Genomic DNA, 57671 nt, shown 5'->3' with positions numbered 1-57671 from the left:
ATACCTCACTTGATTCAGGGCGTAGCCAATACGGAGGCAGATCGAGAAGACCTGCGGCGTAAAACCACACTACAAACTTGGAAAGATAATTTCAAATTATGTTTTTAAATTTATATTTAATGCTTTGACGAAAAAATAGCGGCTGAACGGGTCAGCCTTGTTGTTCAACAGGAAAGGAGAATGGAACGAGTGCCTGGTTAACCCCGCGGAGCGAGCATCAAGATGCGCTTGATACCCTCTCCCCGGTTGCCTTGGACGACTTCAGAACTTGTAGGTGGCCGACAGGCTGACCACGTCACCCGAGGACTCGGCAGTGCCGTCCAGTTGGGCTGCGCCCAGTCGATCGACGTTCTTGGTCTTGAGGTTGACCTTTTGCACGAACTGATGCGAGTACGCGCCATCAATGGTCAGGCCTGGCACAGCCTTGATGTCATAACCGGCGCCAAATGCCAGGAAGTAGCGATCACCGTCCGGAATCCGTGGGTCACGGGTGGAGTTGCGGGTCGGTGTCTGGTCGTACGCGACACCGGCACGCAAGGTGAGTTGGTCAGTGGCTTTGTAATCGCCACCAATCGACGTCATCCACGAGTTTTTGTAGTTATACGGAATCGCCACAATGGTCATGCCCTGGGACTTGAGCGTCAGGTCCTGGAACGATGACCATTCGGTCCAGGTAGCGCTCATACCCAACGTCCAGCGGTCGTTGAACTGGTGTACCCAGTCAATGGAAGCCGTGGCCGGGATGTCCAGTTGGGTGCTGGCATGAGCGCCGTCCGGAAACAGCTTGAGCCCTGGGTAAGCCATTTCCACCAAAGTCTCGCCGTTGGGCCCTATCGGGTTGGTCATGGCGTTACGGCCGATGGCATCGGTCTTGAAGTTGTATTTACCGGTCATCTTGTTTTTGATCTTGGCGTGATAGTTCAAGCCAAGGGTGTCTTGCAGGGTCGGTTTCCACACTACGCCCGCAAACCAGCCAACCGAGATGTTATCGACTTTTACCCGGATCAATGACTCACCGACCCCTGATGGAAACGCGGAACCTCCCAGGCCAGGAGAGACCGCCGCTGCCGCCAGCAGATCAACGTTCTGGCTGACGAAACCTTGGCTACGCTGAACAATTGCACCGCCGCCCACAGAGAACTCGTCATTGACCTTGAACGACAAAGAACCGGTAAGGCCGATAGTTTCAATTTTGGTGTCAACCGCGAAGTCGCGAAATTTCGAGTCTTCACTCCAAGTGGTACGCATCCCTTGTGGCACAACCTGGCTTAAGCCGAAGGCAAAGCGGTCGCCCATGGGAATGACCAGAAATCCAGTAGGCAGCCACGCGGTGAACCCACCCTGCCCACCGTTATTATTGTTGAGCGTGGGATCTCCCATCGTGCCCTGGTCATCAAGAACAGGTGTATTGGTCACGGGGTTACCCGCGTAGTCATAAGCCTGGCCGCTGTATTTAATCTTGACCCGGGCGTAATCGACCGTTTGTTGTGCAATGGTCGAATCTATGAACGCCATGGCCGCCGGGTTGTTATAAGCGGCACTTGGGTCGTTCTTGAACAGTGAACCACCACCAAAGGCACGGCCCCAGCCTGGTGCGCCATAAGTGGGGGTGGAAAAACCACCCGCCTGTGTCGGTGTGGAAGTCATCAGCCCTCCCAGCAATGCCAGCCCTAGCAGGGTGCGAGCGTGTTGTTTTTTATTATACATTTTTTACCCCTTGTTATTATTCGCGACCAACGCTATCCAGAGTCCCATGCACCGCTAAAATCAATATTCAGATACGCTAACTTTTAAGACCTACCAACTTCTTGCTCCCAACACTTCTCAGTTAGCGATCGAAAGCGAGGGCAATACAATTTCCAGGGAGACCACTGTGCAGTTCCCGGACAGCGCTTGATTAGATACGGTCAAGCGCTTGCTCACATTATTCCAGTTAATATTCATTGTGCCGAACCCGCAATTCGTAGCCGGCAAGATGCCCTTGATAGTGAATCCCACCTCAGATAAATAACCGGAAGTCAGGGAATCGGCCCTCAGCGGCCATGACAAATAGTTGGCCTTCAACAACCCGCAAACACCAGCACCGGTAATGCTGACCCCGGTAATCCTCGGCTCCGTAAACTCGCCGATACTTCCATTCACACTGATGCCACATGTCACTGGCGAACCAAAAGTAGTCGGCGTTTTTATGGTGATTGTACCGCCCGCACCGGAGAACATTCCTGGGGGTACAAAACTCGCTGCACTGGCCATATAAGTTGCACTACTAAACCCGACCAATAGTGCTCCATTTATAATTATTTTCGACAGGCCGTTCATGTTCAGTCCCTCGAACGATCAACATCATGTTTATCGTTGACCGGCGCCTCTTGCGAGGCACCGGTCTTTTAACGGGTGATCAACCCTTTACGGAGTCTTGCAGGTATTAATTAACCGACAGCGTTGGTGCCACAACGCTCAGCGACACCACGGTGCAGTTGCCGCTCAGCGCTTGACTGGCAGCCGAGAGGGTTTTAGTGCCGGCTGTCCAAGCGACGGCAATAGTGGTTGGACCGCAGTTGGTGGCAGGGATCGAGGTGATCTGATAGCCGACGTTGGTCACAGTCCCGGTGGTAGGAGACGCCGCAGTCAGCACCCAAGGAATGTTGGTCAGCTTAGGCAGACCGCACAGACCGCCACCGGTCAGTGTTGCACCGTTGATCGAAGCCACGCCACCGCTAACGTTGCCGGTAAAGGTAATGCCGCAGGTCACGGCGGCACCGAAGGACGAAGGCGACTTCACTACAATGGTGCCCGCATTCGTCGAGAACGGACCTTCCGGCGAGACCGAAGCAGCAGTCGCCATGGAAGCGGCGCCAAAACACATTGCGAAAGAAGTTGCACAAACGAGGGTTTTCAAGCTTTTCATTGTTTTTCCTCACATGTATGGCGAATCATTTCGCCGGGGGGTAATGGCCATGATCGAGAGGTCACGGTGAAACTGCAGAACTTCCCTTTCCAGCCAAATTTCAATTCAGTTACCGCTACAACATTCGAATACGCTTACTCGACGACCTTGAAGGTCGGCGGCATTTTGATCGACACCGTTTTAATCGTGCAGTCTTCGCCGATGGGCACGTTTGCAGCTTCCAACTTGCCAGTGGCGTTATCCCAAGTTCCATCGGCGGTGGATGGGCCGCACTTGCCACCCAGGCCGAACGCATGCACGTCGACGCTGATTTTTGACATCGAGCCACTCTTGGTATCTTTGGCCACCAATATCCAGGGCAAGTTTGTCGCTTCGACCCGACTGCACTTGAGGCCGCCGTCGAACACGACTTTGTCGACACTGACCGACGCCCCATCCGCCGCCACCTTGCCGGCCACTTTGATGGTGCAGTCGGCGCTGATGAGGGCGCCTTTGGAAAAACTGATAGGACCCTGGGCGGTAAACGCGCTGCCGGCGGGTTCGATACGTGCAGCAGCCTGGGCCTGGTGATAGACAATAAGACCCAGTGCAGCCAGCACAATATGGGTGGTGAACTTGGCAGTGGTTTGCATGGTTGACGCCCTTCCCTTGGTTTTATTTTTGTTCGGGTCAAACAACTTTCGTGCAACTAAGCAGTACTCGAAACCGGCAAACCTGGGGCGATAAAAACCTGCGCGATACACAGATCCCGAGTACTTCAACAACGTTCTACTTCACATCAGAAACTACTGGTGTTGCCGTACTTCTCCAGCATCTTCAAGCGTTTTGGCGGGTGGATGTTGGCCAATGTCACGTCACCCGAATAATGTTTGAGTACCCGGTGATCCATCCGGCGGCGCCACAAGTACGGCACATACGCCCAGACAATCATGCTCGCGTAGCCATAAGGCAGTTGGGGTGACTCATCAAAGTGGCGCAAGGATTGATAACTGCGCGTCGGGTTGGCGTGGTGATCGGAATGACGCTGCAACTGGAACAGAAAAATGTTGGTGACAATTCGATTGCTGTTCCAGGAGTGCCGAGGCGAGCAACGTTCATAACGACCGTTAGGCAATTTCTGGCGCATCAAACCGTAGTGCTCGACGTAGTTCACTACTTCCAGCAGCGAGAAGCCGTAGACCCCCTGAATCACCAGGAACGGAATCACCCCCATCCCCAGCCACGCGATCATCGCGCCCCACAACACCACGCTGTACATCCAGGCACTGAGCACACCGTTCTTCCAATGCCAGACCGGCAACCCCAGTTTGCGCAGACGCTCGCGTTCCAGGTTCCAGGCCGAGCGCGCGCTGAACCATACCGAGCGTGGCAGGAAGGCCCAGAAGCTCTCCCCCAGCCGCGAGCTGGCCGGATCTTCCGGTGTCGCAACACGGACGTGGTGGCCACGGTTATGTTCGGTGTAGAAGTGGCCATAGAAGGTCGGTGCCAGGGTGATCTTCGCCAGGATGATCTCCAACAGGCGTGGCTTGTGACCCAGCTCATGGGCTGTATTGATGGCAATCCCGGTGGCGGCGCCGGTGGACATGGCCATGCCCAGGTAAGTGAGCCAACTGACTTCGCCATGCAACTGTGTGCGGGCGGTGATGAAGCGGGCGGTTTGCGCCATCCAGCTGGACGGATCCATCGAAGCGGTAGCGTGCAACAGGCCACCACTGATGATCCAGTCGATGCCGCTGACCGCCAGCCAACCGGTAATGATCACCGAAGAGATGACAAACAGGACGCCGGTGTAGACGATCCAGCGATAGTAGCTTTGGGATTCAAGACCGCTGACGGCGGATTCCGGCGGGTTGCTGACATCTTCGCCCAACAGGCCGTCGATCAGCGGGATCAGGCCGAAGATCACCAGTACGCCGACCCACCATAATTGTTGTACCCCGGTGGTAATGGCGAGGGCGCCGGAGAGCAACGGAGTAGCCAGGGGCATGATGCCGAGCCACCACAGGTGGCGCTTGCCGTCAGTCCAGACGTGCGGGGCTGCCAGAGTCTGATTCATGGCAACCTCCGGGCGCTTGGCGCTACGCGGCATGGCTGGGAAGCAAAATGAACAGTGAACAGGTTCAAGGAGCGATGACTGCTCCAGGAAATCAACCATGCGATAAAAGACGTTTTTTTCATTATTTTATTCGCTCTTAGGCACTTCAAAAATCATTTCAAAACAAACATTGAAATATTTTTTTAAATAAATAGCGCGTAATCGTTAGGTCGTCAACTACTTTCTCGAGCCCTTTCAAGCGTGACCGTACAGTCTCTTTTTCATCTATCTGGTCAGGTGTCTAGAGCAAGCGTTGAGGACTATTGAGCACGCCGTGATTGTCACAATTATTTGCTCGCCTGGGCAAAGGGCGGGTGCAGGATCGTGGCGTTTTGCGCTGGCCTGGCACGCTTGGCCACCTGCTCGACCAGCGCCGCAACGCGCTCCGGCACGGTGATCGGCAACATATGCCCGGCCCCATCGACCAATTGCAGTTTTAGCCCCGGTACCTTGTCCGCCAGGGCCTGGCCATGCTTGCGAAAGTCCAGCGCCTTGTCCTGTGAGCCATAGATCAGGCCCATCGGCAGACTGAGTTGCGGGTAACGCTTGACCATCTCCGGCAGGTAATCGTTGACCAGAGCAATCTCGCTGGAGGCGGCATAGAAGTTATCCGGGCGCATGCCCAGCAAGCCGCCGCCACGGGTGGCGAAGTCATCCGGGGCGACCTCGGGCGCAAACACCCCCTTGACCACCGAGCCTTTGGTCAACATCCCCAGGGGCGCGGCAAGGGTGTGCGACACCCAGCGCCGCAGCCATGCCGGGCGCACTGCGAGTGACCAGAACACCAGCGGCAACATGGGTTGGGGATGAGTCAGCGGCGCCACCAGGATCACACCTGAAACCGCGTGGGGATGATCGAGGGCCAGCGCCAGAGAGATTGCACCGCCGAGGGAATGCCCCAGCACCAGCGGTTGGCCCAGGTCCAGGGTCTTAATAAACGTCGCGACTTGCCGTGCCTGGGCCGGAAGGTCCGCCGGCGTGCCTTTATGGCGCGTGGAATAACCTGAACCCGGTCGATCGAGGGTGATTACCCGGAAATGCTCACGCAACTGCGCCGACAAGGCATAGGTCAGGTTACGGCTGCTGCCCATCAAGCCGTGGATCATCACCAGCGGCGGGCCCTTGCCCTCTTCTACATAGTGAAAGCGCTCGCCATCGACCTCCAGAAAGCGCCCGTTGATCGGAACAGCCGCTTCGATACGCCGCGTCATCCAGGCACTGATGCCCCATAACACCGCACTGGCTCCCACAAACACACCCGCAGCAACAACCCATTCAACAGCCATAGCTCGGTCCTCTGCTTCCCTGTGCTTGGAGGTCGACCGGAATTGATCGAGCCCCCAGCCAATCGTCCACACCCTGGACCCTGCTGCATGCGTAACACGCTCGTCCGTCGGACAGCTCGCACCTGAGGAACTGGTTCGTAGCGTAGGCGATATTTTTCAGGCACATTATTTAAAATGTTTTTTAAAATAATTAATTCAATTTTTCTTTGCAATGGTGTTCTATCTGTTTGTGGCGAATCAGCTCGCCCAAGCCATAACAAAAACAGGAGCCAATCCGATGCCTCAACCCGTCAGGCGCACAGCACCAACGAGGGACACCTTATGAATGCCTACCAGCAGGACAGCAGGAGGGACAGTGTCGACATCGCCATCATTGGCTCAGGCTTTGCCGGGCTGTGTATGGCGATCAAACTCAAGGAAGCGGGCCTGCACGATTTCTTTATTGCCGAGCAGGCGGACACCCTCGGCGGCACTTGGCGCGACAACCACTACCCCGGTTGCGCCTGCGACGTGCAATCCCATGTCTATTCGTTTTCCTTCGCACCCAACCCGGACTGGACACGCCAGTTCGCCCCCCAAGCCGAGATCCGCGCCTACCTGGAACAGTGCGCCCAGCGTTACGAGCTGGCGCCTTACTTGCGCTTCGGTATGGGCCTGGATCAGGCCGTATTCGATGATGCACAACAACGCTGGCACCTGAGTTTCAGCAATGGCCGCCAGGTCAGTGCCCGGGTACTGATATCAGGCATGGGAGGCCTGTCACGCCCCGCGCTGCCGGACATTCCTGGCCTGGACAGCTTCAAGGGCAAACGCTTCCACTCTCAGCAGTGGGACCACGACTATTCATTGAAAGGTAAACGCGTGGCGGTGATCGGCACCGGTGCCAGTGCCATTCAGTTCGTGCCAAAGATCGCGCCGCACGTGGCGCATCTGGACCTGTTCCAACGTACCCCGCCGTGGATCATGCCCAAACGGGACCGGCCGGTTTCAGGTTTTGAACGCTGGGCCTTCAAGCACCTGCCCTTCACCCAACGCCTGGTGCGTGGTGCGTTCTATTGGGCTCTGGAAGGCCGCGTGGTCGGTTTTGCCCTGCACCCGGCGCTCATGAAGATGGTGCAAAAGATCGCCCTGCGTCACCTGCATAAACAAGTGGCCCGCCCTTCCCTGCGCAAGACCCTGACCCCCGACTACACCATCGGCTGCAAGCGCGTGCTGATTTCCAACGACTACTACCCGGCACTCGCACGCAGCAATGTCCAAGTGGTCACCAACAGCGTGTTGCGTATCGAAGCCGATGGCGTGATTACCGCCGACGGCATCAAGCACCCGGCGGATTGCCTGATTTTCGGCACCGGCTTCCAGGCCACTGATCCCCTGCCCCGCGGCTGTATCATTGGCCGCCACGGCGTCGACATCATGGACACCTGGCGCGATGGCGCCCATGCCTACCTGGGCACCACGGTGCCGGGCTATCCCAACCTGTTCCTGATTGTCGGCCCCAACACCGGGCTGGGGCATAACTCGATGATTCTGATGATCGAAGCCCAGGTCACCTACATCCTTGATGCCCTGCGGCAGATGCAGCGACAGCGAATCGACACGGTTGACGTCAAGCCCGCCGTGGAAAGCGCCTACAACCTCAACCTGCAAGAAAAACTCAAGCGCACCATCTGGTCCACCGGCGGTTGCCAAAGCTGGTACCTGGACCCGCGCACCGGCAAAAACACCACCTTGTGGCCCGGCTCGACCTGGCGCTTCAAACAGGTCACCCGACAGTTTGCCCTCAAGGATTACGTAGTTGGCACTGCACCTGTTACGGCTGGCTCACGTCCCATCGCACAACCCCGCACTACGGCGGAGGGCAGCCTGTCATGAAATCATTTACCGGCCGCGTAGCGGCAATCACCGGCGCCGCATCAGGCATGGGGCGCGCGCTGGCATTGGCATTGGCCCGGGAGGGCTGCCACCTGGCCCTGGCTGACAAGAACAGCCAAGGCCTGGCACAGACCGTGGAACAGGTGAAGACCTCAACCCTGTCACCGGTGCTCGTCACCTCTGAAGTGGTGGATGTTTCCGACCGCCAGGCGATGCTCGACTGGGCCGCCCGCTGCTTTGCCGAGCATGGCCAGGTCAACCTGATTTTCAACAATGCCGGGGTCGCCCTGTCGAGCACTGTGGAAGGCGTGGACTACGCCGATCTGGAATGGATTGTCGGCATCAACTTCTGGGGGGTGGTCCACGGCACCAAGGCGTTCCTGCCGTACCTCAAGGCCTCGGGCGACGGGCATGTGATCAATACGTCCAGCGTGTTCGGCCTGTTCGCTCAACCCGGCATGAGCGGCTACAACGCCACCAAGTTCGCCGTACGCGGTTTTACCGAATCCCTGCGTCAAGAGCTGGACCTGCAGCGCTGCGGCGTTTCGGCCACCTGCGTGCACCCCGGAGGGATTCGCACCGACATCTGTCGCAGCAGTCGAATCGATCCCAACATGACCGGCTTTTTGATCCACAGCGAACAACAGGCCCGGGCCGACTGCGAAAAACTGTTCATCACCGACGCCGACCAAGCCGCCAAAGTGATCCTGCACGGCGTGCGCAAAAACAAACGCCGCGTGCTGATCGGCCGCGACGCCTACGCCCTGGATCTGCTGGCCCGTTGCCTACCGGCGGCTTACCAAGCGCTGGTGGTATTCACCAGCAAACGCATGGCGCCAAAAAAGTCCAAGGCACCGCTCTTTGAAGCCCAGGACGAACACCGTCTCTGATCCCTCATTACGCCATGGAGCACCCACTATGCTGCCCATTCGTCGCGATCTCCATTTTGCCCTGCCTGCCGAACGCATCAAGAACTGGCATGAACAAGGCCCCTTCATCACCCACTTCTTCAACGCCTTGTCGTTGCTATTCCCCCAGGGCGAGTTGTTCTTCATGGACAGCGTGCGCCACTACCGCAAGCACATCGAAAACCCGCAGTTGAAGAAAGAAGTCCAGGGGTTCATCGGCCAGGAAGCCATGCACAGCCGTGAACATGTGGCCTACAACGACCTGATGCAAGCCGCTGGCCTGCCGGCACACACCCTGGACCGCCGACTGAAAGTGATGCTGGACTTGCAAAAGAAACACCTGCCCGCCTCGTTCAACCTGGCGGTGACCATTGCCCTGGAACACTACACCGCGATGCTGGCCGAAATTCTCCTCAGCGACCCTTCGCGCTTCGGGGTATCGGTCCAGAGCTATCAACAGATGTGGCACTGGCATGCGCTGGAAGAAACCGAGCACAAGGCGGTGGCCTTTGACGTCTGGAATACGGTGATCAAACCAGGGCCCAAACGCTACCTGTTGCGCACCGGTACGATGCTGTTCACCACGGTGTTCTTCTGGTTGGTGGTGTTTGATTTCCACCTGCGCCTGCTGATTGCCGATCGCCGCGCCGGCGGACATCTGAAGGGGTTCTGGCGGATGCTCAAGTTTCTGTACGGGCCCAAAGGCGTGTTTCCGCGGATGGCGCTGCCTTGGCTGCACTATTTCAAGCCGGGGTTTCATCCTTGGGATCATGACAACCGGGCACGCCTGGACGGTATTGATCGGCTGGTTGAAGCAGTACAAGGGCCCCATGAGGAGCAAGCTAACCTGCAGCCTTGACCGCCCTATCGCGGACAAAGCCCTGCAATTGATCACCGGGCAGTGCCTTGCTGAAATACCAGCCCTGGATAATCAGCTCCGATCCAGACTGCAGGAAGGCCAACTGCTCGGCGGTTTCCACGCCCTCCACCACCACCCCCAGGTTTAACGCCTCACAAAAGCGCAACAAACCCGTCAACACCTGGGCACCTTTGGGGTCATGCTGGGCCACCACGAAGCTGCGGTCGATCTTGATGAAGTCCACCGGGAATTGATGCAAATAACTCAGGGCGGAAAAGCCGGTGCCAAAATCGTCGATGTAGACCTTGGCACCGATCCCCTGCAGCTTCTCGATCATCTGGCGCGTCACCTGAATGTCCCCCACCAGCGCATCTTCGGTAATCTCCACCGACACTTGGCCCCGGGCCTGGGCAAGAATCGCCACCAAACGGTCGCCGTACACCCTGGACGTCAAGGTTGCACTGGAAATATTGATGGTCATGGGCAGCGTGAAACCAACCTTCTGCCACTTCTGGTATTGCCGCACCGCCTGGGTCGCCACCCAGACATCGACATCCGGCATCAGCCTGGCCTGCGCCAACCATTGCAGGAACTCCCAGGGTGAATGCACCACCCCCTTGGTATCGCGCGCGCGCATCAACGCCTCACAGCCGGTGCACAAACCAGTGACCGTCGACACCTGCGGCTGGAATTCCAGGTAAAACTCGTAATCGCTGATCTGCTGGATATGGCTCAACTCACTGGCCTGGCGGGCCAGGGTTTTATGGGCCGCCAATACCGGGTCCAGCTCCAGCAGGCGCCCCTTCTCCTCCAATCCCCTGAAGGTTGTATCGAAGGACTTCAGATACACCGTCCCGCCCTCTGCTGCCCGATGGATGGCTCGCACATAAGGCATATAAATCAATGTCCCCACAGCCACCAGTACGACTTGCAGCAACACCGCCGCCCAGTCGCCGTGAGTGCTCAGGTAAGCATTAAGTAACACCGGTGCGGTAAACGGTATGCTGACCACCGACGGCGACACCCAGCCCATCTGCACCACCGTCATGGCCAGCAGCGCATTGAGCACGGGAACCAACAGGAAGGGAATGAACAGCCGTGGGTTGAGAATAATGGGCAAGCCAAACAACAGCACTTCACTGACGTTAAACAGCGACAACGGCAGGCTGGCCACCGCCAATAAGCGCATGGACTGGCTCTTGGAAAACAGCAGGATCGCCAGCAGCAGGCACAACGAACCACCCGACCCGCCGATGAATGCAAAACATCCCAGCAGCCCGCCGTTCAACACGTACTTGATCGGCTCGCCTGCGGCCAGGGCTGCGCCATTGAGGGCAACGGCCTGCTCCATGACGTCGAACAACGGCTGAATGGCATAGACCCCATGGATACCAAAAAACCACAACAGTGAATTGACCGCCGTGACGAACATCCCACTGGTATACGGCGACTCCAGCACATCGAACGCCATCGGCCCTTCGATCTGTGCGATGTGAGGAATTTGCAGCAACAGTGACAGCACACACACCAGAATCACTGCCGTGATCGCCCCCGGCAGCACCATATTGATGGTGCCCTTGAGGTTATGCCCCACCAGATCCACGTTGACCAACCGGGTCCAGCGGCGCCGGTGCAGCCAGGCAATGATCGGCACGTTGAGCAGCGGCGAAGCAATTGCGATAAACAATATAAAAGTCGCCGCTGCCCGGGGGTGATCCCGCAGGACGAACGTCGCGATCACCACATGGGCCAGACACAGGAAAGCCACCGGCAACTGTGGCAGGCGGTGTTGAATCGCCAGCATGTAACCGATGGAGGCTGCTACCAGCAACGGAATCACCGAGCTGAGCTTGGCGTGCAAACCGGAAAGGAAGGTCACCAGTTGCGGGTCGAACCCCAGAACCTGGGCGCACTCGGACAACACCAGGAAACCCGCCGAGACCAGCAGGCACGGCAGGATCCACAACAACCCTTCACGTATGGCCCGCAGCGACTCGGTACTGGCCAAGGCCGCCAGGCGCTGGGTGAAGAAGAGTTTGAACAGCGTTTGCGCCATGACATGTCCCTCTGCCCCATCGCTCCTTGGCCTTCACGGTACCGGGAGCGACGCTTAAGCCGTTGCGTCCAACGAGGCTATAACGCTACACGCCCTGATACCGCAAACGAAAGCGATTTGCCCCAGGCTGCACAAATATTCAGCACCGGCGTTGATCCACATCGCTTGTCGGCTGCCCAGGTTTGGCCCATCCTTTGCCAAACCTGTTGCCTCAAAAGGCGACGTTCCTCTCGAACGGACTCGAGCCCATGAACACCTTCATGCCCTTGTCCAGAGCGACTCCCTGACGTCAAGGCGCCTACTGATGCTGCGAGTTTCCCCTCTCTTCACCGTCACTGTCTGTGCCCTGCTCTGCCTCGCGGGCACCGTCGCCAGCGCTGCAACCCAGTCGACGTTTCCCGACGCCGCCGCCAGCGACCCGGCAACACTCAAATGGATGGTCGGCGCCCCACCGCCGGCAGACCGTACCCTGCGCTTTGAAGACGGCAGCTATTTCCGCTTCCCGGCCATGCGCTGGAGCGTGGCCAATTTTCGCCAGTTGATGCCCACCGTCAACGTCTCCCGGGGGCTCGGCGCCCCACTGGCATTGCCGGAACACCCCGTGCCGGGGATCGACGAACTGTCCGTAATGCCGGTGGGCGCCAGCCAACCCCTCACCTGGCGCCAGACCCTGGACGCCACCTACACCGACGGCATCGTGGTCCTGCATCGCGGGGCCATTGTCTACGAGCGCTACTTGGGGGTGCTCAAGCCAGACGGGCAACATGCGGCCATGTCAGTCACCAAATCGGTGATCGGCACCCTGGGGGCAATGCTGGTGGCGGACGGCACACTCGATGCCGGGAAAAAGATCGTCGATTACGTGCCGGAACTGGCAGGTTCAGCCTTTGGCAATGCGACGCTGCGCCAGGTGCTGGACATGACCACCGCCCTGGACTACAGCGAAGACTACGCAGACCCCAACGCCCAAGTGTGGGCCCACGCCCAGGCCGGCAATCCGCTGCCCAAGCCCAAGGACTACACCGGGCCACGCAGTTACTACGAGTTCCTGCAAACCGTTCAGCCAAAGGGTAAACATGGCCGGGCTTTCGGCTATAAAACGGTGAATACCGATGTGCTGGGCTGGGTGATTGCCCGAGCCACGGGACGTAACGTCGCCCAACTGCTCAGCGAACGCATCTGGAGCCGACTCGGTGCAGAGCAGGACGCCTACTTCACCGTCGACTCCATTGGTACTCCGTTCGCCGGCGGAGGCCTGAACACCGGGTTGCGGGACCTGGCACGGTTTGGCGAAATGCTGCGCAACAGTGGGCGCTTCAATGGGCAGCAGATCGTGCCCGAAAGCGTGGTGAAGGATATCCAGCAAGGTGGCGACAAACAGGCATTTGCCCAAGCAGGCTATGGTCAGTTGAAAGGCTGGAGCTACCGTTCGATGTGGTGGGTGACCCATAACGCGGACGGCGCCTTCATGGCCCGCGGGGTACATGGCCAAAGCATTTACATCGACCCCAAGGCCGAAATGGTAATTGTCCGCTACGCTTCTCATCCAATTGCGGGCAATGCCGCCAACGACAGTGTGACCTTGCCTGCCTTCGAGGCAATGGCACGACGGTTGCTGGCAATCCCGCAGTCTTGAGGGGTATTCAGGATCTTTCTTACACAGACTGATACCCACATAAACAGGAGAAATTGTTACTATCTGCGTCTTAACTTGGCCGAACGGTCATGCTCCTGACTCGAGATGCTTGTTCAGGTTGGCACGGTTTCCAGAAACGGTTTTTGTTCAGCAACGTGACAGGTTAAGCGCTGGCAACGGAGGAACACTCTCGTCATGGGAACCAAAGGCCGTCCAGGCCAGTCATGAAATACATGGAGCAGTCAGGGAAGAAACGCTTCGAACCGAGCGGGAAAGCCGACTCAACAGGTGTGGCCACAGCCCGCCTGCGTCTTCAAGGAAAGGTATTCAACATGCAACACAAGCTTTCAAATCGTGCACGCCCTCTGTTTTTCACCGTGCTGCTATGGTTATGTGGTGTCGCACTTCTGTTTCTGATCAAAGTCGGTATCGAGTTGTTTGAAGGGCCAATAGCGGAAACCTGGATCGACTTGGCACTGGTGCTGACGGCCTACCTGCTGTTCTTCCTGCTTGACCCGTTGCAAACCTGGATAAGCCATCGCTTGCGCAAGCGCGCCAGACGCAACAGCCGTCTACAACGAACCTTGTGACACAGATCGACCACCTGCTCATTTTGGAGTAAGCCTTTGTCCCAACCCGGTGAAAACCATCAGCTTGCCCTGGACAGGTTCTTGAACCAACACCCCGCCCTGGCGACTGAACTGAATACGTTGAACCCCTTGGCCGCCCAGGCCAAGGGAGAAACCCTTGAGCAATACCGTGCCGAACGCCTGCACGAAGCCTTTGAGGCCGAAGCAGAACGCCAAGGGCTGTTCGCCTGGGAACTGACGCTGCAACTGACGGCACCGTCGCCCGAAGAGTTCGAGGCACGACGCCTGGAAGTCCATAAGGAAGTCGCCCAGATGGCCGGGCTGAGCTGGGCCGAATACTGTCAGCTTCATGATTTGGTTGGCTGAGTAGAACCTCGAAGCTTGAGCCAGCGTTGAATGCCGCTTCTGGCGCCCCCCATCACCTCTCGTAACTCACCGATTGTCACAGTGCGACGGTGAGGGTCAGAATCCATGGCCGTACGCAGCGCTGACCAACAGTGTCGGGGTAACTCTCCGGGAGAGCTCCAGCGTGCTGCCGACCGATTCGTCAAGTGGCCATCAGAGGCGCACCGGCCTTGCGCCAATTCATAGAGTACACACGCTACAGCGTAGAGGTCGGCACTGGCAGCCAGTGGTGCACCATCAAACAGTTCCGGGGCGGCATAGGACGGGGTCCAGGCATTAAATCGACTACGGTTCAAGCCAGGCAGCCCCACCGATACCTGTTCGACAGTTTGGCCGAGTCCGAAGTCAAACAGTCGCAGCCCTTGATCACCCACCATGACATTGCCCGGCTTCACATCCCCGTGCAGCACGCCTTGTTGATGGGTATAGCGTAATGCGTCGAGCAAACCGACGGCAATGGGCTGCAACTCATGCCACGGCAATCCACCTGGACACTCAAGCAGCAAACGGTCCAGGGTCATACCCGTCATCAGTTCCATGGTGTAGAAGGCCACCTCGCACGCTGTGTCCACTTCAAACGAGTAAGCCCGGATCACCCGCTCATGCAGCAAGCGACGTGTCAGGGCAAACTCGCTATACAACAGCACATGGCCGTCCGTGGCCTGGGAAAACGCTTCCCCCAGCACCTTCAACGCCACACTGGACTCAGGTTCGCCAAATTGCTCATGCAGCAGATCCCGGGCTCGATACACCACCCCCATGCCGCCCGCACCCAGCTCTCGCTCAATGCGGTAACGCCCAGCCAGCAAGGAGGGCATGACGCTGGCCCTCGAGTTCGGACTTGCACCGGAGCAGGCCTGTATATCGCTCATGGCTGTACCACCACGGCGGTCAAATTGTCCCTGGCGACACCGTGCAACACCACTTCGAACAACCGATCCAGCACGCGCTGCGGTGTCCTCAGGCTCAAGGCACCTCCCAACTCACCGAGACTGAGCCCCTCATACAAACCATCACTGCACAATAGAAACACATCCCCAGGAACGGTCCTGAGTTCCAGTACCTCCAATGTCAACGGCGCCCGCGCGCCCACTGCCCGGGTCAAGGCCCTGGCCTGTGGGTGTCCTCGTGCCTGCTCCAGGCTCAGCCGTTGCTCATCGATCAGCTGCTCCATCAAGGAGTGATCCCGGGACAGCTGGTACAACGCCTGTTCCCGCCAGAGATAACAGCGGCTGTCACCGGCCCAGATGCAGGCCGCACGATCCCCCTCAAGCAATAGCACCACCACCGTGCTCCCCATGATGCAATCAGCACCGGGAGCCGTTACTGGCAATACCTGTCCCAACTGCCAATCAAGCCATTGCAGACAGCGTCGAATATCCTGGAGACGCTCATCAAAACTGCCTTGCCCTGGCAACTCGGCCAGGTTATTGACCACCAGTTGACTGGCAACGTCACCTGCCTCGTGACCACCCATCCCGTCCGCCACCGCCCAGCAGCCTTGTTGCGGACAATCGAGAAATGCATCCTCATTGCGACCTCTGACCTTGCCGCGGTCGGTTCGTCCAGCGCTGCGCCAACGGCCGTACCGGCGGGTCACAACTGCTCCGGGATGCGGAAAGTACGCCACGTCGCCAGATCAAACGGGCTGGACGTGCTCTGGCTGGTCAGCAAGTAATTGGCGCGCAAGCCGCCGAGGTCGGCCTTGAGCACCCGCACATCTCGACCGCTCAAAGGCTCGCTTTGCATCAGATCGAACAGCCGGAACAGCGACCAAAGCCCGGTATTTTTCTCAATGCCCAATGGTCGCTCCACGCCCCGCTCCAACACCAGACTGCTACGGCCATCTTCAGTCTCGGTCGGCCACTGGAACGCCATGGGCACAATTGGGCCGTGGCGGTACTCCATTTGCTGGCCGCCGAATCGAAAGATCGCGCGGCTTACCGCCGAGTCGAGGCTGTACGGTGCAAGCGTAAAGCGCACATGAGGCCGCCCCTGATCATCGGCAAAAAAACCGCGACGAATAACCTGCGCCCTTCCCCACTGATCAAGCAACGCCCGAGATATGGGTAAACTGCGGCCATCCAGGCTGAGCAACCGATAACGGCCCACATCACCACTGACAAAAGGTCTCAAATAGCCGTCAAAGAATCGCGCCATCACCCCCTGGGGCCTGAAAAATTCGTGGAAGTCATCAAGGGCAACATCACTGCTGGCGTGTGCATTGAAGGGATAGCGTTGCTTGATTGCCTTGGCGTAAAAACCGTACACCTCACTCTGATACCGCTGATTCACATGGCGGTAGGCATCATCGAGCACTCGACGCCAATGAGTGTCAGCCAAGCCGTCGATCCAGGAGGCAAGCGGCAACGGCAAACGCATGGCGACATTGCGCAGGTCGCTCAGGGCATCCTGTTGTCCCTGCATCCGCTTTCTGACCATATCGAATGCCGCCTGCTCCGGCTGCCCCTCTCGGCTCAGCGCCGCCAGTTGCAAGTGCAACTGGTTGAGCGCCTGCAAGGCCTGGGTCAGTTCGATTCCAGGATTGTGCTGTTCATCCAGCAATTGATGCAGGGACTCGAAACGACGTTGCAGTGCCCGGCGAGCGGTATCAAACGACTCATTGGGAATGGCGGCCAAAGCGCCGTCCAATGCGACCTGGGCGGCCTGCCCCAAGGGCGCCGCCTGCCCCGGTTTACTGGCAGACAGCTCATCAAGACGCTCCGCAGCCGACGGGAAGCGCGTGTGCTCCCTTACCTGTTGCAGCAGCTGTAACAATGGTGACTGCGCCGATGTCAGGCTAGCCAATTGCTCGGCACCTTGTCTGGCGGTGTCGGTGTCTTGCAGGCGAACCTGACCAAGCGCCTCGCTCCAGGCTTCGGCATATTCACTGAAATAACGCTGCTCCAACTCCACCATCAGCCGACGCAAGTCCATCGGACTCAGGTCAGTACCCTCGCCCAGCACCCAGTTCTCTTGCACGAGGGTATTCACCAGTCGGGCTCCTTGCCCAGCGAAATAACGCACATAACGCTGCGTGTAAAATCCGGGTATAGGCTGATCGATTCCGGCGAATACGCGACCCCGCGGATCCAGGTGCTGGCTGAAACGATAAGGTTCAAGATTACGCGCCTGTTCACGCAGTACGCGGTACACCACACTGGCCAACGACTCTCCCCGCAGCACCTGGCGTGCCTGGGCCACCAGCTCGTCATTGAGTGTCTGCTCAAAGGGTTGTTCAAGCAGCCGCTCAAAGTGTTCATTCAACCGTCGCTGCACCCCGGTTTCACCGGCGTGCCGTGAGGACCATTGATCCGCGACCCGCTCCTTCAACCAGTCAGGATCACGCCGCTCTCGCAGGTTGAGCATCAGGTACGCCCGCAAGCTGTCCGATAATCGCTCCCGATCCCCCAAGCTGGCACGCACCTGCTCTTCGAGCATCTCGCTGACATGCGCCAACAGCAGGCGTTGCAGAGTCTGTTCATAGGCCTTGTCCAGGACCGGGCGAATACTGTCGCCTTGATATAACCCAACCTGCTCGGACAACCTTGCCTGACCTCCCGGCGGAAATACCCGAGCGGCCGTCAGATAATTGTCCAGAATGGGCAGGATTACCAAAGCGTCACTCACCGATGATGGCGGTTGCAGGTGCTGGGCCAAGTCACGCACCTGCTCCAGATGCTGATAGTTCACGGAGTAACTGCGCATCCATAGCAAGCCTGTTACTCCGACGACCAGCAGCGCGGCCAGGGCCAGCGTACACTGGCGACGCCGAAGCCTGCGCTGCTCGATACTATCGAGCTCTGCCAGGTCGGCCCCGGAAAAAACCACCCGACTGAACAACCCCTGGATGAAGCGCGAACGTGTTTCCCATGAGCCGGGACCTTTGCCCTGCCCCTCCGACACCGACATCCCTGCACCCATGGCAGTACAACTACCAGCACTGGTCAAATAGAAACCGCGCAAGGTGTTGACGCGCTGATAACGATGAGCAGAAAAAGCCAACTCGATAAACAGACATAGGCGCTCACCCACCTGGGCGACCTGATTGGGAAAGTCGAGCATCCGTCCACGGCGCTCGAGATTTCTCTCCTGATGCAGGCGCTGGATTATCTCGCTGCTCAGGCGCTGGAGCAGCGCTTCAAATCCCAGGCGCACCTCGGCAATGTCAGCATCGGCGCCGCCCCTGCCACAAGCAAGTCGCGCGCCGAGCGCGGAGTCATTGCCCTCACCTTCCAGCCGATCAAAGAACTCCGCGAACCCCGGCAAACGGTCTGCCTGGGTCAGGACCAGATAGATCGGCAAATCAACACGCAAGGTCTGTTGAATGTCCTGCAGTCGGCTATGGACCTGGCGCGCAAGGATCTCCAGTTCCTGCTCGCTGCCGTTAAGCAGCGTGTCCATCGAAAGAGCCACCAACACACCCTCGAGTGGGCGGGATCGACTGCGGCGTTTCAGCAGTTCAAGCAACATCGACCAGCCTGCCCCATCCACCCCATCAGCAGCCTGACTCAGGTAGCGTCCTGCGGTTTCGACCAGCACCCCTTCATCAGCAAAGTACCACTCACAATCGCGTGCACAGCTCGCACTACGGATCGACGCGGGATCAATCCTCTCGTGCGTCAACTGCACCCCGTCCGACTCTAGCAATTGAGTCTTACCACTGCCTGTACTCCCAATCAGCAGGTACCAGGGCAGATCGTTGCGCCAGCGCCCGCCGCGCTCACCGTAACGTTTTGAGGTTTTCAGACGGTGCAATGCTTCCCGGAAGCGAACACGCATCGCCTTTTGCTCATGCTCTACGAGCTGCTTGTGCTGTCGAATTTCAGGGTTGTTCTGCGGTGGCACATCGCGCCGACTGAAGAAGACCATCGCCAGTCCCCACAGTAGAAACAGCACACTGATAGTCAGCAGACGCGTCGCAGAACCTTGCCAGAATCGGTGATCATCGACTGCCAAAAGAGGCCCGACAAACCACACTCCCGAGGCTATCAAGAGCACCAGCAACAGGCTCCATAGCCAGGTAACACTCAGGAACTCAGCAGTTCTCTTGAAAAATCCTTTCATGGTCGCTCCCTGCATTACCTGTGTGTTTGAGTGATGAACGGAGCTCGTTCCTGATAAGGCTGTAGCACCCTCTCGCGCTGCTCGCCGAGCACCCAGGCAAACCCCGAATACATCATCAACAGGCAGGCCGTGACAAAGACCATCACCCAGCTCACGGAAACACTCCGCACCAGTCTGCGATGTTGCCGCCCACGAGGTGGAGCAGCCTGGTCACCCGGGGGGGCATCGCCGCGCACATGCCTGATCTGTCTATACAGAGCATCCCGAACACTCTCCAGGTGAAGCACGCCGCGCTCCATGACCCGGTACTTGCCCTCGAATCCCAGGGACAAGCACAAGTACATCAACTCAAGCATTGCCACGTGCTTGAGAGGGTTCCTCGACATACGCTCCAACAACAGGAAAAATTTCTCACCACCGAAAGTTTCGTTATGAAAGCGGCTCAGCAGGCTTATTTGCGACCAGCCGCTCTGACTGCCCCAAGTAGTGGTCACGACCGCTTCATCAATCACACTGCACAGCACATAACGCGCGCTCACAACCTGACTGTTGTCGACACCTTCATGCAGTGCCCGCGCCTCAAAAAGTGCGATACCGGATGCAAGGCGATCATTCAGCGCCTGAAGATTCTCATGAGCAACACTGTCCTTGAGCCGAACCACCTCGGACAATAATTCCCAAGCTGTTGCCACCAAGGTGTTGAGCCCCAGATTGAAGTTCTGCGCACCCTGCAGGCGGGCGGCGTAGACCATTCGGTCTTCCAGTTGTTCGAAGCGCGGCGGCGATGCGAAGTCGGTGATCGGCCCCTGCTCCGGTCCACGACCCTGGCGATCAAGCAGAACCGTTTTTTCGTCCGGTGATTGTTCTTTTTCCATCAACATAGGTTCAGTTCCTGATGGCCCATAATTTCAATTCAAGTTCGGCAAACTCGCCGGCGACATGAAAAGCAACACCTCCTGAATGCTGTAGTTGCGCCACATCACGGGCACTAAGCTCGAGCTTGAAGTAGGTGTTATTGGCATGAAACGGAATCTGTCGTGGCGCTACGGGCAATGGTTTGACCTTGATGCCCGCCAGGTGCAGGTTCACCAGTTCACGAATTCGCTCCACGGGGCCAACCTTGAGATGCGCTGGCAGGCGATGACGAAGTTCATCGCTGTCGCAGTGGGCACTGGCTGCCAGCACGAAGGTTGCTGTCCCCAACACGTTGAGGTCGCTCACCGGACACACCAACACGCCGTACTGGCGCTGCTGCAGCACCAGCTCGATGGCATGCCGCTCAAGCACCATCGATAACACGCTACGTATCGCCTCCATCAACCGTCGAAAACTCGCGCCTTGGTCGCCGTGCTGGTAGCGTCCCTCAAGGCGCGGGCGCTTGTTGTCGCTGGCAAACGTCGACAGTTCGCCCAGAATCGACAACAAGGTCCGATACAACGCTTCAGGACTGACCTGAGCGAGGTCCAGGTAATGACGCAGAACCAACTCGGTGCGGTTGATCAGTTGCAACATCAGAAAGTCGCCAACCTCCGTTCCTCCAGCCTTGCCATTGGAACCCAGGCGTTCGGCAATGGCATCACCACGGTTGGCCAGTAAGCTGATTACCTCCTTGAGGCAGGACAGCAGGTACCCGGAACCTTGCAGGTGGATGAACGTCGGAACAAAGTCCGGATCCAGGCTGACCACTCCGTCTGAAGTACAACCCAGTACTTGGGCGATCTTGAGTTTCACATAGGTCTGGTCGGACTGTTGTTCACCCGCCAGCAGGCGAAAATCCGGACGCCCGCAGCTGATCTGACAGCGAGAGTCTTCACCAGCGTTAGAGTCGATCACATCGGCCTCGCACGTGACGTAGCGCGCCAACACCTCGGACTGTTGCGCCTGGCGCGCTTCGACGTGGTTGCCGGTCACGAGTGGCAAAGCCAGGTAAATCGACTGCCCTACGGTGTTCGCCGGAATTTCGATGAGCAACGGCTGCAGCGTACCGCTCAGTTCGAAGAGGCTACCGTCGGGCAATATGCCGCTGGCCTCGTTGATGACCACCTTGCCCATGTTGAGATACTGAAGGTCGAATTCCAGGGTCAAGAATCCCCACGAATGACTGCCGAGCAAACGGGTCCGATGCTTAAGCTGCTGGTCGTAGTAACGGTCGTTATGTTGCAAATGCTGGGGCCGAAGCAGCATGCCTTCCTGCCAGATGACTTTATGAATCTGCATATCAGTCGTCCACCCTGGCTTGGATGGGATGGACCGGTCGAATCCCAGCCTGGTCAAGCACCAGCTCGGCACGGCTCACCTGCCGATGGGCAACGGACAGAACATGACGCCATTGCGCCTGGGGCAGGTCCCGATACGCCGCCAACACACCGACATAGCGGCTGCCCTGCTCGAGACTGAGTTTGAGTACCACTTGCTCACCGGGGCGCAGCTCCAGTTCCTCACTGTTCACCAGGTCCTTGGGCAGGGTCTGTTCGGCACGCCCATAGAGACTGAAGAAGTCGGCATTCTCAAAGGCGACGGGGTGCCGAAGTTCTATCAAGCGCAACACGACGGGAGAAGGTCGACCGTGAAGGTCCGGATTGACGTGCTCGCTGGCCGTCAGCGTCAGGTCCAGCTTGGTCACCGTCGAGAAGGGTGAAAGGCTGCTGCAACCGGCCAACAGGCCCAGCACAACGAACGACAGAGAAACGAAAACACGAAACATTGGCATCATCCTGGATAGGCGCGGTCAAGGGCGGAGATCAGGCGAATCTGCTCCTCGTAGGCTTTTGCAAAGTCATTACCCAACAGGCGCTCACTCCAGCTGTCATCTTCGATCAGTTGTTGGTAGTGGCGTTGATAGGCACGCCAATGGCCACCCCCCGTGGCGAACCTCGGCAGTTTGCCCTGCTGCTCGAAACATCGGATCAAATGAGCCGGCGCAAAGGCTGTCAGGGCAGCACGCACAGCGGTGCGGCAAGCTACCAGCAACGCGACCTGATGAGCCTGGATGTCCCGCCAGGCCTGAGCGATAGCCAGTTCGGCCGACAACTGCCCAAGCTGTCCGGGGCCCAGAAGCACCTTCAATGCCGCGTTGCAATCGGCGCTGTCTTGTAGCGGGTTATGGCTCTTGAGCTGGGTGCAGTTAACGGTCAGATTCAGCTCGTTCTTCAGCTCGTTGCGGGTATGCAGGCCCTGCTGCAGCCCCTCGATCCCTTGTCGAAGCAAACTTGCCGACTTGATCGCCAGCGCCTCCCGCCCCTGCTCATCGAGCAGTTCCAGGCGAATGCCCAGCGCGTCAGAAAATGCCGCCCAAAATATCTCATTGCCATTCAGAGGGAGAGTCCCCGCCTGGCTTGGTACCGTCTCTGGCGCGGGAACCACCCACTCGGGCACTGTCAGATGCTCCGCGTCCACCCTACAGTCATCAGTCCACGACCCAGACTCAGTGACCGTGGTTTTCAACGCGTCCAGCTCATCCGATGTGCTCTGGCTCATGTGCTCACGTTCAAGTGCGTACATGGGGTCCAACGCCAGGAATGCGTCGTCAGGAATCGAACTGGAGAGGAAGGATGATCCCCCTTCAGGCTCCGATATCTTCATGGGCCCTGCCAAACAGGCACAAACCTCGAACCCTCCCAACTGAAAAACCATGCCATGCACAACAGGCATAGCCTGGCCTTTGGGCAAGCGCTCGCCGCGCCCCCCCAGACGAATACCGTTACTGCTGATATCCGTCAGAAAGTACCGGCCATCGCGATAGCTGATTAACGCGTGGTGGTTGGAAAGCAGGCGACTGGGATCGGGAATGATCCAGTCACATCCGGCGCCACGGCCAATGACTCCGCCGGTACCCTCAAAGGTTTTGCTGAGTGACCGTCCAGGCCCGTTGTACCCCGGACCGCAGATTTCAAGCACTAATTGCATGAGTAGGCTCCCAGAATCACTGATCACGACTGTTTGACTGCGGGTCACCCAACGGGCGGTAGTCACCGTCGTCGAAGACGTAATTTGCGTTACAGCCGCCAAGAGCGAACATCACAAGCACAACGGCTTGCCATCGACGAACAGGCATCACATATCTCCCACTGAGATAAATCCGGCGGGCCTGGGTTAACCAGTGCCGGTAGGTAATTGCACATCTGGAGGGGTACGCCATCAGCACTCTTCCTTGAGATCGCCAAAGGGAATCTTCAAGCGCGCAAGGCGGTACAGCAGCGTACGTCGGGCAAGGCCCAGCTCGCGGGCGGCCCAGGTTCGGTTACCACGGTTCTTGCGCAGGCAATCGATCAGAAAGACCCGTTCGACCCGCTCCAGGCGCTGACGCAGCGTTGCATCAACGGGAACAGAGGTGGGTGCCAGTGACAGGTGCACGGGCAAGATCACACCGTCGTCACACAGCAACACTGCACGCTCCACCAGACATTTGAGCTCTCGGACATTTCCGGGAAAGGCATGGCTGGACAGTTGATCAAGGGCTGCATTCGACCAATCTATCGGCGCACGCTCAAGGAATGAGCAGGCCTTGTCTGCGAAGTGGCGGGCCAGCTCCAAGACATCGCCGTCTCGCTGACGCAATGCCGGCAGTTCGATAGGAAATTGTGCCAAGCGGTAATAAAGGTCTTCGCGAAAACTGCCTTGGGCCACCATGCTCGCAAGATCACGGTGGGTCGCAGCAATGATCCGCACATCGACCTTGTGGGCAGCAGTGGCGCCCAATGGACGAATCTCTCCTTCCTGCAAGACCCGCAGCAACTTAGCCTGTAGCGAGAGTGGCATGTCGCCGATTTCGTCCAGCAGCAGAGTGCCGCCGTGGGCAGCGTCAAATAAGCCGGCATAGTCCCGCTCGGCACCGGTGAATGCGCCCTTGCGGTAACCAAACAACTCGCTTTCCAGCAAACCTTCAGGGAAGGCAGCGCAGTTTTGCACCACAAACGCCTTGGTACGACGAGGCCCTGCATCGTGTATGACTCGCGCAACCACCTCCTTCCCGGTACCGGTTTCCCCTCGCAATAACACGGTATAAGGACTGTTCCGGACTTTGCCGATCAAACGGCACGTCTCACCCATCGCCGAACTGTTGCCGATCAACCCATAGTCGTTGGTATAGGCGGCACTTCGGATCGTTTTCAATGGGATTGACGATCGATGCCCGCGTCGTAAAACCACTAACTGGTTCAAGGCAAAACGTCCCAGTTTCTCCAGCGATACCGCGTACCCCAGCAGGTCCACCCTTCGTGGACTGGCACACAACAACAAACCCGAAATCTTCTTTCGCCGGTTGGTCAACGGCACGCACAACAATGATCGCCAAGGCTCATCAACAGCAGGCAAAAAGCCTGAGTCATACAGACCGCTGCCCACATCGGCGACAAAGAATGCTTGGTTCTGCCCCATGGCAAACTGCAATAGCTGCTCGTTCTTGAAATCCACATCAGGGTTCACAAGGTCTGTGGATGGCAAGACGCCTGGCAAGTGCCGGGCAATCAGCTTCAACTGCCCCGTCACTTCATCGAGCAGGTACAACTGGCTGAGCTCACACTGACTTAATTGAGCGGCAGCCGTGACATAGTCGCCGGGCAACGTCGACTCGTCGCTCTCCATGCCCAAACGAGTGAACCACGCCAGCAAAGCGTCAGCGTAGGCAAGAGGATGCGGCAACTGGGTGAACAGATTGTCCATCATCAGTTGAACTCACAGGTCAGGTGGCCGTGGCTATCCAGCCCTGCGCGGGCAGACAGCAGGGACTCGTCACTCGCCATCGCCTCCAGCAGGCGATCCACCACCCGTGGCAGCAGATTGGCCTCCAGCCAGTGATCTATAAATCGGGCACCGCTGTCACTGCGCAGGCAACGATCCTTGATATGAGCAACCACCGCCGGCGTGTGACTAAACATCAGGTTTCGCTGCAGCAGCCTTTGCCCCAGGCATTGCAGCTTGCTTTCGATCAGCCCCTGCAAAGTCCCATCACTGATCGGGTAGTACGGAACGACGCGAATCCGAGCCAGCAGCGCCGGTTTGAAATGCGCGCTGAGGATCGGCTGAATCGCCTCCTGCAATACTCCGATACCAGGGCGCTGTGCGCCTGAACACAAGGTGACAATCTGTTCACTGCCCAGATTGGAAGTCATCAGAATCAGGGTGTTGCGAAAATCAATTTCACGCCCTTCACCATCGTTTGCCACGCCTTTATCGAAGACTTGGTAAAACAGGTTCATGACGTCTGGATCGGCCTTCTCGACCTCGTCCAGCAATACTACTGAATAGGGTTTGCGCCGTACTGCCTCGGTCAGTACTCCGCCCTCGCCATAACCGACATACCCCGGCGGAGCACCAATCAACCGGGACAGTGAGTGTTTCTCCTGATATTCCGACATGTTGATCGTGGTCATGAAGCGCTCGCCGCCATATAGCAGATCCGCCAAGGCGTGCGCCGTTTCGGTCTTGCCGACACCACTGGGCCCCACCAGCAGAAACACCCCGACTGGAGCATTGGGCCTATTCAGCCCCGCAGCGACGGCACGCATGGAGCGATCCAGAACCTGCACCGCATAGTCCTGGCCCAGGATCCGAGTGCCCAAGTCAGTGGCAAAGCCCAGCACGTTCGTACAGTGCTCACGGGCCAATTGCGTCACCGGGATACCCGTCCAGCCACTGATCACTTGCGCGACCAACCAAGGACAAACTTCAAAACTGACCAGCCGCTGCTCACGCTGCGCCGCCAACAGCGCGAGCTGGTTTTCGGCCAATGCCCGGACGAACCCGTCGATGACCTCTGCGTCAGCCAGGGCCTCACGGGCCTCGATCAGTTGCTGACGCAACAAGAGCACTTGTTCGGCCAATTCACACTGACGACCCCAGCGTTGCTCCAGCACCTGTTGCTGGCGTTCGAGTTCTTCCAACCTCAGCGTTGACGACTGCAAAGCCAGCTCATCGATCGACAACCCTGCATTCCGGTCACGGCGTAACGCCATGCATCGACGCACGCCCTCGGCCAGTTCGTCCCGCAGTTGCTGCAACTCTTGCGGCACCGTCACCAGGCTAATACGCACTCGAGCACACGCTGTATCCAGCACATCCACCGCTTTGTCAGGCAACTGACGCCCCGTCAAGTACCGGGCGGACAACTGAGCCGCCGCGACGACGGCATCGTCCCGCACATAGATGCCGTGATTGGCTTCATACACTGGCGCCAGGCCACGCAGGATCGTAGCGGTATCGGCAACCGTTGGCTCATGCACGTGGACTGGCTGAAAACGCCGGGACAATGCCGGATCTTTATCGAAGTATTTCTTATGCTCCGACCACGTAGTGGCAGCGATCGTACGTAACTCACCACGGGCCAACGCGGGTTTGAGCAGGTTGGCAGCATCCGATCCACCTGCCTGTCCACCCGTCCCGATCAGCGTATGGGCTTCGTCAATAAACAGAATGACCGGATCTGGCGAGCTATTGACCTCATCAATCACCCCTTTGAGGCGTCTCTCAAATTCGCCCTTGATACTGGCGCCGGCTTGCAGCAGGCCCAAATCCAAGGTCAGAAGCTGGACCTTCTGGAGCACCGCAGGCACTTGTGCGGCAACGATTCGCAGCGCCAGGCCCTCGACGATGGCGGTTTTCCCAACCCCCGCCTCACCAACGATGATGGGGTTGTTCTTGCGCCTTCTCGCCAGGATGTCGATCAGTTGCCGAATCTCGCCATCCCTGCACAGAACCGGATCGAGCTGGCCGTCACGGGCCTGGCGAGTCAAGTCATGGGTAAAGCGCTGGAGCAGTGATTGCTCTGATACAGGCGCCCTTGATTGAGAAGTCCCGGACCTTTCACTCAGAACAAATGATCGCAGCCGTTCTACATCGAGCTGCCTCAGGAGAATCTGATAACGATCGCCGGCATGCGAAGGATTAAGCGCTAACGCGAGTACCAACGCAGTGTCGTCGACTTCGCCCTGCCCCAACTCCAACTGAGCCACCATTAACGCGTGCTGCAACCACTGCACCAACGGCACCGCAAAGACCGGATGATGCGACCCTCCCTCTCCACTGTTCGGTTGCAGGGCCACTTCCCCAAGGTCCACACCAGCGTCCACCAATGCTCTCACCAGCACACCATCAGGATGCTCCATCAGTGCCAGCAGCAAGTCCTCCACCTGCACCTCGTGACCGCCCCGCGCAACGCAACGCTCGGCTGAGCGCTCGAGATCGCGACGGGTAGGCGCAGCCAAGGCTTGAATAAGTTGTTGCAGGTCCACCTTCATCATAATCATCAGTCCCTAATGAGTTTTACTGGCCAGCGTGACAGCACCTTCAGCCCGTTCGTGACCGAGCCAACTGGTCCAGCCCAAACGACAGATGTTGTGTTCGCCAATGTGCAGCGGCCTGGCCTCACCCTTTGCCAGTACCAGTCGCATGTCGTACTCCAAAGGGTCCCGAACGGCGAACCTGACCAATGCGCACATCGACTGGTAGCCCGTGCCGGTGGGCAGGAATTCGTGAAAGCGCTGCCAATCCAGCGCCTGGACATGCACCCTGAACTTTCCACTGCGGTCAGCGACCCGATGCCCCATAACCAGGTCCTCGCCCAATAGGCTGCTGGATACGCCGAGGCGGTTACGTTGCTCATGGGCAATCACCACTGTTCGTTCAACCCACTGCTCGACGAACAGCTGACCGTGCTTGAAGTAGTAGCGCAGAACCGTCTCGATCAGCGCAGCCGAATGAGCACGTAAGCTCAGGAGTCCCAGATAGGGCAACAGGCGTTTGTAGTTCAACGGTATGGCGCTTCGAACGGCCTCTCCCCCCAGGCCCATCAGCGCAAACATCTGCTCGGAAAAAGGGTCAGAGGCCCCCGTTCGAAAGCGTGCGTGATAACGGTATTTGCACCAGATCGGCAGCATCAATCGATGCAAGCGATGGTGGAACACATCGAGAAAGTCGCGAGTTGGATTGCCACTTGTCGTCTCCATCAAGGCCTGCTCACCATAAAATGCTGGCAACGGCGACCCTGCTCCCACTAGCCCAAGCACATTGAGTCGAAGGCACACCCGCCATCGATCTTGATCCCGAAAAAACCCTACACTCTCAATATCACTGCCAGGAAACCCCAGGTCAGGATTGGCCCGAAACTCCAACTGATCGTAAAGCGCATCGTCGTCCAGGGATGGGTGAGCCTCACGTAAACGCTCGACGATCTGCGATACCGCCTGAAACAGCGAGTATTCACGGACAGGCCGGGAGAGTTCGGTTAAAGCAGGGGCTGCTGGCCCATGCGAGGTGGCCATAGATACACGTCTCCTTGTGTGCTGGTGACTCGCAATTCGTGGTACGAGTTGAGGCTTGCGTAAAGTGCAAAAAATTCGTTGAGCACTGAGGCGAACACAAACACGTCGCCGTCACCCATGAACCCTTGGGGGTCTACAGTCAGGTCGACACGCACGCCTCGCAATGGCAGCCCTCGATACAACCTGTCTACCGGTTGATGGCTGATCGAACACAAGGCCCCGAGTTTGAGACGGCTGACTTTCTCCGCCTGGCGATCGTGATAACGCGGTAAATCGTAGGTTTCGAGAATCACTTTCAATGCGTCGATATGAGTCAGCGACAGGTAGTTGAGCGACATGTTGCTGATCAGTTTCCAGAGAAACCCGCTGTCCAGGGGTGGCGCGAAACTTGAGGTCGCTACCGTGATGTTGCGAAAAGACAGAAACTCGGGCGTCTGCTCACATGGCTGGTTGATCTGCCCCACCTGCAGTTGCCTTGGCACGTTGTGGTTGGTACAGGTCATCTCAATTGACAGGGTTTCCGGGGCATTGGCCCGATGAATGCCGAAGCTCAGATAGGTATCAAGCCCTGCATGCTGCAGCGATGGTCGCTGGTGAATGCTGTAGCTGGGCTGCGGTGCCGACTCCTGAGTGCCGAGGTCATGTTCAAAGGACTCGAATGCCACATAGCTCTGGTAACCCAAACCACCGGGACGCCACCCCGTGATCTTGTCTACAGAAAACACACCACAGTTACCCTGCCGGTATTCGGCGGGCAGCAGCAGGTATTCATCCTGCTTGCCGTCCAGGCGAATGGGCACACCGTCGTGGGCGAACAGATTGACAATGGGGGTGCAGTACAACCTCACGTTGTCCAACGTTGGGCACTGCCGTTCAAGGCTGCATTTGCGAATATCAAAGCGCAGCTCAAGCCCCCTCACCTGTTTGAGTACTTCACCTGGCAGACGCGTGCGCAGGTCGAGACCATCAATGTCGACAAACAGGTACTTGTCAGGAAAGGCGAAATACTCCTGCAGGTGGCGATAGCCACGGAAGGTATTCAGCGGATAGGGAATCAGCGCCTGATCCTCCGCAAAACCCACGGGTTGCACGTGGCTGGCGGGCAACCTCCACGACACCACCAGGCCGTCAGCACCGACGATCGGCAGACCGCCAGCGTCCAGAGGCAGTACCTCGATCCCGTCCAAATGACGCATCAGACTCAGGTACAGCGTCTGACTGATATAGCGTTCCCCCGCCAGATGCAGCCGTAACTGATGGAACTCCAGCTCACTGAAATTACCGTCTGCACTCATGTCCAGACACAGACTCAACAGCGCGCCCTCACCTCGTACCGAATACCTGAGTGCACGCAATTGCAGTGGCAAGACATCGGTCACATAACAGGTCCGAAAACGACAGTTTTCGCCATTGATAGCAGCGCTTTCTACCGGAGTGTCTCGCTCCACCCGAACGGCAGGACCTGTGTGCTTGAGAGAATCAAACTGCAACATGCTGAACGCTGGTAACGGCCGCATGTAGTTGGGCCAGAGCAAGTGCATCAGCGAATGACTCAGTTCAGGCAACTCGTCATCAAGCTTTTGCCGCAGACGACCGGTCAAGAACGCAAAACCTTCGAGCAACCGCTCCACATCGGGATCCTGGCCGGCCTCTCCGAGAAACGGCGCCAGAGCCGGATTACTCTCGGAGAAGCGCCGGCCTAACTGCCGCAACGCAATGAGCTCACTCTGGTAGTACCGGTTAAAGGACATCAGGCTTGACCTCGATCCGTCCACTGCCATTCAGGTTCCCGGAAAAAGTAGCCGAGTGCATGACACCGTCGATGTTCAGTTCACCGCTAATGACAAAGGACAGGGACAGAGGGTCTTGGTCCCGAGGTAACGCCGTCACTCGAGCATTGCTCAGACGGGGCTCGTACGCCTGGATAAAACGCTCGATCAAAGACCGCGCCTGGCTCAAGGATTCGTGCAAGCTCAGGCGCATGTCGTTGAGATCAGGCAGGCCGTAGTCAGGCAGTGTCTGCACACTGCCCGCTCGGGTATTGAGCATTTTCCCCAGATGGGCGGCCACCGACACCATGGTGCTGGCCTCGGGACTACCGCCAATAGGTAGGGGCACTTCACGCCCCAGGCGTTCAAAAAGGCTGGCGTATCGGCTCACGTCCTGGCTCCTGCTCATTCTTTATCGAGCTTGCCAACCAGGGAAAGGGTGAAGTTCACCCCCATGTACTTGAAGTGCGGGCGCACACTCAGATTGACACGATACCAACCGGGCTCGCCCTCGACATCGCTGACGATAATCTGCGCCGCCCGCAACGGACGCCGCCCACGCACCTCGGCGCTGGGGTTGTCCTGGTCAGCAACGTACTGACGAATCCACTTGTTGAGTTCTTGCTCCAGGTCAGTGCGCTCTTTCCATGAACCTAACTGTTCACGTTGCAGTACCTTCAGGTAATGGGCCAGGCGGTTGACGATCATCATGTACGGCAGTTGAGTGCCAAGCCGGTAGTTCAACTCGGCAACCTTGCCCTCCTCGCTGATCCCGAAAAACTTGGGCTTCTGCACCGAGCTGGCAGAGAAAAACGCCGCGTTGTCGCTGCCCTTGCGCATGGTCAGGGCAATGAAGCCTTCTTGCGCCAGCTCGTATTCGCGACGATCGGAAACCAGTACCTCGGTGGGAATCTTGGTTTCGATTTCACCCATGCTCTGGAAATGATGCAGGGGCAAGTCTTCCACCGCGCCACCACTTTGTGGCCCGATAATGTTCGGGCACCAGCGGAACCTGACAAAACTGTCCGTTAACCGTGTGGCGAACGCATACGCGGTGTTGCCCCACAGGTAGTGCTCATGGCTGTTGACCACGTTTTCCTTGTAGGCAAAGGTCTTGACCGGGCAGTCCTGGGGATCATAAGGCGTGCGCAACAGGAAACGCGGGACAGTCAGGCCAACGTAGCGGGCATCCTCGCTCTGCCGAAAAGCCTGCCATTTTGAAAATTGCGGGCCTTCAAAATGATCTTTCAGGTCCTTCAAGTCAGGCAGGCCGGTAAACCGCTCCAAACCGAAAAAGCCGGGCCCGGCAGCCGCTATAAACGGCGCATGGGCCATACAGGCCACGCTGGAAACGTATTGCATCAGCTTGACGTCCGGCGCGTTGGACGACAGAAAATAGTTAGCGATGATCGCGCCCACAGGCTGACCACCGAACTGGCCGTACTCGGCGCTATAGATATGTTTGTAGAGCCCGGACTGAGTGACTTCTGCAGAGTCCTCGAAGTCTTCCAGCAAATCCTGCCTGGAGACGTTCAACAGCTCGATCTTGATGTTTTCCCGGAAATTGGTGCGCTCAACCAATAGCTGCAAGCCACGCCAGGAGGACTCGAGGGCCTGGAAGTCGGGGTGATGAAGAATTTCATCCATTTGCTGGCTGAGTTTTGCATCGATCTCGGCAATCATCCGGTCAACCATGCGTTTCTTGACCGGTTCGCCACTGTTCTGCGGCTTGATCAGTTCCTCGATAAAAGCCGATACCCCGCGCTTGGCGATGCTATAGGCCTCATCGTCAGCGTTCAGGCGAGTCTGGGCTATGATGCTGTCGAGAATGCTGTACTCAGCACTCACAGCAGTGTGTTGTGGACTGTGGCTGGTGGTCATGGCGTCAGTGTCCTTTTACTGAAGAGGTCATACAGCAGGGCTGCTCAGCCCGAGCTCAGCCAATACCCGGGCACGGGACTGGTCATCGGCCAAGGCGTGTTCAATGGCTTTGCGAAAGCTCGGCGTATTGCCTAGCGGGCCCTTGAGCGCCACCAACGCATCACGCAGTTCCATCAGTTGTTTGAGCTCGGGAATCTGTTCAACCAAACTGGCCGGATTAAAGTCCTTCATTGAGTTAATCCTGACCTGGACGGCCAGTTCTTCGATCTCGGGCGACTCCTGAAGGCGATTGGGAACACTCAGGAGCACGCTCAACGCTTGCTTGGCCAACACCTCGTCGAGGGTGTTTTTATCGACGCTCACGGGCTTGCGATCTTCAAGCTTGCTAAGGTCCTCACGCTGGGTGAAGTCCCCCAACACCAGCAACTTCAACGGCAGCTCGACCTCCTCCTGCACACCACCGACGGCGGGTTTGAAGGTGATATTGATGCGTTCCTTTGGGGCTACCGAACCTTCTTTGGCCATGATGCATCTCCTTTTTTTGGTGGCTTGAGGGCCTATTCAAGTACCGCTTCAAGATCGAAGTGGCACAGCCTGCGATGGACTTCTTCCTTACGCTCGCGCACGGCATGGCTTTGCGGCAATACATCGCAACAGCCGTACAACAGTTGCAACACTTCAAGACTCAAGTCAGGCTCCCAATGCTGAAAACCTGCGCGCTGCAGCTCTTGGTCAAGTTGTTCCAGCTGGATTTTGGCCAGCTCGTGCTTGCCCGCCAGGCCACACAACCTGGCCAAACCCAGTCGCCAATGGAACCGGGTGCGATCCCCCCGGGCGGTCTGTAGACCTGACTTGAAGGCTCGGACGGCGGCCTTGAGCCCATCCTTGCGTAGCAAGGGCATGACGTCCTGCAACGCTTTCTCCCAAGGCGCGGCCTGCGTATCGAGTGCGGCCTTTGGTGTGGGTACGTGCAGGTGGCGTGTGACTTGGGTATTGATCCAGTTGCGAGTGACCGCGTCGGCAAACGGTGTTCCATCGTGAAATCGCAGTTGGGCCAGTCCTGGCAAGCGTTGCAAAAGCAGGGCGAGGTGCACTTCCATCTCGGTCATGGCCAAGTGAGCTTGCAATGCCTGCAGGCATTCCCAGGCCATGCGTAATCCATCGAACCAGAAAGGTGCGAGGGTCAGGCTGACCTCAAGTTCCAGCAAAAGATCGGCATGACAGCCCTGCTGAAAGCGCTCCTGATAACGCTTGAGCTTATCCGGCGCGAGCCCTCGCAAGGGGGTCACCTGTTCGCTGTCGCAATCCGGAAGGGTGCTGACCGTCAGCCAGGTCAGTGTCCGGTTCAGGCGCAGGGCACGCAGATCAGTTGCATTCTGGCGTAACCACCAGGCACACAAGGGACGAGCATTGTCCTGCAAGGTGCGCAGGAGCTTGCGGGCGTCTTTTTCGTTATCCACGACATGTTCGGGCGACAGCAACTGAGTGGTAACCTGCTTGACCTGGGCAATGACACCACTCACCCCTTCAGGGCGGGGGTTACCTTCGGCGACCTGCTGCAGCCTGTCCGCCAGTTGCCTGCGAATGGGCAACAACATGGGAGCTTCATCACCAAGGTGTTCACTCAACAACTGGTCAAGGCGAAACAGGTGCTCGAGCATGCACTCGAACAGAGGTCGTTGGTCCTTGAGCGACAGGCTCTGGGTAAGTACCTGTTCAACACGCGGAACCAGCCAGGCAAACGCCGCACCACGGGTACGCGATTTGCGCGGATGAACTACCGCCCAGTGATGCTCACAGAGGTAGCGCAACAACCCCAATCCCGCGAGCAGTCCAGGGAAGGATTCACGCTGATACAGTGCCCAGGTCAGCCAGACAGAAATTCGCAGATCCTTGGATTCATGGCGCAACAAGGTATCGCTTTTTTCCACAATCTTTTGCCAGTCAGGCTGACTACGGCCATGTATCGAATGCGCCTTGCTCAGTTCACTTTCCAAGGCCTCATACTCGCCTGAAAAACGTACATCCTCACCTGAGAAACTCGTTTCAGAGTTCGGCAACCGAGCAAGTTCCAAATAATAATCAGAGAGTTTGTCTGAATAACCCATTTGAGAGGCCGCACTTAAATTTCCAAGAAGTTTCTGCAGTTTCGATAAATTCTAACGCCCGCACCGAAACACTGTTTAAGTTCCGTCTTCACACAACAGAGAGCACGTACCTTATCGATGCATTTGATGTTGATCAAGTGGCAGAAACACACTTAAGAAACGTCCTACGAAAATAACGAAAGCTCTTAAAACAACTACAACCCCAAGCCAAAACCCTCACCATACCTGCCTCAGCAGAGACTCAAACAACAACTTGCGCAGCTACATACAGACAAAAACCCATTCAACTCCCTCTTTCTCAAACAATATAAAGCACCCAATGGAATGAGCAATTAACTGCGCACCACTGCGCAAACAAACAAACTTAACAACTCAAAATACCCAGCAAACCTATCAACGTAAAACACCACCACCCACGAAACCCACTAACTATCTACGCCACAACTTATTGGCACGCTTCTTGTTATCAAGCATCGCCCACCGGGCAATATCGCCATTTGGGGCGATTCTATTTATCTGGCAAGGAAACCAATCATGCCAACACCCGCGTATCTATCCATTACCGGCACCAAACAAGGTCTGATTACCGCAGGCACGTTCACTCAGGACTCTGTCGGCAACATTTATCAGGAAGGCCATGAAGACCAGATTCTGGTCCAGGCTTTTGCGCATCAGGTCATCATTCCCCGTGACCCACAGTCCGGCCAGCCGACAGGCCAGCGCGTTCACAAACCGCTGATGGTCAGCAAGGTATTCGATAAGTCTTCGCCACTACTGTTCAGCGCACTGACCTCAGGGGAAATGGTCAAATGCCGGCTGGAGTGGTACCGCACCTCCAGCGCCGGCACTCAGGAGCATTACTTCACCATCGAGTTGGAGGACGCGATTATCGTCGACATCCAATCACGGATGCCTAACTGCCAGGACCCGAACAATGCCCACTTCACTCATCAGGAGGATGTGTATTTCACTTACCGTAAAATCGTCTGGACCCACGAAGTTTCCGGCACCTCCGGCTCCGATGACTGGCGCAGCCCCGTCGCTGGCTAAGCAAGATTGAAAGCGGATCGGCACCACCACAGGTGATGCCGATTTATCAGACCATCGCCAACGGATGCTTGCGTTTCGGTGCACCGAATACCCGGTCAATGGCGTCCAGGTCATGTTCATCAAGAACAATCCGGGCTGCTGCGGCATTGAGTCGAACATGCTCGGGCTGTACCGCTTTGGGGATGGCAATCACACCCTCCTGGCGCAGGACCCAGGCCAACGATACCTGGGCCGGTGTTACCTCGTGACGATGGGCAATCTGCTTGAGGGTGGGACTGGACAACAGTTCGCCGCCCTGGGCGATCGGACAATAGGCCATCAAGGGCAAGTGATGCTGTTGCCACCAGGGCAGCAAGTCGAATTCGATACCGCGCTCTTCAATGTTGTAGAGCACCTGATTGGTGGCACACGCCGGGGATGCCAGCTCTTGAAGATCTGACACGTCGAAATTGGAAACACCCCAACGCCCGATCTTGCCCGCTTCGCGCAGACGTTCGAAGGCTTCGACGGTTTCCTCAAGTGGGTACTGCCCGCGCCAGTGCAGCAGATACAGGTCGATGTAATCCGTGCCCAGCCGGGAAAGGCTGGCTTCGCAGGCACGAGGAATGCCTTTGTGACTGGCGTTGTGCGGGTAGACCTTGCTGACGACCACCACCTGCTCGCGCCGGCCACGAATCGCCTCGCCCACCACCTCCTCCGCACCGCCTTCACCATACATTTCAGCAGTGTCGATCAGGGTCATGCCTTCATCGATGCCCAACTGCAGGGCAGCAACCTCGGCTTGCCGCTGCCGGGGGTCCTCTCCCATGCGCCAGGTCCCTTGGCCAATAACAGGGACAGAAACGCCGGCCAGATCAATGGTTCGCATGGGCACCTCCAGATAAGTTCACGGTTTAACAGTGTGGCACTGATCCGCCAAAAGGGTTCAACCCGCCTGGTACCCACCTACCCGAACAGGGTATGGCAAACCCCTCATGCCTGCCTGAAAGTGTTCTCAGCCCCTGATAACACTGACAACTCAAGGTGGGTCCGCCATGCATAAAGCCTTTATCGCCCTGCTCAGCGTCGCATTGCTGACCCTCTCCTCCTTAAGCCGGGCGGCGGACGATCCTGGCAACACACTGCGCCTCTATAACTGGGCGGACTATATCGGTGAACACACCCTGGCGGACTTCGAAAAGGCCACCGGGATCAAGGTGACCTACGACACCTATGATTCCTACGAAACGGTCCAGGGCAAATTGCTTTCCGGCCGCTCCGGATACGACCTGGTGGTGCTCAATGCGGCGCTGGTGCCGCTGCTGATCAAGGCGAAAATGTTCCAGCCCCTGGACAAGACACAACTGCCGGACTGGAAAAACATCGACCCGCTGGTGCTCACAAACCTGGAAAACTACGACCGAGGCGTGACCTATTCCGCCCCGTATACCTGGGGCAGCAACGGCGTGGCGTACAACGTCGACAAGATCAAGGAACGCATGCCGGATGCACCGATCGGTTCCCTGGCAATGATCTTCGATCCGAAAATTATTTCCCGGTTTGCCGACTGTGGCATCACCTTCATGGATTCCCCCACCGACATGATTCCCCTGGCCCTGACCTACCTGGGCCGGGACCCCAACAGCGCAGCAACCAAAGACCTCAAGGCCGCCCAGGATGTATTGATGGCCGTGCGCCCTTACCTGCGCAAATTTGACTCCAGTGGTTTTATCAATGGCCTGGCTAATGGCGACCTGTGTCTGTCCACCAGTTGGTCCGGCGATTACGCCACCGCACAGGCACGGGCTGAAGAGGCCGGGGCCAAGATCAAACTGGACTATTTCATTCCCCGGGAAGGTTCGTTGATCTGGTTCGATAATTTCTATATCCCGGCCGACGCCCCCCATGTGGCCAACGCCCATAAATTCATCGAGTTTCTCCTGCAACCCCAGGTGATGGCCGGCGTCAGCAACACCATTCACTACGCCAACAGCAACCTGGCGGCCAAGCCTCTGGTGAATGCGGATATTCGCGACAACCCGGCCATCTACCCGGACCCGGCGACGATGCAGCGGCTCTTTACGCAGATAAGCCAGCCGCCAGACGCCGTGCGCCTGATCACCCGTACCTGGAATGCCGTCAAGACCGGCAAGTGATCCAGGACCTCCTCAACCCTAGAAGGTGAACCCCATGACCCTGCCGAATCCCGAGTTCTTCGCCCAGTTCGACCACGACCAACTGGTGGCTGCCGACAAGGCCCACTACATGCACGGCTTCCATATGTTCGATGAGCATCGGGAACAAGGCTCGCTGAACATTGCCGCAGGCGACGGTGCGTATATCTACGACACCGCTGGCAACCGCTACCTGGATGCCGTCGGCGGCATGTGGTGCACCAACATCGGCCTGGGCCGTGAGGAAATGGCCGATGCCATCGCCAACCAGGTTCGCCAGCTGGCTTACTCCAATCCGTTTTGCGACATGGCCAACGTGACCGCCATTGAGCTGTGCGCCAAGCTTGCCAGCCTGGCCCCGGGCGACCTCAACCATGTATTTCTGACTACCGGCGGCTCCACGGCAGTCGACACCGCGTATCGGCTGGTGCAGTTCTATCAGAACAGCCGTGGCAAGCCTGAAAAGAAACACGTGATCTCGCGGCTTAACGCCTATCACGGCTCAACCTTCCTGACGATGTCCATCGGCAACAAGGCAGCCGACCGCGCGCCGGAATTCGACTTCATGAGTGACCTGTTCCACCACATCTCCTGCCCCAATTACTACCGGGCGCCACAGGGCATGAGCGAAGCGGATTTTCTCGACTTTCTGGTGAACGAGTTCGAAGACAAGATCCTGACCCTCGGCGCCGACAAGGTCGCGGCGTTCTTTGCCGAACCGATCATGGGTTCGGGCGGCGTGATTATTCCGCCCAAGGGTTATCACCGGCGCATGTGGGAAGTCTGCCAGCGCCACGACCTGCTGTACGTGGCGGATGAGGTCGTTACCTCGTTCGGGCGCCTGGGCAAATTCTTCGCCTCCCAGGAGGTGTTCGACATGCAGCCAGACATTATCACCACCGCCAAGGGCCTGACGTCGGGGTATCTGCCCCTGGGCGCCTGCATTTTCTCCGAGCGTATCTGGCAAGTGATCGGCGAACCCGGCAAGGGCCGCTGCTTTACCCATGGTTTCACCTACAGCGGCCACCCGGTGAGTTGCGTGGCAGCGCTGAAAAACATCGAGATTATCGAGCGGGAAAACCTGCTGGCTCATGTCGAGGACGTCGGGGTGTACATGGAACAACGCCTGCAAACCCTGGCGGACTTGCCACTGGTGGGTGACGTGCGCTGTCAGCGCCTGATGGCGTGTATCGAGTTTGTCGCCGACAAACACAGCAAGGCGCTGCTGCCGGATGCGGTGAACATCGGTGAGAAAATCCATCTGCGGGCGCAGGCCAAGGGGTTGTTGGTAAGGCCGATTGGTCATCTGAACGTGATGTCGCCGCCCTTGATCATCAGCCATGCCCAGGTAGACGAGGTGGTCGAGATCCTGCGCCAGTGCATCCTCGACACCGCCACCGAATTACGCCAGAACGGCGAGTATCAGGGCCGATGACCGCCAACGCCGAGCCCGTCTCGGCGTTTTTGCCTGGGCCGTGGCCGCCGGGTAGACTGGCCGGCATGAGCCCATCCAGCGATCGCTACCCTGCCCCGTCATTCCCCTTGCTTGAAGCCTGGCATGACGCATTGGCCCACGCCTTCACCCACGTGGACGAGGCGTCGTTCCTGGAGCACCTGGCCACCGCGCTGAGCACGCTGACGCCCATCGAATCGATGATGATCAGCCTGGAGCGCCGGGGCCTGCCGCCTCATTCGCTGTATCAGCAAGGCATTCCCAAGGCGTACCAGGAAGAAATCATCAACCGCTATTTCTCCCGCGGCTACCTCCTGGACCCGTTCTGCCTGGCGGTGGACAAGGGCCTGGCGGAAGGTTTCTACCACCTGGCACAGATTGCTCCGGACGATTTCTTCAACAGCGAGTACTACAAGACCTATTACCTGCGCAGCGGCGGCGCCCAGGAGGGCTATTACATTGTCGACCTCTGCGCCCAGAGCAAAATCTCGTTGTGCATGTTTCAAGGCTTGAGTGCCGGGCAGTTCAGCGACGAACAATTGGCCGTATTGAAGAGCGTGCTGCCGATGGTCCGCGAGCTACTGCGCCGGTTCGGCACCTCGGGCGGCATGGCCAAGGTGATCGGTGATGAAAACGTCTTTGCGCAAACCCCGGTGCATCAGCAGATCGAGGCCGCGTTCATGCATTTTGGCAGTGGCCTGCTGACGGTGCGGGAACGGGAAATCGCCCACCTGATCCTGCGCGGGCACTCGGTGAAATCCACGGCGCAGATGCTCGGCATCTCCCCGGAAACCGTGCGTATGCACCGCAAGAACCTCTACACCAAACTGGCGATCAACTCCCAGGCGGAGTTGTTCGCACTGTTCATCGAGTGGCTGACCCTGGGGCGAGTACTCTGAGCTACAACGGGTAAAGTGCCTCGTCGAATTGCTCAAGTTTTGGAAATACCAAGGGCTGATCATCCGCCAACCCTTCCAGCCGCTGCTGATAGCTACACAGAAATTCCCCGCGCGCCTCGGCACTGATGTACGGCACATGCCAGGCCACAAACGGTGGCAACACGTCGAAGCCGACATACGCCAGCGTCCCGCGCAGGATCGGCCGCAGCATGTCCTCAAGAGGGCCATGAATCGCCCGCTCGCCGAACATATGTTCGCGCCCGCCCAGGGTCACCGTCACCAGTGCTTTCTTGCCGGCGAGCCCGCCCTGATCGTAAAAGCGCTTGCCGCCGTAACACACGCCGGACACCAGCACCCGATCGATCCAGCCCTTGAGCATGGCCGGGGCGGAGAACCAGAAGATCGGGAAGTTGAGAATCAGCAGGTCGGCCCACAGCAACTTGTCCAGTTCCTGCTGGATATCTGCGGCAATGGATTGGCTTTTCACCCCCAGGCGTTGTTCCAGGGCATACACCAAATAGTCGGGATTTTCTCGCGCAGTGAAGTCAGCGGCCGTGGCCACCGGGTTCCAGTTCATCGCGTACAGGTCGCTGACCTGCACCTCATGTCCCTGGGCTTGCAAGGTGGCGATGGCCTGGTCACGCAGGGCCGCCGTGAAGGACTGCGGCTCGGGGTGAGCGTGGACAATCAGAACGTTCATGAAAACTCCTCAAGAAGTGAGCGCGGCACGTTGGGCCAGCAAGTGATCGAGCCAGTCGGGGTCCATTTCCGGCTCCGACGAAAACAACAGGCCGGTGTAGTCCTGGTACGGCGGGGTGAAGATCGTGCTGCGGCTGCCGTGGTCCACCACCCGCCCGCGCTGCATCACCACCACTTCGTCAGCGATGGCGCGCACGGTGGCAACGTCGTGGGTGATAAACAGGTAAGCCACGCCGAGTTGCTGCTGCAGGCGATTGAGCAGTTTCAGCACGCCCTCGGCCACCAGTTGATCGAGGGCGGAGGTCACTTCGTCGCAGATGATCAGTTGTGGATCGGCCGCCAGGGCGCGGGCGATGCAGATTCGCTGTTTCTGGCCGCCGGACAGTTCCCGGGGCTGGCGTTCCATGAAAGTCGCCGGGTCCAGCTCGATCATCTCCAGCAATTCCGCGACACGCTCGCGCAGGGCACGGCCCTTGAGGCCGAGGTAGAACGTCAGTGGCCGACCGATGATATCGACGATGCGCTGGCGCGGATTCAAAGCGGTGTCGGGGATCTGATAGATCATCTGGATCCGCCGCAATTGCTCCTTGCTGCGCCGACGAAAATCCGCCGGCAAGGCTTCGCCGTCATACAGCACCTGCCCGGCGGTGGACGGCAACAACCCGGTAATCAAGCGCGCCGTGGAGCTTTTTCCGCTGCCGGACTCACCGATCACCGCCAGCGTCTGCCCGCGATACAGGCGCATGGAGACATCGTGCAGCACTGGCTGATGACCGTAACTGGCACAGGCCTGGCGCACTTCCAGCAACGGTGTCTGCTGCACCGGACAGGCCTTGGGCTCAGTACGAAAGCTGCGCACCGCCCACAGGGATTTGGTGTAGTCCTGCTGCGGTGCGCTGAGCATGCTGCGGGTCTCGGCTTCTTCCACCAGCTTGCCGTGGCGCAACACCATGATCCGGTCAGCCATTTGAGCGACCACCGCCAGGTCGTGGCTGATGTAGATCGCGGCGCTGCCGAAGGTCTTGATCGCCTCACGAATGGCCGCCAACACTTCGATCTGGGTGGTAACGTCGAGGGCCGTGGTGGGTTCGTCGAAGATGATCAAGTCTGGGTGACAGGCCATGGCCATCGCCGTCATGACCCGTTGCAACTGCCCGCCCGACACCTGGTGCGGATAGCGTTGACCGATCTGTTCCGGGTTCGGCAGGCGCAGCACGCGGTACAGTTCCACCGCCTCGGCCTCGGCCTGGGCACGGCTGATGCCGCCGTTGATCACCGCCGTTTCCACGTGTTGATCGATCAACCGGTGCGCCGGGTTGAACGAAGCCGCAGCGCTTTGCGCGACGTAGGCAATTCGCAATCCGCGCAGTTTACGCAGGACTTCGGGCTTGGCCTGCAACAGTTGAATACCGTCGAAACGCACCGAGCCACGGGTGATGCGGCAACCGTCACGGGCATAACCCATGGCGGCCAATCCCAAGGTGGATTTACCGGCGCCAGACTCGCCAATCAGCCCCAACACTTCGCCGCGCTGCAAGGTCAGGTCGATGCCCTTGATCAGCGGGTGCCAGGCGTCCTCGTAGTGACCTTCGATGTGCAGGTCGCGAATTTCCAGCAATGGACTGTCCATCCTCAACACTCCTTCAGGCCGCTGGATGTGTGCAGCATCCAGTCGACGACAAAGTTCACGCTGATGGTAATCAACGCCACCGCCAGGGCCGGCAGCAATGGGCTGATATCGCCGAAGGTGATTAATACCGCGTTGTCGCGGACCATGCTGCCCCAATCGGCAGTGGGCGGTTGAATGCCCAGGCCGAGGAACGACAGTGCGCTGATAAACAAAAACACGAAGCAGAAACGCAGGCCAAATTCAGCAATCAAGGGTGCGGCGGCGTTAGGCAATACTTCGCGAGTCACCAGCCACCATAGCCCTTCCCCACGCAGCCTTGCGGCTTCGACAAAGTCTTGCACCACCACTGTCATCGCCACCGCTCGGGACAGGCGAAACACCCGGGTCGAATCCAGCAACGCAATCACCAGCACCAGGGACATGGCATTGGTGCCCACCACACTGAGAATCAACAAGGCGAAGATCAACTGCGGAATGGCCATGAGGATGTCCACCACCCGCGACAATCCCTGGTCGATCCAACCGCCCTTGATCGCCGCGATCAAACCACTCAAACCTCCCAGCGCAAAGGCCAGGACCGTGGTCAGAAAGGCAATCCCCAGGGTGTTGCGCGCGCCGTAGACCAGGCGACTGAACATATCGCGCCCCAGGTTATCGGTGCCCAGCAGGAACTGCCCGCTCCAGGGGGCAAAGCCGTCGCCCACCACCTGGGTTTCGCCATAAGGCGCGAGCAGCGGTGCAAACAGCGCCACCAGGATGTACAGCAGGATGACCAGCAGGCCGAACTTGGCGCTCAATGGCGCCTTGGCCAGTTGTTGGATCAGGTTCATGGTCTACCCCTTCGGATGCATCAGGCGTGGGTTGCTGGCGATGGACAGCACGTCGGCACTGGTGTTGAGCAGGATGTAGGTAGCGGCGAAGATCAGGCTGCAGGCCTGCACCACCGGGATGTCGCGCTTGGACACCGAGTCCACCAGCAATTGGCCGAGGCCCGGATAGACAAACACCACTTCGACCACCACCACGCCCACCACCAGGTACGCCAGGTTCAGCGCCACCACGTTGACGATGGGCGCCAGGGCATTGGGCAAAGCGTGACGCCAGATAATCCGCGACTGGCTGATGCCCTTGAGCCGGGCCATTTCGATGTAGGGGCTGGCCAGCAGGTTGATGAGCGAGGCGCGGGTCATGCGCATCATCTGCGCGATCACCACCAGGCTCAGGGTCGCCACCGGCAGTACCGAGCGTTCGAGGATCGTGCCCAATGACGCATCCGGCGCCAGGTTGGACAGGCTGGGGAACCAGCCGAGCTTGACCGAGAACACCAGGATCAACAGGTAGGCGACGAAGAACTCAGGGAACGATACGGCGCTCAAGGCTGAGGTATTGAGCAAGCGGTCGAACCAGCTGTTGCGGTAGAGCGCAGCGAGCATCCCTAACACCAATGCCAGCGGCACCGAAACCAACGCGGCCAGTGCCGCCAGGCGCAAGGTGTTACCCAGGCGGGCACCGATCAGTTCAGCGATGGGTCGCTGGTTGGCCAGGGAGGCACCGAGGTCGCCGTGCAGCAGGCGCAACAGCCACTGCACAAAACGGCTCAAGGGCGGCAGGTCCAGGCCCAATTGTGCGCGGAACGCGGCGACGGTTTCCGGTGTCGCGGACTGGCCGAGCATGGCCTGGGCGATATCGCCGGGAAGCATGCCGACGGCCAGGAAGATGATCACCGAGACAGCGAACAGCGACAGCAAGCCAAGGGCCAGACGCTGGAGGACCAGTTTAAATAGGCTATTCATGTGGGACTCTCATGAGTGGTGCACCTCCCGAAGACAACACATTTCCCTTGTGCGAGGCTGCGATGCAGGCGCTGCGGTCTGGCAGAGGCACCGAGGTGATCCCATCGCAGCCTCGCTGGGGCTCGACAGCTCCCACAATTGATCTTCATCGTCTGGGCGGTGTCCATTTCACGCAGGCTATTCATGGGCGATTCCTCGCGTTGGGCACGCTTGCAAAGGCTGCACAATTCCAGTGTGGGAGCTGTCGAGCCCTGGCGAGGCTGCGATACAGGCGCTGCGGTCTGGCAGAAGCACCGAGGTGATCCCATCGCAGCCTCGCTGGGGCTCGACAGCTCCCACAGGTGATCTTCATCGTCTGGGCGGTGTCCATTTCACGCAGGCTATTCATGGTGCGAGTCCTCGCATTGGGCACGCTTGCAAAGGCTGCACAATTCCAGTGTGGGAGCTGTCGAGCCCTGGCGAGGCTGCGATGCAGGCGCTGTGGTCTGGCAGAAGCACCGAGGTGGTCCCATCGCAGCCTCGCCAGGGCTCGACAGCTCCCACCATTGACCTTCATCGTCTGGGCGGTATCCATTTCACGCAGGCTATTCATGGGCGAGTCCTCGAATTGGGCACGCTTGCAAAGGCTGCACAATTCCAGTGTGGGAGCTGTCGAGCCCCGGCGAGGCTGCGATGCAGGCGCTGCGGTCTGGCAGAGGCACCGAGGTGATCCCATCGCAGCCTCGCTGGGGCTCGACAGCTCCCACCATTGATCTTCATCGTCTGGGCGGTGTCCATTTCACGCAGGCTATTCATGGTGCGATTCCTCGCGTTGGGCACGCTGCAAAGGCTGCACAATTCCAGTGTGGGAGCTGTCGAGCCCTGGCGAGGCTGCGATGCAGGCGCTGCGGTCTGGCAGAGGCACCGAGGTGGTCCCATCGCAGCCTCGCTGGGGCTCGACAGCTCCCACCATTGATCTTCATCGTCTGGGCGGTGTCCATTTCACGCAGGCTATTCATGGTGCGATTCCTCGCGTTGGGCACGCTTGCAAAGGCTGCACAATTCCAGTGTGGGAGCTGTCGAGCCCTGGCGAGGCTGCGATGCAGGCGCTGTGGTCTGGCAGAAGCACCGAGGTGGTCCCATCGCAGCCTCGCTGGGGCTCGACAGCTCCCACAGGTGATCTTCATCGTCTGGGCGGTGTCCATTTCACGCAGGCTATTCATGGTGCGAGTCCTCGAATTGGGCACGCTTGCAAAGGCTGCACAATTCCAGTGTGGGAGCTGTCGAGCCCCGGCGAGGCTGCGATGCAGGCGCTGCGGTCTGGCAGAGGCACCGAGGTGATCCCATCGCAGCCTCGCTGGGGCTCGACAGCTCCCACCATTGATCTTCATCGTCTGGGCGGTGTCCATTTCACGCAGGCTATTCATGGTGCGATTCCTCGCGTTGGGCACGCTGCAAAGGCTGCACAATTCCAGTGTGGGAGCTGTCGAGCCCTGGCGAGGCTGCGATGCAGGCGCTGCGGTCTGGCAGAGGCACCGAGGTGGTCCCATCGCAGCCTCGCTGGGGCTCGACAGCTCCCACCATTGATCTTCATCGTCTGGGCGGTGTCCATTTCACGCAGGCTATTCATGGTGCGATTCCTCGCGTTGGGCACGCTTGCAAAGGCTGCACAATTCCAGTGTGGGAGCTGTCGAGCCCTGGCGAGGCTGCGATGCAGGCGCTGTGGTCTGGCAGAAGCACCGAGGTGGTCCCATCGCAGCCTCGCTGGGGCTCGACAGCTCCCACAGGTGATCTTCATCGTCTGGGCGGTGTCCATTTCACGCAGGCTATTCATGGTGCGAGTCCTCGAATTGGGCACGCTTGCAAAGGCTGCACAATTCCAGTGTGGGAGCTGTCGAGCCCCGGCGAGGCTGCGATGCAGGCGCTGTGGTCTGGCAGAAGCACCGAGGTGGTCCCATCGCAGCCTCGCCAGGGCTCGACAGCTCCCACCATTGATCTTCACTCGCCACAAGGTTCAGGCCTGCCACCACCGTTCGATCAGCCGCAAGCCATCCAATTCCCCATACGGCGCGGTCAGTGGTCCATGGCTGACGCGGTTCGAGCGGGCTGCCACGGAGCTGGCAAACAGCGGCAAAATCGCCCCGCCATCGTCCCGGCACAGGGCCTGCATTTCGTTGTACATCTCCTGGCGCAAGGGTGCGTTCATCTCGCCCCGCGCGGCGTTGAGCAACTGGTTGAAACGGGGGTTATCCCAATGCGTTTCGTTCCACGCCGCGCCCTTGGCATAGCCGATGCTGAACATGCGGTCGGCGGTCAGGCTGCTGTACCAGAACGAGGTGGTGAACGGCTGTTTCATCCAGACGTTGGAGAAGAAACCGTCCGCCGGCTCGCGCACCACGTCGATGTCGATCCCAGCCTGACGGGCCTGTTCTTTGAACAACACCGAGGCGTCCACCGCGCCGGTGTAGGCGGCATCCGAGGCTTGCAGACGCACCTTGAGCGACTCGACACCGGCCTTGCGCAGGTAAAAGCGCGACTGGTCCGGATCGTAAGTACGCTGCTCCAACGCGGTATTGATGAAGCGGCTGCCGGGCTGGATCGGGTGGTCATTGCCCACCAGGCCATAGCCGTGCAGCACCGAGGCCAGCAGGGTTTCACGGTTGATCGCGTGCTTCATGGCCATGCGGATATCGTTGTTCTTGAACTCGTTGCTGTCGCACAGCATCGGGAACGTGTATTGCTGGGCGCCCTTGGTTTCCTCGATCACCAGATTGGGATTGCGCTTGAGCAAGGCCACAGTTTTCAGGTCGACCTTGTTGATCACATCCACTTGCCCGGTCACCAGCGCGTTGATCCGCGCCGCGCCGTCGGCAATGGCGAGCAACTCGGCACTGGCGAAATGCGCCCTGCCCGGCTTCCAGTAATCGGGGTTGCGTTCCAGGTCCATGCGCACGCCGGGTTCGAAGCTTTTCAGGCGATAACCGCTGGTGCCGATGCCGGCCTGCCAGTCGGCGGTGCCGTCCTTGGCCGGCATGATCACCAGGTGGTAATCGGCGACCACATACGCGAAGTCGGCATTGCCTGAACGCAGCTCGAACACCACGGTATCAGCCCCCTTGGCGCTGACGCCGGCGACGTCGCCCAGCACGGTCTTGGCGGCGGAGGTGGACGTGGCACTCAGGTGATGATTGATCGACGCTACCACGTCGTCGGCGGTGAGGCTTTTGCCGTTGTGGAAGGTCACACCCTGGCGCAGCTTGAAGGTCCAGACACGGGCATCCGGTGTGGATTCGAAGCTTTGCGCCAGCTCGGGGATGGCGCTGCCGTCGACCGCAATTTCAGTGAGGGTGTTGTACACGGCCGAGAAGCCGACAAAGGTAAAGGTATCGGTCCAGGAGCCCGGATCGCGGGAGTCAGTGGTGCTGCCGCCCGCCAGCCCCAGGCGCAGTACGCCACCGGCCTTGGGCGTGGCCTCTTCGGCGAAGGCTTGAAACGGCAACCCCATGGAGAGCGCTGCCGCCACGGCACCGGCGACGGCGCTGTGTTTGAGAAAATCCCGGCGGTGCATGGCTTGAGTCATTTTGTTGTTGTTATCACTCATGGTCTTGTTCCTCTAAAGATCAACAGACACAGGCATGCTTGAGCTCGATCAACGTCACGCCGTTGCGCTTGAAGCCGTTACGCAAATCCGTCTGCAGTTCGTCCAGGTTCTGGGGTTGGGTCACGGTGCAGCCGAACGCCCGCGCCAGGGCGGCGAAATCCGGGTTGCGCGGCAGTACGCCGATGGGTTCGATGTCCAGGTTCAGCATGTCGTCGCGGATCTGCCCCAAAGCATCGTTGTTCCACAACAGCACCACCAACGGGCTGTCCAACTCTTCCACCGCGGTTGCCAGTTCCTGGGCGGTGTAGAGGAAGCCACCGTCACCCACCAACACCAGTCCAGGCCTTTGGGGAGCGCCGAACTTGGCGCCGATACCGGCAGGCAAGCCATAGCCCAAGGTGCCGTAGCCGGTGGGATGCAGCCAACTGCGCGGAGCGTGGCTGTGGAAGGCGTAATTGCCGGTGTAAGCCAGTTGGGTCATGTCGCTGCTGATGAAAGCGTTGGCGGGCAGCTCGGCGGCGACACGGTCGAGAATGGCCTGGTGAATCGACTGCAACGGCCCGTGCCCGGCACTGACGGCCTGACGCAGTGCCGCCACCTTTTGGATCGCCGCATCGGCGTTCCGTGGCGTGGATGGCAAGCACTCCAGCAGCGCCTCTGCCGTTTGCCGGGCATCGCCCTGCAAGGCCACGGTGCACGGATAAAAGTCGTTGAACTTGCGCGGATCAATGTCCACCCGCAACAGTTCGCCACTGAGGGGCAGGCGCTCACGCCAGAAGTCGGTGTCGGCCATTTCGGTACCAATGGCCAGCACCACATCAGCCTCACTGATCAACTGCCAGCCCGGTTCGACGCACAGCGTGGATCCGGCATTCAGCGGATGGTCCACCGGCAACAGCCCCTTGCCCGCGACACTGCTGAAAAACGGCGCGGCCAGTTGCGTGCTCAGGCGTTGCAAGGCATCAGCGGCCAGCAACGCGCCACCTCCGGCAATGATCATCGGACGCTTGGCAGACGCCAGTTTCGCCACGGCCTGCTCAAGGGCTTCAGCCGACGGCACGCCACGCCCGGGACGGCGTACCACCTCATTGCTCCAATCCCACTCGACAGGCGCCGACAGCACATCCAGCGGCACCGAGATATGCACCGGCCGTGGCCGCTCGCTGTCAAACACCGCGTAGGCGCGCGCGATCAACTCGGGCAGGTCCGCAGTACTCAACGCGACGACCGAGAACGCAGTGATGGGCGCCGTCATCGCACGCTGGTCCTGGGTTTCATGCAGGCAGCCCCAGCCCTTGCCGAGGCTGGCAGTGTGATTGACGCTGGAGATCACCAACATTGGAATCGAATCCGCATAGGCCTGACCGATGGCGGTAGCGGCGTTGGTCACGCCAGGGCCGGTGATGATGAAGCACACGCCCGGCTTGCCACTGACCCGTGCGTATCCGTCGGCCATAAAACCGGCGCCCTGCTCGTGGCGGGTTAACACATGGCGAATACCACTGCCGGGCAAGCCGCGATACAGCTCCAGGGTGTGCACCCCAGGAATACCGAACACCGTGTCGACGCCATAATTGGCCAGCAATCGCACCAGGGCCTGGCCGCCCGTCAAGGTTTTGCTTTGCATCGTCATCTCCTTCAAGCCTGGGCGAGTCGGATCAATGCGTCGACCGCCGTGGCGCCCCGGGCATTGACCAACAGTGGGTTGACATCCAGCTCCAGCAACAGCCCCGCATTGGCGCAGGCGTAATCGGCCACCGCGCGAATCGCCGCCACCAGGGCCTCCATATCGGCCACTTCACGACCGCGAAAACCCTGCAGCAACGCGGCGCTGCGCAGGCTCAACAAGGCATTGCGAATGGCATCGTCGGTGGTGGGCAACAACAGGCTGCGACTGTCCTTGAGCAACTCCACCAGAATCCCGCCGGCACCGATCACCAACGCCAGGCCGAAGTCGTTTTCACGCTTGATGCCCACGATCAGTTCGGCCAAGGGTGGCGTGGCCATGCTTTCCAGTAGCAACTGATCAAATGCCACGCCAGGCGCGTAAGCGGCAATCTGCACACGCATCTGCGCCAGCGCGGCAGTCAAGGCCTGATCGTCCCGCAGGTTCAACGCCACGGCGCCGGCCTCGGTTTTGTGGGGTAGCTCGGCGCTGACGGCCTTGAGCACCAGCGGATAACCCAACGTCAGCGCATCGGCAATCGCGTGTTCAGGCGTGCTGAGGATGCCGGCCGGCGTGGTGAGGCCAAAGGCGCGCAGGGCTTGTTTGGAGTCCCATTCATTGAGAGGTAACCCAGGGTCCTGAAGGGCTTGCGGGCACAGCGGAATCAAGGCTGATTCACCCCGTGCCAACAAGGCCCGGCGGTTGCTCTGGTAGTCAGCAATCCGACCCCAGGCAGCGAGCGCGTCTTCCACACCCTGCAAGGCCGCCACGCCCTGGGCGTGCAAGCGTTCACGGGCATGGGCAGGCAACAACTCCGGAAACGCCGAGGTGACAAAACCGGTCTTGCCATGGCGCACCAATGCCCTGCAAAACAGCTCCAGCAGCAGGTCGCACTCCTTGCGCTCACCGGTAAAATCCGCCGGGTAGTCGAGCACCAGCATGGCGGCATCGGCGTCCGTGCGCAGCGCCGTGTCGAGCATGGCGTTCAGCGCCTCGCGGTCGCCCCAGATCGCCGTGGTGAAATCCAGTGGGTTGACCAGGTTGGCGTAGCTGGGCAGCACCTGCGCCAGCTCTTCACGCTGGCCGGCATCCAGCTTCGGCAGGCCCAGATTGTTGCGCTCGGCATAGTCGGCAATCAACCCGGCATCGCCGCCGGAACAAGCCAGGGCAATCAGGTGGTTACCCGCCGGCAAGTTGCCGCAGGCCGCAGCTTTCAGGGTTTCGACAAAACTCACCGGCCCACTGACACGGATCACACCGAGGCGGGCAAAGAGGCTGTCGTACAGCACATCAGAACCAGACAACGAGCTGGTGTGACTCAAGGCCAACTCGGCGCCCATCTGCGAGACGCCGGTTTTCAGGGCGATGATCGGGATGCCTTTTACCAGGGCCTTGTGGGCCGCCCGGGCAAACCCGGGAACGTTCTTCAACCCTTCCAGGTGCAAGCCGATGGCCGTGACCCGTGGCTCATCCAGCAGCACATCCATCAACTCTGCAACGCCCAACTGCGCCTGGTTACCCACCGACGCCATATAGGCCACCGGCAATGAGCGGTCGCTCATCGACAGGTTGTAGGCGAAGTTGCCGCTCTGGGTCAGTACCGCCACGCCCTTCTCCACCGGCTTGCCGCCATGGGCTACCGGCCACAGCGCGCTGCTGTGCAAGTAATCCAGCAGGCCATAGCAGTTGGGGCCCAACAGCGCCATATGCCCGGCTGCCTTGAGCAGTTGCTCTTGCAGGGCCTGCCCCTCGGCACCAGTCTCGGCAAACCCGGAGGCGTAGCAAATGGCGCCACCGGTGCCGATGGCGGCCAGCTCTGCGACGCAGGTCAACGTCAGCTCGCGGTTGGTGGCGATAAACACCGCGTCCGGGCCACACGGCAGGTCGGCGATGCGGCGTACACAGGGTATGCCGTCGAGGTTGTCATGCTGGGGATTGACCAGCCACATCTGGCCTGCAAAGCCCCCGTCAGCGCAACGTTTGAGAGCACGCGCCATGCTGCGCCCACCCACGAAGGCCAGGTGACGGGGCGCCAGCAAGCGCTTGAGGTTGTCGCGAATAGCCTGGGACATGAGCGTTCTCCGACCCGATCAGCGCAACAGGGGCCGCAACAGTTCGCGGGCGATGATATGGCGCTGGATTTCCGAGGTGCCTTCCCAGATCCGTTCGATCCGCGCGTTGCGCCAGATGCGTTCCACCGGCCCTTCGTCCATCAGGCCCATACCGCCGAAAATCTGTACCGCCTCGTCGGCAACCTTGCCCAGGGTTTCGCTGGCAAACAGCTTGGCCATGCCGGCTTCGCCGTCGGTCATGCTGCCCTGGTCCATTTTCCAGGCGGTGTGCAGGGTCAAGAGTTCGGCGGCGCGGATCTGCGTGGCCATGTCGGCGAGCTTGAACGACACGCCTTGGTAGGTGCCGATCGGCTGGCCGAACTGCTTGCGGTCCGCCGCCCATTGCAGCGATACATCCAGCGCTCGCTGGGCCTGGCCCACGCAGTTGGCGGCAACCATCACTCGGCCGGCGGTCAGCCAGGCGTTGGCCACGTCCCAGCCCTTGCCCACCTCGCCAAGGACTTTGGAGGCCGGTACGCGGCAATCATCAAAGAACATTTCGTAGGTGTGATAACCCCGGTTGCTCACGCACTTCGGGCCACGGCGGATGGTCATGCCGGGCGTGCCGCGATCTACCAGAAACGAGGTGACCGCGTTGCGTTGGCGGCCATTGTGTTCGTAGGTATCGGTGACGGCGAACACGATAGCGAAGTCAGCGTGCCCGGCATGGCTGATGAAGTGTTTGCTGCCGTTGAGCACAAAGTCATCGCCACTGCGTACGGCACGGGTCTTGATGGCGTTGGCGTCGGAACCGGCGCCGGGCTCGGTGAGGGCAAAGCAGTCGATTTTCTTGCCCTGGACACAGGGCAACAGGTACTCGCCAATCTGTGCACCGGTGCAGGCCATCAGGATTTTCGAGGGCCGTGCGACAAACACATGCAGCGCCCAGGACACCTTGGACAATTCCCGCTCGATCAGCGCCTGGGACAGGTAATCCAGGCCACCGCCGCCAACCTCTTCGGGCATGTTGAAGGCATAGAACCCGGCGGCGATGGCCTTGTCACGAATCTGCGCAGCCAACTGCGGCGAAACCTCATCGGCGCGGTCCACCGCTTCCTCGTGAGGCAGTAATTCCTTGGCAACAAAACTGCGTACCGCGTCCACCAACATGTCTTGTTCTTGGCTTAGTTGGAAATTCATGGCGCTACCTGTTGATCGTTCGGGGGTGTTGTTTCTTGAGCGGGCTGTTTTATTTGCCGGAGAAATTCGCGGGGCGCTTTTCCACCGAAGCACGCAGGGCTTCAGCACCGTCCGCGCTACGCCCGCACAACAACCCCGCAGCCAGTTCGGCCTGAAGTTGCTCCGGCAGGCTGCGCTGGGCGCCTTCGCGGATCAGGGTCTTGGTCTGGGCGAACGCAAAGGTCGGGCCGTTGGCCAGGCGGCTGGCCAATTCGACGGTGTGGGCTAGCAGTTGATCATCGGCGACTACTTCGCCGACGAGCCCGGCGGCAAGTGCGCGGTCGGCGTTCCACAGTTCGTCGAGGAACAGCAGGCGCTTGGCCTGTTCGCTGCCGATCAGGCGTGGCAGATGCCAGCTGGCACCGGCGTCCGGCGAGTACGCCATGCTGGTGTAGCCCGCCTTGAAACGCGCCGATTGGGCGGCTATTCGCAGGTCGCAGCACAGGGTCAAGTCCATACCGGCGCCGACGGCAGTGCCGTTGATGGCCGCAAGGGTGGGCTTGTCGAGGGTATGCAAACGAGTCATCAGGGCGTGGGCGGTTTCGGTCCAGCCGTAGCTTTCGAGGGCGCCACGGGCTTCGGCTTCGGCCCATTCGGCAAGGTCGGCGCCAGCACAGAAGCTGCGACCGCTGCCGGTCAGCACCACGACGCGCACGGCCGGATCGCTATTGAAACCGTCGAGCAACGCATGCAGATGCTTGAGGGTCGGAATGTCCAGGGCATTGCGCTGGGCACTGCGATTGAGGGTGATCCAGGCAACGCCTGCTTGCACCTGAGTGAGCACGGACACGTCGGTAGTCATGGGATCCTCGAATTATTTTAATTGGCGTGAGGGGTGCGACATGGGGCGATACTAAACGAGTGTTCAGCAAGGAGGCAATCGGCAAGATGCAAATTTTTTAGAAGGGGATGCCGCCTGAACATTGCGTCCAGGCGGCGAAAGGATTCAGGGTTTGATCTGAAAGCGCTGGCGACCACCGGCTTGCAAGCCATCGACCCAGGCTTCGCAAATCTGGATGCCCTGTTCCGGGGTAAAGGTGCCAGGGTTGAGCCCCGACTCCAGCCACAAGCCATCGAGCAATGCACTCAAGCCAATGGCCGCCAGGTCAGAGTCGAAGTGCTCCCAGCCCTCCTCCTCGGCCATGTCTGCCAGGGCCGAGCGCATGATGGTCCGGTACTCGCCATAGGAGTGTTCGTGTGCCTGATTGATCGCCGGTGCCGTCTTGACCGCGCCCCAGAACGCCAGCCAGGCATCCAGCAGTTGCGGGTCGAGCAATTCGGGAGAAAACGAGCCACGAAAAAACGCCGACAAGCGCTCCCGAGGGCTGGGCGGCGCCTTGGCCATGGCTTCGCGCAACAGGTCCATGACCTGCCCGGTGATGGACCGATAGGCCTCAGCCACCAGTTCATCCTTGCCGGAATAGTGATGGCTGATCAGCCCTACCGAAACCCCGGCCTCAGCGCTGATCTTGCGGATCGACGCGCCCTGGAAGCCGTGGCGCTTGAGGCATATCAGCGTGGCCTGGACCAGATTGGCCTTGCGCAACTCCGGTTCCATACGGGAGAAACGGGATTCCTGGGTCATGAAGCGATTTCCTTGGGCTGAGTCGGCTGCCCGACTCTACAGCAACCCCGCCCCGTGATTAAACCTTCTCAGGCCCGGAAGCCCGGCGACACCCGATCCAGCAAGCGCAGCAACGCGGCCCAGGCCAATTGCATCGCATCCGGATCGCTCAATTCACCCTCCTCCAGCGGCCGGCCGGGGTCGTTGAATTGCCGTTCGGTGTATTCGCACACCTGCGCCGGCGGCAGGATCAGCTTGCCGCAGGCCTGGGCGGCGATTTGAATATCACAGGCCTTGTCCAGGTAATACATACGCAGGAATGCCTGGCTGACGGTTTCGCCTACGGTCAGCAAGCCGTGGTTGCGCAACATCAGCACCGGCTTGTCCCCAAGATCTCGAACCAGACGCTGCTGCTCGTCGAGGTCCAGGGCTACGCCTTCGTAGTCGTGGTAGGCGACCTTGCCGTAGAACTCCATGGAAATCTGGTTCACCGGCAACAGTCCACACTCCAGCGCCGCCACCGCGCACCCGGCCCGCGTGTGGGTATGCAGCACGCACTGGGCGTCTTCCCGCGCGCCGTGAATGGCGCTGTGGATCACAAAACCTGCAGGGTTGACGGCATACGGCGATGCCTCCACCGCCCGTCCATCCAGGCCGATTTTCACCAGGCTGGACGCGGTGATCTCATCGAACATCAACCCATAAGGGTTGATCAGGAAGTGATGCTCCGGCCCCGGAATACGCACTGAAATGTGGGTGAAGATCAAATCGCTCATTCGAAAGTGCGCGATCAAGCGGTAGCAGGCGGCAAGCTCTTCGCGCAGTGTTTGTTCGGTGGAGTGAGTCATTTTTATTCTCCAGGGTGTTGGGGGGATGGCCGACGCTAATCCAGCCGCCAGTAAAAAAACAAGTTGATTTTTTACTGGCACTGACCTCCTATAGAAAAATAACAATAACAGCGCCTGGAGTATCCGCACCATGTCGCACCCGGCTTTCGCGCACCTGTTTGAACCGCTTTCACTGCGGGGCAAGCACCTGAAAAACCGCATCATGTCCAGCGGGCATGACACCTCTATGCCCACCGACAACCTGGTGAATGCACAGCTGATCGCTTATCACCGGGCGCGGGCCGAAGGCGGTGTCGGGCTGATTGTGCTGCAGGTTGCGGGCGTCCACGACAGCGCCCGCTATACCTCCCATGTGCTGATGGCCACCGACGACAGTTGCATTGAGGGCTACCGCGAACTGGCCCAGACTTGCCATGCCCACGGCACCGTGGTGCTGTCACAAATTTTCCATCCCGGGCGGGAAATCATGGAATCGGCCGACGGGTTGCTGGCAGTGGCCTACTCGGCGTCCGGGGTGCCCAATGAGCGGTTCCGGGTGATGCCCCGGGCCCTTGATCAACCGATGATCGACGAGATCGTCGCAGGCTACGGCGCGGCCGCCAGGCGTCTGCATCAGGCCGGGATCGACGGCGTGGAAGTGGTCGCCAGCCATGGGTACCTGCCGGCGCAGTTTCTCAATCCCCGGGTCAATCGCCGCGCCGATGGCTACAACGGCGAGCTGGATCAACGGCTGCGTTTCCTGCGGGAAATCATCGCCGTCGTGCGCGCCGAAACCGATGAACACTTCATCATCGGCCTGCGCATTTCTGCCGATGAGCGCGACCCTGAAGGCTTGACTGAAGACGAGTCATTGTCTGCCGTGCAAAGCCTGCAATCGCAACTCGATTATGTGCACATCGTCGCCGGCACCTCCGCCTCCCACGGCGGTGCGATCCACATCGTGCCGCCCATGGCGATCGCGCCGGCGTACCTGGCGGCTGAAGGCGCGACGTTCAAGGCCAGCCTGTCGATTCCGTTGTTTGTCACCGGACGGATCAACCAGCCCCAGGAAGCCGAACTGATGCTGGCGCGGGGACAAGCCGATGTCTGCGGCATGACCCGTGCGCTGATCTGCGACCCGCAAATGCCCAACAAGACCCACACCGGACGCGCCGAGGATGTGCGGGCCTGCATTGCCTGCAATCAGGCCTGTATCGGTCATTTTCACAAGGGGCTGCCCATCTCGTGCATCCAGCACCCTGAAACCGGACGGGAATTGCAGTTCGGCCATCTGCAGCGCGCTTCGCAACGCAAGCGCATTCTGGTGGCCGGTGGCGGCCCAGCGGGGATGAAGGCTGCGGCAGTGGCAGCAGAGCGAGGGCATGATGTCACGTTGTATGAAGCCAGCGCGCAACTGGGCGGACAAGTGTTGCTGGCGCAGTTGCTGCCACGGCGCAGCGAGTTCGGCGGCGCCAGCACCAACTTACAACGCGAGATGGAATTGGCCGGGGTGCAGGTGGTGCGCAATACCCGTGTCGACCGCGCGTTGGTGGAACAGGAACAACCTGACCTGGTGATCATCGCCACCGGCGCCGAGCCCTACTGGCCGGCCTTCGAGCGCGGCGGTGAATTGCAGGTGGTGGATGCCTGGCAAGTGCTGCGCGATGAGGTCCCGCTGGGCCGCTCAGTAGTGGTGGTCGACTGGCGCTGCGACTGGATCGGGCCGGGCATCGCAGAACGCCTGGTACGCGCAGGTCACGTGGTGCAGCTGGCCGTCAACGGCACTCATTGCGGGGAGAATCTGCCGTTGTATGTGCGCGATCAACTGGCCGGCGAGCTGCACCGCCTGGGTATCCCGATCATCCCTTACGCCCGGCTGTACGGCTGCGACGACAGCACTGTCTACCTGCAACACACCGCCAGCGGCGAGCCGATGCTGCTGGAAAATATCGACACCCTGGTGCTTTGCCAGGGGCACCAGCCGGTGGATACTCTCGGCACGGAGCTGGAAGGTTGGGTGGCGTTTCGGCGCATTGGCGACTGCCTGGCACCGCGCACCGCCGAAGAGGCGATTTATGAAGGACTCAAGGTGGCATGGGAAATCTGAATGGCTAACGACCCACCTCAGCAACTGTTCCTGGGTACGCGAATCCGTGGCTTGCGCAAGGCACGCGGCATGACGCTGACCGCCTTGGCGGAGTTGAGTGACCTGACTGCCGGCTACATCAGCCAGTTGGAACGCAACCTCGCCTACCCCTCAATCCCGGCACTGTTCAATATTGCCCGCAGCCTGGGGGTGACCCTCCAGTGGTTCTTCGCCAGCGAAACCACCCCGGCGCCGGAAGACGAAGGCTACGTGGTGCGCAA

General features: G+C 59.2%; 47 protein-coding genes (1 of these 47 running past the window's edge). 12 read left to right on the top strand and 35 right to left on the bottom strand.

Annotated elements, in window-relative coordinates; genetic code table 11:
* Nucleotides 1-261: 261 nt before the first annotated feature.
* The 6 genes from GNF76_RS16015 to GNF76_RS15990 all read right to left on the bottom strand — a co-directional run bounded on the left by GNF76_RS16015 (nt 262) and on the right by GNF76_RS15990 (nt 6289).
* Entirely contained in the window at nt 262-1707 is a 1446-nt protein-coding gene (locus tag GNF76_RS16015; RefSeq protein ID WP_155584115.1) for an outer membrane protein transport protein, read from the bottom strand.
* Between the two features lie 117 nt (nt 1708-1824).
* Nucleotides 1825-2319, bottom strand: a complete 495-nt coding sequence (praB, locus tag GNF76_RS16010) for an alkane oxidation protein activator PraB (protein WP_155584114.1) — start codon at nt 2317-2319, stop codon at nt 1825-1827.
* Between the two features lie 106 nt (nt 2320-2425).
* Complete coding sequence (praB, locus tag GNF76_RS16005; protein WP_155584113.1) at nt 2426-2908, bottom strand: alkane oxidation protein activator PraB; 483 nt, start codon at nt 2906-2908, stop codon at nt 2426-2428.
* Nucleotides 2909-3042: 134 nt separating this feature from the next.
* Nucleotides 3043-3540: an alkane oxidation protein activator PraA gene (praA, locus tag GNF76_RS16000; RefSeq protein ID WP_155584112.1), complete on the bottom strand. Its 498-nt coding sequence runs from the start codon at nt 3538-3540 to the stop codon at nt 3043-3045.
* Nucleotides 3541-3686: 146 nt separating this feature from the next.
* Nucleotides 3687-4964: an alkane 1-monooxygenase gene (locus GNF76_RS15995; RefSeq protein ID WP_155584111.1), complete on the bottom strand. Its 1278-nt coding sequence runs from the start codon at nt 4962-4964 to the stop codon at nt 3687-3689.
* A gap of 326 nt (nt 4965-5290) precedes the next feature.
* Nucleotides 5291-6289, bottom strand: coding sequence for an alpha/beta fold hydrolase (locus tag GNF76_RS15990; RefSeq protein ID WP_155584110.1), 999 nt, complete (start codon nt 6287-6289; stop codon nt 5291-5293).
* A 321-nt stretch (nt 6290-6610) separates the two neighbouring features.
* Here GNF76_RS15990 and GNF76_RS15985 point away from each other — a divergent pair, with 321 nt between their 5' ends.
* Genes GNF76_RS15985 through GNF76_RS15975 form a run of 3 tightly spaced genes read left to right on the top strand, consistent with a single transcriptional unit; the run spans nt 6611 to nt 9931 of the window.
* A complete protein-coding gene (locus GNF76_RS15985) occupies nt 6611-8164 on the top strand; it encodes a flavin-containing monooxygenase (RefSeq protein WP_155584109.1) in 1554 nt (517 codons plus the stop codon).
* Nucleotides 8161-9054 (top strand): SDR family NAD(P)-dependent oxidoreductase, encoded by an 894-nt coding sequence (locus GNF76_RS15980; protein WP_155584108.1) that lies wholly within the window; start codon nt 8161-8163, stop codon nt 9052-9054. Before GNF76_RS15985 ends, GNF76_RS15980 begins: the two co-directional genes overlap by 4 nt.
* 28 nt (nt 9055-9082) lie before the next feature.
* Nucleotides 9083-9931, top strand: coding sequence for a metal-dependent hydrolase (locus GNF76_RS15975; protein ID WP_155584107.1), 849 nt, complete (start codon nt 9083-9085; stop codon nt 9929-9931).
* On the opposite strand, the gene GNF76_RS15970 is transcribed toward GNF76_RS15975, so the two are convergent.
* Entirely contained in the window at nt 9915-11987 is a 2073-nt protein-coding gene (locus GNF76_RS15970; RefSeq protein WP_155584106.1) for an EAL domain-containing protein, read from the bottom strand. The two genes, GNF76_RS15975 and GNF76_RS15970, sit on opposite strands and share 17 nt — an antisense overlap.
* Nucleotides 11988-12291: 304 nt before the next feature.
* Between GNF76_RS15970 and GNF76_RS15965 the strand changes: the two genes are divergently transcribed.
* The 3 genes from GNF76_RS15965 to GNF76_RS15955 all read left to right on the top strand — a co-directional run bounded on the left by GNF76_RS15965 (nt 12292) and on the right by GNF76_RS15955 (nt 14579).
* Nucleotides 12292-13623 carry a serine hydrolase domain-containing protein gene (locus tag GNF76_RS15965; protein ID WP_155584105.1) on the top strand — a complete coding sequence of 444 codons (1332 nt, stop codon included), beginning with the start codon at nt 12292-12294 and terminating at the stop codon, nt 13621-13623.
* 332 nt (nt 13624-13955) lie between these two features.
* Nucleotides 13956-14213 (top strand): hypothetical protein, encoded by a 258-nt coding sequence (locus GNF76_RS15960; RefSeq protein WP_155584104.1) that lies wholly within the window; start codon nt 13956-13958, stop codon nt 14211-14213.
* Between the two features lie 36 nt (nt 14214-14249).
* Nucleotides 14250-14579, top strand: coding sequence for a DUF6388 family protein (locus tag GNF76_RS15955; RefSeq protein WP_155584103.1), 330 nt, complete (start codon nt 14250-14252; stop codon nt 14577-14579).
* On the opposite strand, the gene GNF76_RS15950 is transcribed toward GNF76_RS15955, so the two are convergent.
* From GNF76_RS15950 to tssA, 16 genes are all read right to left on the bottom strand, one after another.
* Nucleotides 14561-15436, bottom strand: a complete 876-nt coding sequence (locus GNF76_RS15950) for a serine/threonine-protein kinase (RefSeq protein ID WP_246211924.1) — start codon at nt 15434-15436, stop codon at nt 14561-14563. The genes GNF76_RS15955 and GNF76_RS15950 overlap by 19 nt on opposite strands.
* A gap of 50 nt (nt 15437-15486) precedes the next feature.
* Nucleotides 15487-16218: a protein phosphatase 2C domain-containing protein gene (locus tag GNF76_RS15945; protein WP_178123360.1), complete on the bottom strand. Its 732-nt coding sequence runs from the start codon at nt 16216-16218 to the stop codon at nt 15487-15489.
* The gene (gene tssM / locus GNF76_RS15940; RefSeq protein ID WP_155584101.1) at nt 16215-19685 is read right to left on the bottom strand and encodes a type VI secretion system membrane subunit TssM; all 3471 of its coding nucleotides are present in this window, start codon (nt 19683-19685) and stop codon (nt 16215-16217) included. Before tssM ends, GNF76_RS15945 begins: the two co-directional genes overlap by 4 nt.
* Before the next feature lie 14 nt (nt 19686-19699).
* The gene (gene icmH, locus GNF76_RS15935; protein ID WP_155584100.1) at nt 19700-20566 is read right to left on the bottom strand and encodes a type IVB secretion system protein IcmH/DotU; all 867 of its coding nucleotides are present in this window, start codon (nt 20564-20566) and stop codon (nt 19700-19702) included.
* Nucleotides 20567-20570: 4 nt separating this feature from the next.
* Nucleotides 20571-21902 carry a type VI secretion system baseplate subunit TssK gene (gene tssK / locus GNF76_RS15930; RefSeq protein WP_155584099.1) on the bottom strand — a complete coding sequence of 444 codons (1332 nt, stop codon included), beginning with the start codon at nt 21900-21902 and terminating at the stop codon, nt 20571-20573.
* A gap of 1 nt (nt 21903) precedes the next feature.
* Nucleotides 21904-22389, bottom strand: coding sequence for a type VI secretion system lipoprotein TssJ (tssJ, locus tag GNF76_RS15925; RefSeq protein WP_155584098.1), 486 nt, complete (start codon nt 22387-22389; stop codon nt 21904-21906).
* Nucleotides 22390-22394: 5 nt separating this feature from the next.
* Complete coding sequence (tagH, locus tag GNF76_RS15920; RefSeq protein ID WP_155584097.1) at nt 22395-23591, bottom strand: type VI secretion system-associated FHA domain protein TagH; 1197 nt, start codon at nt 23589-23591, stop codon at nt 22395-22397.
* Nucleotides 23592-23607: 16 nt separating this feature from the next.
* Entirely contained in the window at nt 23608-23739 is a 132-nt protein-coding gene (locus tag GNF76_RS29585) for a type VI secretion protein (RefSeq protein ID WP_246211923.1), read from the bottom strand.
* A gap of 83 nt (nt 23740-23822) precedes the next feature.
* Complete coding sequence (locus tag GNF76_RS15915) at nt 23823-25349, bottom strand: sigma-54 interaction domain-containing protein (protein WP_155584096.1); 1527 nt, start codon at nt 25347-25349, stop codon at nt 23823-23825.
* Nucleotides 25349-27922, bottom strand: a complete 2574-nt coding sequence (gene tssH / locus GNF76_RS15910; protein ID WP_155584095.1) for a type VI secretion system ATPase TssH — start codon at nt 27920-27922, stop codon at nt 25349-25351. The genes GNF76_RS15915 and tssH overlap by 1 nt, the downstream gene beginning before the upstream one ends.
* A gap of 12 nt (nt 27923-27934) precedes the next feature.
* Nucleotides 27935-28942 (bottom strand): type VI secretion system baseplate subunit TssG, encoded by a 1008-nt coding sequence (tssG, locus tag GNF76_RS15905; RefSeq protein WP_155584094.1) that lies wholly within the window; start codon nt 28940-28942, stop codon nt 27935-27937.
* Complete coding sequence (gene tssF / locus GNF76_RS15900) at nt 28906-30693, bottom strand: type VI secretion system baseplate subunit TssF (RefSeq protein ID WP_155584093.1); 1788 nt, start codon at nt 30691-30693, stop codon at nt 28906-28908. The genes tssG and tssF overlap by 37 nt, the downstream gene beginning before the upstream one ends.
* Entirely contained in the window at nt 30683-31102 is a 420-nt protein-coding gene (gene tssE, locus GNF76_RS15895; protein ID WP_178123359.1) for a type VI secretion system baseplate subunit TssE, read from the bottom strand. Before tssE ends, tssF begins: the two co-directional genes overlap by 11 nt.
* 14 nt (nt 31103-31116) lie before the next feature.
* Nucleotides 31117-32592, bottom strand: a complete 1476-nt coding sequence (tssC, locus tag GNF76_RS15890) for a type VI secretion system contractile sheath large subunit (RefSeq protein WP_155584091.1) — start codon at nt 32590-32592, stop codon at nt 31117-31119.
* Between the two features lie 27 nt (nt 32593-32619).
* The gene (gene tssB / locus GNF76_RS15885) at nt 32620-33117 is read right to left on the bottom strand and encodes a type VI secretion system contractile sheath small subunit (protein ID WP_155584090.1); all 498 of its coding nucleotides are present in this window, start codon (nt 33115-33117) and stop codon (nt 32620-32622) included.
* Between the two features lie 32 nt (nt 33118-33149).
* On the bottom strand, nt 33150-34700 hold the full coding sequence (gene tssA / locus GNF76_RS15880) for a type VI secretion system protein TssA (protein ID WP_155584089.1): 1551 nt from the start codon (nt 34698-34700) through the stop codon (nt 33150-33152).
* Between the two features lie 534 nt (nt 34701-35234).
* Between tssA and GNF76_RS15875 the strand changes: the two genes are divergently transcribed.
* Nucleotides 35235-35750 carry an Hcp family type VI secretion system effector gene (locus tag GNF76_RS15875; protein ID WP_155584088.1) on the top strand — a complete coding sequence of 172 codons (516 nt, stop codon included), beginning with the start codon at nt 35235-35237 and terminating at the stop codon, nt 35748-35750.
* 46 nt (nt 35751-35796) lie between these two features.
* On the opposite strand, the gene GNF76_RS15870 is transcribed toward GNF76_RS15875, so the two are convergent.
* Nucleotides 35797-36618: an aldo/keto reductase gene (locus GNF76_RS15870; protein WP_155584087.1), complete on the bottom strand. Its 822-nt coding sequence runs from the start codon at nt 36616-36618 to the stop codon at nt 35797-35799.
* A 166-nt stretch (nt 36619-36784) separates the two neighbouring features.
* Between GNF76_RS15870 and GNF76_RS15865 the strand changes: the two genes are divergently transcribed.
* From GNF76_RS15865 to GNF76_RS15855, 3 genes are all read left to right on the top strand, one after another.
* Complete coding sequence (locus tag GNF76_RS15865) at nt 36785-37885, top strand: polyamine ABC transporter substrate-binding protein (protein WP_155584086.1); 1101 nt, start codon at nt 36785-36787, stop codon at nt 37883-37885.
* A gap of 34 nt (nt 37886-37919) precedes the next feature.
* Entirely contained in the window at nt 37920-39338 is a 1419-nt protein-coding gene (locus GNF76_RS15860; protein ID WP_155584085.1) for an aminotransferase, read from the top strand.
* Between the two features lie 65 nt (nt 39339-39403).
* The gene (locus tag GNF76_RS15855; RefSeq protein ID WP_246211922.1) at nt 39404-40255 is read left to right on the top strand and encodes a LuxR family transcriptional regulator; all 852 of its coding nucleotides are present in this window, start codon (nt 39404-39406) and stop codon (nt 40253-40255) included.
* 1 nt (nt 40256) lies between these two features.
* Here GNF76_RS15855 and GNF76_RS15850 read toward each other — a convergent pair whose 3' ends face one another.
* The 11 genes from GNF76_RS15850 to GNF76_RS15800 form a co-directional block, all read right to left on the bottom strand.
* Nucleotides 40257-40955, bottom strand: coding sequence for an NAD(P)H-dependent oxidoreductase (locus GNF76_RS15850; RefSeq protein WP_155584083.1), 699 nt, complete (start codon nt 40953-40955; stop codon nt 40257-40259).
* Between the two features lie 9 nt (nt 40956-40964).
* Nucleotides 40965-42584, bottom strand: a complete 1620-nt coding sequence (locus tag GNF76_RS15845; RefSeq protein ID WP_155584082.1) for an ABC transporter ATP-binding protein — start codon at nt 42582-42584, stop codon at nt 40965-40967.
* A 2-nt stretch (nt 42585-42586) separates the two neighbouring features.
* Nucleotides 42587-43414 (bottom strand): ABC transporter permease, encoded by an 828-nt coding sequence (locus tag GNF76_RS15840; protein ID WP_155584081.1) that lies wholly within the window; start codon nt 43412-43414, stop codon nt 42587-42589.
* Nucleotides 43415-43417: 3 nt separating this feature from the next.
* Nucleotides 43418-44377, bottom strand: a complete 960-nt coding sequence (locus GNF76_RS15835; protein ID WP_155584080.1) for an ABC transporter permease — start codon at nt 44375-44377, stop codon at nt 43418-43420.
* Between the two features lie 1993 nt (nt 44378-46370).
* Nucleotides 46371-47957, bottom strand: coding sequence for an ABC transporter substrate-binding protein (locus GNF76_RS15830; protein ID WP_155584079.1), 1587 nt, complete (start codon nt 47955-47957; stop codon nt 46371-46373).
* A 19-nt stretch (nt 47958-47976) separates the two neighbouring features.
* Entirely contained in the window at nt 47977-49584 is a 1608-nt protein-coding gene (locus GNF76_RS15825; protein ID WP_155584078.1) for a 5-guanidino-2-oxopentanoate decarboxylase, read from the bottom strand.
* Between the two features lie 11 nt (nt 49585-49595).
* Complete coding sequence (locus GNF76_RS15820; protein WP_155584077.1) at nt 49596-51695, bottom strand: acetate--CoA ligase family protein; 2100 nt, start codon at nt 51693-51695, stop codon at nt 49596-49598.
* Between the two features lie 18 nt (nt 51696-51713).
* On the bottom strand, nt 51714-52874 hold the full coding sequence (locus GNF76_RS15815; protein ID WP_155584076.1) for an acyl-CoA dehydrogenase family protein: 1161 nt from the start codon (nt 52872-52874) through the stop codon (nt 51714-51716).
* 49 nt (nt 52875-52923) lie between these two features.
* On the bottom strand, nt 52924-53715 hold the full coding sequence (locus GNF76_RS15810; RefSeq protein ID WP_155584075.1) for an enoyl-CoA hydratase/isomerase family protein: 792 nt from the start codon (nt 53713-53715) through the stop codon (nt 52924-52926).
* A 144-nt stretch (nt 53716-53859) separates the two neighbouring features.
* Complete coding sequence (locus GNF76_RS15805) at nt 53860-54498, bottom strand: TetR family transcriptional regulator C-terminal domain-containing protein (protein ID WP_155584074.1); 639 nt, start codon at nt 54496-54498, stop codon at nt 53860-53862.
* 68 nt (nt 54499-54566) lie between these two features.
* The gene (locus tag GNF76_RS15800) at nt 54567-55325 is read right to left on the bottom strand and encodes a class II aldolase/adducin family protein (RefSeq protein WP_155584073.1); all 759 of its coding nucleotides are present in this window, start codon (nt 55323-55325) and stop codon (nt 54567-54569) included.
* Nucleotides 55326-55455: 130 nt separating this feature from the next.
* Between GNF76_RS15800 and GNF76_RS15795 the strand changes: the two genes are divergently transcribed.
* Together GNF76_RS15795 and GNF76_RS15790 are read left to right on the top strand one after the other, a co-directional pair.
* Nucleotides 55456-57411, top strand: coding sequence for an oxidoreductase (locus GNF76_RS15795; protein WP_155584072.1), 1956 nt, complete (start codon nt 55456-55458; stop codon nt 57409-57411).
* Nucleotides 57412-57671: the beginning of a cupin domain-containing protein gene (locus tag GNF76_RS15790; protein ID WP_155584071.1), read on the top strand. The gene runs 313 nt beyond the window's last position; only the first 260 of its 573 coding nucleotides appear in the window; its start codon is at nt 57412-57414; its stop codon lies off the right edge, out of view.

Origin of the sequence: Pseudomonas spelaei (genome assembly GCF_009724245.1) — a bacterium.
GTDB classification, from domain to species: Bacteria; Pseudomonadota; Gammaproteobacteria; order Pseudomonadales; family Pseudomonadaceae; genus Aquipseudomonas; species Aquipseudomonas spelaei.
The sequence above is the reverse complement of the archived record's forward strand: the minus strand, read 5'-3'. Positions and strand labels throughout refer to the sequence as shown.

Excerpts from the sequence above, each read along its gene's own strand:
- GNF76_RS15815 (WP_155584076.1), bottom strand. The coding sequence starts at position 52,874 with ATGAATTTCCAACTAAGCCAAGAACAAGACATGTTGGTGGACGCGGTA.
- icmH (WP_155584100.1), bottom strand. The coding sequence starts at position 20,566 with ATGTTGATGGAAAAAGAACAATCACCGGACGAAAAAACGGTTCTGCTT.
- GNF76_RS15845 (WP_155584082.1), bottom strand. The coding sequence starts at position 42,584 with ATGGACAGTCCATTGCTGGAAATTCGCGACCTGCACATCGAAGGTCAC.
- GNF76_RS15860 (WP_155584085.1), top strand. The coding sequence starts at position 37,920 with ATGACCCTGCCGAATCCCGAGTTCTTCGCCCAGTTCGACCACGACCAA.
- GNF76_RS15825 (WP_155584078.1), bottom strand. The coding sequence starts at position 49,584 with ATGCAAAGCAAAACCTTGACGGGCGGCCAGGCCCTGGTGCGATTGCTG.
- tssK (WP_155584099.1), bottom strand. The coding sequence starts at position 21,902 with ATGCAGATTCATAAAGTCATCTGGCAGGAAGGCATGCTGCTTCGGCCC.
- GNF76_RS15980 (WP_155584108.1), top strand. The coding sequence starts at position 8,161 with ATGAAATCATTTACCGGCCGCGTAGCGGCAATCACCGGCGCCGCATCA.
- GNF76_RS15830 (WP_155584079.1), bottom strand. The coding sequence starts at position 47,957 with ATGAGTGATAACAACAACAAAATGACTCAAGCCATGCACCGCCGGGAT.
- GNF76_RS15820 (WP_155584077.1), bottom strand. The coding sequence starts at position 51,695 with ATGTCCCAGGCTATTCGCGACAACCTCAAGCGCTTGCTGGCGCCCCGT.
- GNF76_RS15915 (WP_155584096.1), bottom strand. The coding sequence starts at position 25,349 with ATGATGGACAATCTGTTCACCCAGTTGCCGCATCCTCTTGCCTACGCT.
- tssM (WP_155584101.1), bottom strand. The coding sequence starts at position 19,685 with ATGAAAGGATTTTTCAAGAGAACTGCTGAGTTCCTGAGTGTTACCTGG.
- tssB (WP_155584090.1), bottom strand. The coding sequence starts at position 33,117 with ATGGCCAAAGAAGGTTCGGTAGCCCCAAAGGAACGCATCAATATCACC.
- GNF76_RS15965 (WP_155584105.1), top strand. The coding sequence starts at position 12,292 with ATGCTGCGAGTTTCCCCTCTCTTCACCGTCACTGTCTGTGCCCTGCTC.
- GNF76_RS15875 (WP_155584088.1), top strand. The coding sequence starts at position 35,235 with ATGCCAACACCCGCGTATCTATCCATTACCGGCACCAAACAAGGTCTG.
- GNF76_RS15850 (WP_155584083.1), bottom strand. The coding sequence starts at position 40,955 with ATGAACGTTCTGATTGTCCACGCTCACCCCGAGCCGCAGTCCTTCACG.
- GNF76_RS15970 (WP_155584106.1), bottom strand. The coding sequence starts at position 11,987 with ATGGCGCAAACGCTGTTCAAACTCTTCTTCACCCAGCGCCTGGCGGCC.
- tagH (WP_155584097.1), bottom strand. The coding sequence starts at position 23,591 with ATGCAATTAGTGCTTGAAATCTGCGGTCCGGGGTACAACGGGCCTGGA.
- GNF76_RS15960 (WP_155584104.1), top strand. The coding sequence starts at position 13,956 with ATGCAACACAAGCTTTCAAATCGTGCACGCCCTCTGTTTTTCACCGTG.
- praA (WP_155584112.1), bottom strand. The coding sequence starts at position 3,540 with ATGCAAACCACTGCCAAGTTCACCACCCATATTGTGCTGGCTGCACTG.
- GNF76_RS15865 (WP_155584086.1), top strand. The coding sequence starts at position 36,785 with ATGCATAAAGCCTTTATCGCCCTGCTCAGCGTCGCATTGCTGACCCTC.
- praB (WP_155584114.1), bottom strand. The coding sequence starts at position 2,319 with ATGAACGGCCTGTCGAAAATAATTATAAATGGAGCACTATTGGTCGGG.
- tssF (WP_155584093.1), bottom strand. The coding sequence starts at position 30,693 with ATGTCCTTTAACCGGTACTACCAGAGTGAGCTCATTGCGTTGCGGCAG.
- tssJ (WP_155584098.1), bottom strand. The coding sequence starts at position 22,389 with ATGTTTCGTGTTTTCGTTTCTCTGTCGTTCGTTGTGCTGGGCCTGTTG.
- GNF76_RS15990 (WP_155584110.1), bottom strand. The coding sequence starts at position 6,289 with ATGGCTGTTGAATGGGTTGTTGCTGCGGGTGTGTTTGTGGGAGCCAGT.
- tssG (WP_155584094.1), bottom strand. The coding sequence starts at position 28,942 with ATGGCCACCTCGCATGGGCCAGCAGCCCCTGCTTTAACCGAACTCTCC.
- GNF76_RS15985 (WP_155584109.1), top strand. The coding sequence starts at position 6,611 with ATGAATGCCTACCAGCAGGACAGCAGGAGGGACAGTGTCGACATCGCC.
- GNF76_RS15870 (WP_155584087.1), bottom strand. The coding sequence starts at position 36,618 with ATGCGAACCATTGATCTGGCCGGCGTTTCTGTCCCTGTTATTGGCCAA.
- GNF76_RS15840 (WP_155584081.1), bottom strand. The coding sequence starts at position 43,414 with ATGAACCTGATCCAACAACTGGCCAAGGCGCCATTGAGCGCCAAGTTC.
- GNF76_RS15810 (WP_155584075.1), bottom strand. The coding sequence starts at position 53,715 with ATGACTACCGACGTGTCCGTGCTCACTCAGGTGCAAGCAGGCGTTGCC.
- tssH (WP_155584095.1), bottom strand. The coding sequence starts at position 27,922 with ATGATGAAGGTGGACCTGCAACAACTTATTCAAGCCTTGGCTGCGCCT.
- GNF76_RS16015 (WP_155584115.1), bottom strand. The coding sequence starts at position 1,707 with ATGTATAATAAAAAACAACACGCTCGCACCCTGCTAGGGCTGGCATTG.
- GNF76_RS15995 (WP_155584111.1), bottom strand. The coding sequence starts at position 4,964 with ATGAATCAGACTCTGGCAGCCCCGCACGTCTGGACTGACGGCAAGCGC.
- GNF76_RS15805 (WP_155584074.1), bottom strand. The coding sequence starts at position 54,498 with ATGACCCAGGAATCCCGTTTCTCCCGTATGGAACCGGAGTTGCGCAAG.
- GNF76_RS15975 (WP_155584107.1), top strand. The coding sequence starts at position 9,083 with ATGCTGCCCATTCGTCGCGATCTCCATTTTGCCCTGCCTGCCGAACGC.
- GNF76_RS15855 (WP_246211922.1), top strand. The coding sequence starts at position 39,404 with ATGAGCCCATCCAGCGATCGCTACCCTGCCCCGTCATTCCCCTTGCTT.
- GNF76_RS15950 (WP_246211924.1), bottom strand. The coding sequence starts at position 15,436 with ATGCCCTCCTTGCTGGCTGGGCGTTACCGCATTGAGCGAGAGCTGGGT.
- GNF76_RS15835 (WP_155584080.1), bottom strand. The coding sequence starts at position 44,377 with ATGAATAGCCTATTTAAACTGGTCCTCCAGCGTCTGGCCCTTGGCTTG.
- praB (WP_155584113.1), bottom strand. The coding sequence starts at position 2,908 with ATGAAAAGCTTGAAAACCCTCGTTTGTGCAACTTCTTTCGCAATGTGT.
- GNF76_RS15795 (WP_155584072.1), top strand. The coding sequence starts at position 55,456 with ATGTCGCACCCGGCTTTCGCGCACCTGTTTGAACCGCTTTCACTGCGG.
- tssC (WP_155584091.1), bottom strand. The coding sequence starts at position 32,592 with ATGACCACCAGCCACAGTCCACAACACACTGCTGTGAGTGCTGAGTAC.
- GNF76_RS29585 (WP_246211923.1), bottom strand. The coding sequence starts at position 23,739 with ATGCCTGTTCGTCGATGGCAAGCCGTTGTGCTTGTGATGTTCGCTCTT.
- tssA (WP_155584089.1), bottom strand. The coding sequence starts at position 34,700 with ATGGGTTATTCAGACAAACTCTCTGATTATTATTTGGAACTTGCTCGG.
- GNF76_RS15800 (WP_155584073.1), bottom strand. The coding sequence starts at position 55,325 with ATGACTCACTCCACCGAACAAACACTGCGCGAAGAGCTTGCCGCCTGC.